Origin of the sequence: Algoriphagus litoralis, from assembly GCF_003259255.1 — a bacterium.
Taxonomy (GTDB): Bacteria; Bacteroidota; Bacteroidia; order Cytophagales; family Cyclobacteriaceae; genus Algoriphagus; species Algoriphagus litoralis.
On record NZ_QGOL01000012.1, the window covers coordinates 114,417 to 172,087 of the forward strand.

General features: G+C 43.3%; 53 protein-coding genes (2 of these 53 cut by a window edge). 35 read left to right on the forward strand and 18 right to left on the reverse strand.

The features are described 5' to 3' along the window. From DK188_RS14945 to DK188_RS14965, 5 genes are all read left to right on the forward strand, one after another. Window positions 1-80 carry the end of an oxidoreductase gene (locus tag DK188_RS14945; RefSeq protein WP_111671640.1) on the forward strand. 1,363 nt of this gene lie to the left of the window's left edge, so only the last 80 of its 1,443 coding nucleotides appear in the window; the start codon falls outside the window, past its left edge; it ends in the stop codon at window positions 78-80. Continuing rightward, entirely contained in the window at window positions 77-847 is a 771-nt protein-coding gene (locus tag DK188_RS14950; RefSeq protein WP_111671641.1) for a 3-ketoacyl-ACP reductase, read from the forward strand. Before DK188_RS14945 ends, DK188_RS14950 begins: the two co-directional genes overlap by 4 nt. A 62-nt stretch (window positions 848-909) precedes the next feature. Beyond that, the gene (locus tag DK188_RS14955) at window positions 910-1,113 is read left to right on the forward strand and encodes a hypothetical protein (protein ID WP_111671642.1); all 204 of its coding nucleotides are present in this window, start codon (window positions 910-912) and stop codon (window positions 1,111-1,113) included. An 88-nt stretch (window positions 1,114-1,201) separates the two neighbouring features. Further along, complete coding sequence (locus DK188_RS14960; RefSeq protein WP_111671643.1) at window positions 1,202-2,503, forward strand: NCS2 family permease; 1,302 nt, start codon at window positions 1,202-1,204, stop codon at window positions 2,501-2,503. Beyond that, the gene (locus tag DK188_RS14965) at window positions 2,500-3,288 is read left to right on the forward strand and encodes a 5'-methylthioadenosine/adenosylhomocysteine nucleosidase (RefSeq protein ID WP_157963248.1); all 789 of its coding nucleotides are present in this window, start codon (window positions 2,500-2,502) and stop codon (window positions 3,286-3,288) included. The genes DK188_RS14960 and DK188_RS14965 overlap by 4 nt, the downstream gene beginning before the upstream one ends. Before the next feature lie 61 nt (window positions 3,289-3,349). On the opposite strand, the gene DK188_RS14970 is transcribed toward DK188_RS14965, so the two are convergent. Then, complete coding sequence (locus DK188_RS14970) at window positions 3,350-4,492, reverse strand: acyl-CoA dehydrogenase family protein (protein ID WP_111671645.1); 1,143 nt, start codon at window positions 4,490-4,492, stop codon at window positions 3,350-3,352. A 239-nt stretch (window positions 4,493-4,731) separates the two neighbouring features. Here DK188_RS14970 and DK188_RS14975 point away from each other — a divergent pair, with 239 nt between their 5' ends. Next, a complete protein-coding gene (locus DK188_RS14975; RefSeq protein ID WP_111671646.1) occupies window positions 4,732-6,672 on the forward strand; it encodes a tetratricopeptide repeat-containing sensor histidine kinase in 1,941 nt (646 codons plus the stop codon). 152 nt (window positions 6,673-6,824) lie between these two features. After that, window positions 6,825-7,124, forward strand: coding sequence for a hypothetical protein (locus tag DK188_RS14980; RefSeq protein ID WP_111671647.1), 300 nt, complete (start codon window positions 6,825-6,827; stop codon window positions 7,122-7,124). A gap of 19 nt (window positions 7,125-7,143) precedes the next feature. Here DK188_RS14980 and DK188_RS14985 read toward each other — a convergent pair whose 3' ends face one another. The 4 genes from DK188_RS14985 to DK188_RS15000 all read right to left on the reverse strand — a co-directional run bounded on the left by DK188_RS14985 (window position 7,144) and on the right by DK188_RS15000 (window position 12,531). After that, on the reverse strand, window positions 7,144-8,454 hold the full coding sequence (locus tag DK188_RS14985) for a DEAD/DEAH box helicase (RefSeq protein ID WP_111671648.1): 1,311 nt from the start codon (window positions 8,452-8,454) through the stop codon (window positions 7,144-7,146). Window positions 8,455-8,630: 176 nt separating this feature from the next. Next, a complete protein-coding gene (locus DK188_RS14990; RefSeq protein WP_111671649.1) occupies window positions 8,631-9,503 on the reverse strand; it encodes a glycoside hydrolase family 16 protein in 873 nt (290 codons plus the stop codon). Window positions 9,504-9,536: 33 nt separating this feature from the next. Then, window positions 9,537-11,654: an outer membrane protein assembly factor BamB family protein gene (locus DK188_RS14995; protein WP_111671650.1), complete on the reverse strand. Its 2,118-nt coding sequence runs from the start codon at window positions 11,652-11,654 to the stop codon at window positions 9,537-9,539. A gap of 115 nt (window positions 11,655-11,769) precedes the next feature. Continuing rightward, a complete protein-coding gene (locus tag DK188_RS15000) occupies window positions 11,770-12,531 on the reverse strand; it encodes a sterol desaturase family protein (protein WP_111671651.1) in 762 nt (253 codons plus the stop codon). 129 nt (window positions 12,532-12,660) lie between these two features. On the opposite strand from DK188_RS15000, the gene DK188_RS15005 reads away from it, so the two are divergent. The 7 genes from DK188_RS15005 (at window position 12,661) to DK188_RS15035 (ending at window position 18,625) form a co-directional block, all read left to right on the forward strand. After that, entirely contained in the window at window positions 12,661-13,326 is a 666-nt protein-coding gene (locus tag DK188_RS15005) for a heme exporter protein CcmB (protein ID WP_111671652.1), read from the forward strand. Window positions 13,327-13,535: 209 nt separating this feature from the next. Then, window positions 13,536-14,297, forward strand: coding sequence for an SDR family NAD(P)-dependent oxidoreductase (locus tag DK188_RS15010; protein WP_111671653.1), 762 nt, complete (start codon window positions 13,536-13,538; stop codon window positions 14,295-14,297). Further along, a complete protein-coding gene (locus DK188_RS15015; protein ID WP_111671654.1) occupies window positions 14,297-15,046 on the forward strand; it encodes a M15 family metallopeptidase in 750 nt (249 codons plus the stop codon). Before DK188_RS15010 ends, DK188_RS15015 begins: the two co-directional genes overlap by 1 nt. Before the next feature lie 137 nt (window positions 15,047-15,183). Beyond that, on the forward strand, window positions 15,184-15,927 hold the full coding sequence (locus DK188_RS15020; RefSeq protein WP_111671655.1) for a ThuA domain-containing protein: 744 nt from the start codon (window positions 15,184-15,186) through the stop codon (window positions 15,925-15,927). A 72-nt stretch (window positions 15,928-15,999) separates the two neighbouring features. Next, the gene (locus DK188_RS15025; RefSeq protein ID WP_111671656.1) at window positions 16,000-16,581 is read left to right on the forward strand and encodes a NifU family protein; all 582 of its coding nucleotides are present in this window, start codon (window positions 16,000-16,002) and stop codon (window positions 16,579-16,581) included. A gap of 10 nt (window positions 16,582-16,591) precedes the next feature. Further along, window positions 16,592-17,668: a DUF3810 domain-containing protein gene (locus DK188_RS15030; protein ID WP_111671657.1), complete on the forward strand. Its 1,077-nt coding sequence runs from the start codon at window positions 16,592-16,594 to the stop codon at window positions 17,666-17,668. Between the two features lie 57 nt (window positions 17,669-17,725). Continuing rightward, window positions 17,726-18,625 (forward strand): M23 family metallopeptidase, encoded by a 900-nt coding sequence (locus tag DK188_RS15035; RefSeq protein ID WP_111671658.1) that lies wholly within the window; start codon window positions 17,726-17,728, stop codon window positions 18,623-18,625. A gap of 42 nt (window positions 18,626-18,667) precedes the next feature. Here the strand turns inward: DK188_RS15035 and DK188_RS15040 are convergent, their stop codons facing one another. Both DK188_RS15040 and dusB read right to left on the reverse strand, forming a co-directional pair. Beyond that, window positions 18,668-19,567, reverse strand: coding sequence for a DMT family transporter (locus tag DK188_RS15040; protein ID WP_111671659.1), 900 nt, complete (start codon window positions 19,565-19,567; stop codon window positions 18,668-18,670). Between the two features lie 101 nt (window positions 19,568-19,668). Further along, complete coding sequence (gene dusB / locus DK188_RS15045; RefSeq protein WP_111671660.1) at window positions 19,669-20,664, reverse strand: tRNA dihydrouridine synthase DusB; 996 nt, start codon at window positions 20,662-20,664, stop codon at window positions 19,669-19,671. A 38-nt stretch (window positions 20,665-20,702) separates the two neighbouring features. On the opposite strand from dusB, the gene DK188_RS15050 reads away from it, so the two are divergent. From DK188_RS15050 to DK188_RS15075, 6 genes are all read left to right on the forward strand, one after another. Beyond that, window positions 20,703-21,647 carry a CPBP family intramembrane glutamic endopeptidase gene (locus DK188_RS15050; RefSeq protein WP_111671661.1) on the forward strand — a complete coding sequence of 315 codons (945 nt, stop codon included), beginning with the start codon at window positions 20,703-20,705 and terminating at the stop codon, window positions 21,645-21,647. Further along, on the forward strand, window positions 21,631-21,843 hold the full coding sequence (locus tag DK188_RS15055) for a putative signal transducing protein (protein WP_111671662.1): 213 nt from the start codon (window positions 21,631-21,633) through the stop codon (window positions 21,841-21,843). Before DK188_RS15050 ends, DK188_RS15055 begins: the two co-directional genes overlap by 17 nt. Further along, window positions 21,821-22,660: a phosphatidate cytidylyltransferase gene (locus DK188_RS15060; RefSeq protein WP_111671663.1), complete on the forward strand. Its 840-nt coding sequence runs from the start codon at window positions 21,821-21,823 to the stop codon at window positions 22,658-22,660. Before DK188_RS15055 ends, DK188_RS15060 begins: the two co-directional genes overlap by 23 nt. A gap of 72 nt (window positions 22,661-22,732) precedes the next feature. Beyond that, window positions 22,733-24,010 carry a Glu/Leu/Phe/Val family dehydrogenase gene (locus DK188_RS15065; protein ID WP_111671664.1) on the forward strand — a complete coding sequence of 426 codons (1,278 nt, stop codon included), beginning with the start codon at window positions 22,733-22,735 and terminating at the stop codon, window positions 24,008-24,010. 74 nt (window positions 24,011-24,084) lie between these two features. Continuing rightward, window positions 24,085-24,744: a phosphatidylserine decarboxylase family protein gene (locus DK188_RS15070; RefSeq protein ID WP_111671665.1), complete on the forward strand. Its 660-nt coding sequence runs from the start codon at window positions 24,085-24,087 to the stop codon at window positions 24,742-24,744. A 71-nt stretch (window positions 24,745-24,815) separates the two neighbouring features. Next, complete coding sequence (locus DK188_RS15075; RefSeq protein WP_111671666.1) at window positions 24,816-25,322, forward strand: hypothetical protein; 507 nt, start codon at window positions 24,816-24,818, stop codon at window positions 25,320-25,322. 17 nt (window positions 25,323-25,339) lie between these two features. On the opposite strand, the gene DK188_RS15080 is transcribed toward DK188_RS15075, so the two are convergent. The 4 genes from DK188_RS15080 to DK188_RS15095 form a co-directional block, all read right to left on the reverse strand. Then, a complete protein-coding gene (locus DK188_RS15080) occupies window positions 25,340-25,813 on the reverse strand; it encodes a Clp protease ClpB (protein WP_111671667.1) in 474 nt (157 codons plus the stop codon). 101 nt (window positions 25,814-25,914) lie between these two features. After that, window positions 25,915-26,604, reverse strand: a complete 690-nt coding sequence (gene mnmD / locus DK188_RS15085) for a tRNA (5-methylaminomethyl-2-thiouridine)(34)-methyltransferase MnmD (protein WP_111671668.1) — start codon at window positions 26,602-26,604, stop codon at window positions 25,915-25,917. Further along, window positions 26,601-27,083, reverse strand: a complete 483-nt coding sequence (gene ispF, locus DK188_RS15090) for a 2-C-methyl-D-erythritol 2,4-cyclodiphosphate synthase (protein WP_111671669.1) — start codon at window positions 27,081-27,083, stop codon at window positions 26,601-26,603. Before ispF ends, mnmD begins: the two co-directional genes overlap by 4 nt. Then, window positions 27,080-28,321, reverse strand: a complete 1,242-nt coding sequence (locus DK188_RS15095; protein ID WP_111671670.1) for a M16 family metallopeptidase — start codon at window positions 28,319-28,321, stop codon at window positions 27,080-27,082. Before DK188_RS15095 ends, ispF begins: the two co-directional genes overlap by 4 nt. 193 nt (window positions 28,322-28,514) lie before the next feature. Here DK188_RS15095 and bshC point away from each other — a divergent pair, with 193 nt between their 5' ends. The 6 genes from bshC to DK188_RS15125 all read left to right on the forward strand — a co-directional run bounded on the left by bshC (window position 28,515) and on the right by DK188_RS15125 (window position 37,553). Beyond that, window positions 28,515-30,077 (forward strand): bacillithiol biosynthesis cysteine-adding enzyme BshC, encoded by a 1,563-nt coding sequence (gene bshC / locus DK188_RS15100; protein WP_111671671.1) that lies wholly within the window; start codon window positions 28,515-28,517, stop codon window positions 30,075-30,077. Between the two features lie 87 nt (window positions 30,078-30,164). Further along, window positions 30,165-30,734, forward strand: a complete 570-nt coding sequence (locus DK188_RS15105; RefSeq protein WP_111671672.1) for a 5-formyltetrahydrofolate cyclo-ligase — start codon at window positions 30,165-30,167, stop codon at window positions 30,732-30,734. Between the two features lie 20 nt (window positions 30,735-30,754). Beyond that, window positions 30,755-31,255, forward strand: coding sequence for a hypothetical protein (locus tag DK188_RS15110; RefSeq protein ID WP_111671673.1), 501 nt, complete (start codon window positions 30,755-30,757; stop codon window positions 31,253-31,255). A 445-nt stretch (window positions 31,256-31,700) separates the two neighbouring features. Beyond that, complete coding sequence (locus DK188_RS15115) at window positions 31,701-34,931, forward strand: SusC/RagA family TonB-linked outer membrane protein (protein ID WP_111671674.1); 3,231 nt, start codon at window positions 31,701-31,703, stop codon at window positions 34,929-34,931. A gap of 18 nt (window positions 34,932-34,949) precedes the next feature. After that, window positions 34,950-36,602: a SusD/RagB family nutrient-binding outer membrane lipoprotein gene (locus DK188_RS15120; RefSeq protein ID WP_111671732.1), complete on the forward strand. Its 1,653-nt coding sequence runs from the start codon at window positions 34,950-34,952 to the stop codon at window positions 36,600-36,602. A gap of 18 nt (window positions 36,603-36,620) precedes the next feature. Next, window positions 36,621-37,553 carry a hypothetical protein gene (locus tag DK188_RS15125; RefSeq protein WP_111671675.1) on the forward strand — a complete coding sequence of 311 codons (933 nt, stop codon included), beginning with the start codon at window positions 36,621-36,623 and terminating at the stop codon, window positions 37,551-37,553. A 91-nt stretch (window positions 37,554-37,644) separates the two neighbouring features. On the opposite strand, the gene ade is transcribed toward DK188_RS15125, so the two are convergent. Next, the gene (ade, locus tag DK188_RS15130; RefSeq protein ID WP_111671676.1) at window positions 37,645-39,267 is read right to left on the reverse strand and encodes an adenine deaminase; all 1,623 of its coding nucleotides are present in this window, start codon (window positions 39,265-39,267) and stop codon (window positions 37,645-37,647) included. Window positions 39,268-39,468: 201 nt separating this feature from the next. On the opposite strand from ade, the gene cmk reads away from it, so the two are divergent. The 9 genes from cmk to DK188_RS15175 all read left to right on the forward strand — a co-directional run bounded on the left by cmk (window position 39,469) and on the right by DK188_RS15175 (window position 47,222). Beyond that, a complete protein-coding gene (cmk, locus tag DK188_RS15135) occupies window positions 39,469-40,176 on the forward strand; it encodes a (d)CMP kinase (protein WP_111671677.1) in 708 nt (235 codons plus the stop codon). Continuing rightward, on the forward strand, window positions 40,157-41,053 hold the full coding sequence (locus DK188_RS15140; RefSeq protein ID WP_111671678.1) for a 4-hydroxy-3-methylbut-2-enyl diphosphate reductase: 897 nt from the start codon (window positions 40,157-40,159) through the stop codon (window positions 41,051-41,053). Before cmk ends, DK188_RS15140 begins: the two co-directional genes overlap by 20 nt. Window positions 41,054-41,173: 120 nt before the next feature. Further along, on the forward strand, window positions 41,174-42,526 hold the full coding sequence (locus DK188_RS15145; protein ID WP_111671679.1) for a Na(+)-translocating NADH-quinone reductase subunit A: 1,353 nt from the start codon (window positions 41,174-41,176) through the stop codon (window positions 42,524-42,526). A gap of 5 nt (window positions 42,527-42,531) precedes the next feature. Then, on the forward strand, window positions 42,532-43,746 hold the full coding sequence (locus DK188_RS15150) for an NADH:ubiquinone reductase (Na(+)-transporting) subunit B (protein ID WP_111671680.1): 1,215 nt from the start codon (window positions 42,532-42,534) through the stop codon (window positions 43,744-43,746). Then, the gene (nqrC, locus tag DK188_RS15155) at window positions 43,733-44,488 is read left to right on the forward strand and encodes an NADH:ubiquinone reductase (Na(+)-transporting) subunit C (RefSeq protein ID WP_111671681.1); all 756 of its coding nucleotides are present in this window, start codon (window positions 43,733-43,735) and stop codon (window positions 44,486-44,488) included. The genes DK188_RS15150 and nqrC overlap by 14 nt, the downstream gene beginning before the upstream one ends. 30 nt (window positions 44,489-44,518) lie before the next feature. Then, window positions 44,519-45,202: an NADH:ubiquinone reductase (Na(+)-transporting) subunit D gene (locus DK188_RS15160; protein ID WP_111671682.1), complete on the forward strand. Its 684-nt coding sequence runs from the start codon at window positions 44,519-44,521 to the stop codon at window positions 45,200-45,202. A gap of 14 nt (window positions 45,203-45,216) precedes the next feature. Continuing rightward, on the forward strand, window positions 45,217-45,828 hold the full coding sequence (gene nqrE / locus DK188_RS15165; RefSeq protein WP_111671683.1) for an NADH:ubiquinone reductase (Na(+)-transporting) subunit E: 612 nt from the start codon (window positions 45,217-45,219) through the stop codon (window positions 45,826-45,828). Window positions 45,829-45,952: 124 nt separating this feature from the next. Continuing rightward, window positions 45,953-46,579 carry a 3-keto-disaccharide hydrolase gene (locus tag DK188_RS15170; RefSeq protein WP_111671684.1) on the forward strand — a complete coding sequence of 209 codons (627 nt, stop codon included), beginning with the start codon at window positions 45,953-45,955 and terminating at the stop codon, window positions 46,577-46,579. Between the two features lie 82 nt (window positions 46,580-46,661). Beyond that, complete coding sequence (locus DK188_RS15175) at window positions 46,662-47,222, forward strand: DUF502 domain-containing protein (RefSeq protein ID WP_111671685.1); 561 nt, start codon at window positions 46,662-46,664, stop codon at window positions 47,220-47,222. Between the two features lie 30 nt (window positions 47,223-47,252). Here DK188_RS15175 and selD read toward each other — a convergent pair whose 3' ends face one another. The 6 genes from selD to DK188_RS15205 form a co-directional block, all read right to left on the reverse strand. After that, a complete protein-coding gene (gene selD, locus DK188_RS15180) occupies window positions 47,253-48,296 on the reverse strand; it encodes a selenide, water dikinase SelD (RefSeq protein WP_111671686.1) in 1,044 nt (347 codons plus the stop codon). Continuing rightward, window positions 48,286-49,323 carry a tRNA 2-selenouridine(34) synthase MnmH gene (gene mnmH / locus DK188_RS15185; protein ID WP_111671687.1) on the reverse strand — a complete coding sequence of 346 codons (1,038 nt, stop codon included), beginning with the start codon at window positions 49,321-49,323 and terminating at the stop codon, window positions 48,286-48,288. Before mnmH ends, selD begins: the two co-directional genes overlap by 11 nt. A gap of 68 nt (window positions 49,324-49,391) precedes the next feature. Beyond that, window positions 49,392-49,712, reverse strand: coding sequence for a thioredoxin (gene trxA, locus DK188_RS15190; RefSeq protein ID WP_103923992.1), 321 nt, complete (start codon window positions 49,710-49,712; stop codon window positions 49,392-49,394). 126 nt (window positions 49,713-49,838) lie between these two features. Beyond that, window positions 49,839-54,131: a DNA polymerase III subunit alpha gene (dnaE, locus tag DK188_RS15195; protein WP_111671688.1), complete on the reverse strand. Its 4,293-nt coding sequence runs from the start codon at window positions 54,129-54,131 to the stop codon at window positions 49,839-49,841. Between the two features lie 433 nt (window positions 54,132-54,564). Beyond that, window positions 54,565-55,308 carry a GLPGLI family protein gene (locus tag DK188_RS15200; protein ID WP_111671689.1) on the reverse strand — a complete coding sequence of 248 codons (744 nt, stop codon included), beginning with the start codon at window positions 55,306-55,308 and terminating at the stop codon, window positions 54,565-54,567. 28 nt (window positions 55,309-55,336) lie between these two features. Continuing rightward, window positions 55,337-57,671 carry the 3' portion of an outer membrane beta-barrel protein gene (locus DK188_RS15205; RefSeq protein WP_232825747.1) on the reverse strand. 566 nt of this gene lie beyond the right edge of the window, so 2,335 of the gene's 2,901 nt are visible here — the last part of the coding sequence; its start codon lies beyond the right edge, outside the window — the gene reads right to left on this strand; its stop codon occupies window positions 55,337-55,339.

The following is a 57,671-nucleotide window of genomic DNA, read 5'->3' on the forward strand; positions in this document are numbered from 1 at the left end:
TTTCAGGTTGCTTTCCTTTGGATCCGCTCTACAAAAAGATGCCGGAATATGATCAACTTAAAGCATTGAAAGGGGAATGAGGAAAGTCGCTTTAATCACGGGTGGAACCCGGGGAATCGGATTGGGAATTGCTAAGAAACTGGCTCAGGAGGGAATTGACTTGGCTTTGAATGGAGTTAGACCAGAATCCGAAGTATTTTCTGTTTTGGAGGAGCTGAGCAAAAGTGGAGTTCGGGTAGAGTATTTTTCAGGAAATATTGCTGAAAAAGCAGACAGAGAAAACGTTGTAAATGGAGTAAAAGAGAAATTTGGAACGATTAATTTTCTTGTCAATAATGCTGGCGTAGCGCCTCGAGTTCGGGCTGATGTGTTGGAAGTAGCTGAGGCCGATTTCGACCATTTGATGGATATCAACCTAAAGGGGACTTTTTTCCTGACTCAAGCTATTGCCAACTGGATGGCTGAAATCCGCAAGACAGATTCGGCAACCCCACTTTCCATCGTGTCCATCACTTCTGTTTCAGCGGTTTTAGCATCGACCAATCGAGCGGCGTATTGCATGGCAAAAGCCGGGCTTTCGATGATGTCTAAAGTTTTGGCCGTTCGATTGGCTGAATTCAACATTCCCGTCTATGAAATCCAGCCGGGAGTGATCGAAACCGACATGACCGAAAAAGTGAAATCAATCTATCAAGATCGAATTGAAGCCGGATTAACACTCGAGCCGAGAATGGGACAGCCTGAAGATATTGGAAAAGTGGTTGCTGCTTTGCTTCGAGGAGATTTACCCTATGCGACGGGACAAATTCTAAGAATTGAGGGAGGAATGATGGTGGGGAGGCTTTGATGAACCAATTTTCATTTTATTCAATTACAGCGTTATTGGAGTGGTTTTTATATATTTAAGATATGCAAGTCGAACGAACAGATAAGGAAATAGTGATTCGAGTTCCTTTGGGAACTGATCTTCAAGGCTTGCAACAAATTTTGGATTATGTCAAATTTCACAATGTAGCATCCAAAAGTAAGGCTACCCAAACTCAGCTTGACGCGTTGTCCAAAGAATCCAAATCTACTTGGTGGGAAGAAAACAAAGCCAAATTTGTGAAGTGAATATCACTTGGGTTGTCGATACAAATCAGCTTTTGGAAATGAAATCCTGAAAAAGTCTTTGGATTTATTGCTTACCTTTTTTGCCTGAATGAAAGCTCAAACCTCCCTCAAAACCGAAATCCTTGCCGGAATTTCCACCTTTCTGGCTTGCTTTTATATCATCATTGTCAATCCGGCTATTCTGGCCGAAGCCGGAATGCCTTTTTCCGCGGTACTGACAGCAACAGTTTTGGTATCTGGATTTGGCAGCTTGATGATGGGGATTTATGCCAAAAATCCCATCGTCGTCGCTCCCGGGATGGGGATAAACGCCTTTTTCACCTATACCGCGGTGATGGGTTTCGGGCTGAGTTTCGAGGAAGCATTGGGTGCGGTATTCTGGTCTGGAGTGATTTTTCTTTTGCTTTCGGTTTTCAAAACCCGAGAGAAAATAATTGCGGCTATTCCTCCAGCACTTCGCCACGCTGTCTCGGCGGGGATCGGCTTATTTATCTGCTTTATCGGCTTTCAAAATGCACATTTCATCGTTGACAATCCTGCAACTTTGGTCGGAATGGCGAAGTTCAAAGATCCGGTGACCTTGACCTTTTTGGCTGGCTTGCTTTTTACTGGAGGTTTATTGATCCGCAAGGTATCCGGTGCGATTATCTACGGAATTCTCTTTACGACAGCTTTGGCCTGGCCGATCGGGCGCTATTGGGGAGATGCTTCAGCCATCAATTTTGGGGTTTCTACCTTGGTCAATTATACCGGACTTTTTGCTTGGCCGGATTTCAGTTTGGTGGGGAAAGCAGACATTTTGGGTTCGCTTCGCTATGCCTACATCCCGGTCATCTTTGTCTTTACGTTCACGATTTTGTTTGACGGGATTTCCACTTTTGTCGGTTTGGCGGAGGCCTCTGGGTTGAAGGATCCCGATGGAAATCCACGAAACATGCGAAAATCTTTGCTGACAGACTCCTTTGCAACCCTTTTTGCCGGCTTGGTCGGTAGCAGTTCAGGAACAGCTTATATCGAATCAGCCGTTGGAATTGAAGAAGGAGGAAGATCTGGAATTACAGCCATTACAGCCGGATTACTATTTTTGCCATTTATGTTTTTCTCGCCCTTGCTTTCCGTGATTCCATCGATAGCCAGTTCGATTGCCTTGGTTTTGGTGGGGGCTTTCATGATGATTCCTCTGATGAAGATCAATTGGACCGATCCTGAGGAATCGATTCCTTCTTTTCTTACGATTGTCTTGATTCCTTTCACTTACAGCTTATCAGTTGGTATTTCGTTCGGGTTTATCAGTTGGACTGTTTTGAAACTGATTACCGGAAAAACTTCTGCCATCAACCCCATTTTAGCCATCATCAGTGTACTTTCGCTTTTCTTTTTATGGTTATGAAAAAATTGGTAATCCTTTCCTTCCTTTTCTTTCTTTCTATTTCCACCCAAGCCCAGCGTATTGCCATCATGGGCGCCTTGGACCAGGAAATTGCCATTTTGCTGGATTCGATGAGTTCTTCCAAAAAGGTAAACAGGGGAGGGATCGACTTTTACACTGGGAAGTTGAAAGGCAAAAAAGTAGTGATCCTGAAAGCCGGAGTGGGTAAAGTCAACGCTTCTTACAGCACTGCGATTTTGACAGAAAACTTCAATCCTTCCATACTGATTTTCACCGGAGTAGCCGGTGGATTGCATCCGGAAGCCATGCCCGGCGACATTGTGATCGGCACCAAACTCGTCCAGTATGACTTTGGGCAGGAGGATTCTACAGGATTCAGCGTGGCACCATTTCGGAAATTAACCGGGGGAAATCACGAAGAATTATATATCGATGCCGACCCAAATCTGGTCACAAAAAGTATCGCAGCAGCGAATCAAATGGAGTTTGTACCTATTTCAGGAAGAAAGCCAAAAGTCTTCTCGGGAGTGATAGCTACCGGTGATGTTTTTGTCAGCAGCAATGAAAAAGCTGCTTGGCTTTTTGGTGAGTTCGATGCCTTGGCAACCGAAATGGAAGGAGCTGCAATAGCTCATATCTGCAGAACGCTGGGAATCCCTTTTGTCATCATCAGAAGTTGCAGCGACAATGCCAACAATCAGGCACGGGTGAATTTCAACCAGTTTGTCGGTCCCGCATCGGTCAATTCCGCCCGGCTGGTACTGGGGATTTTGGAGGAACTGTAGTAATCAGTTTGCAGTCTCAGTAAGCAGTAATATACTGCAGACTGAGACTGCCTACTGCTCACTATTTTAAGATATCTCTAGAAATCACCAGTTTCTGGATTTCGGAAGTGCCTTCGCCGATGGTACAAAGCTTGGAATCGCGGTAGAATTTTTCTACAGGATAATCCTTCGTAAATCCGTATCCACCGAAAATTTGTACGGCCTCGTTTGAGATGGAAACGCAAACCTCAGAGGCAAAATATTTAGCCTGTGCGCCTGCTAATGTGACTTTTTCCCCTCTGTTTTTCAGATCCGCAGCTTTGAAAGTCAGCAATTTTGCAGCTTCCAGCTGGGTTGCCATATCAGCCAGTTTGAAGGAGATTCCCTGAAAACTGGAGATAGGTTTATTAAACTGATGACGCTCTTTCGAATATTGAATTGAAGCTTCCAGCGCTCCTTCCGCAATTCCCAGAGAAAGCGCTGCGATGGAAATTCTGCCACCATCCAAGATTTTCATGGATTGGATAAATCCATCGCCTACTTTTCCCAAGACTTGGCTTTCATGGACCTTGCAGTCTTCAAAGATCATCTCCGCTGTTTCGGAAGCACGCATCCCCAGTTTGTCTTCTTTTCTGCCACCTTTGAATCCAGGAGTGCCTCTTTCGATCACAAATGCAGTCATTCCATGGCTGTCACCTACTTCACCCGTGCGGGCGATGACTACTGCTACATCTCCGGAAATTCCGTGCGTGATGAAGTTTTTTGCTCCATTCAAAATGTAATATTCCCCATCTTTTATAGCCACGGTTCGCATATTTCCGGCATCCGAACCTGTATTCGGTTCGGTCAATCCCCAAGCTCCGAGCCATTCGCAGGTGGCGAGTTTTGGCAAATACTTTCGCTTCTGCTCTTCAGTGCCAAACATCATGATATGACCTGTACAGAGAGAATTATGAGCCGCCATGGAAAGGCCGATCGAAGGATCAATTTTGGATAGCTCCAAGATGGCTGTTACGTACTCCGTGTAACTGAACCCAGAACCACCATATTCTGTCGGGACCAAAACGCCCATTAGGCCTAGTTCGCCAAGTTTTTTGAATATCTCGATGGGGAAAAATGAAGTATCATCCCACTCCTTGCGAAAGGGTGTAATCTCTTTGACTCCAAAACTCCGAACCATCTCAGCTATCAGCTGCTGGTTTTCATTTAGGTTAAAATCAAGCATAGGTAATCTTTGGGTTTAGATTCTGTATTATTAACTCTAAGGTTTATAATAAGTTCTACATCACCAAATTCCTTGAAACAGACTTATATTCTGATTTTTCGCCAAAAAAAGAGATGAAATTTGGATTTTTGAAAAAGTCAAATAGATCAAAAACCTATAAAATCATTTGACCAATTATTCATAAATTTCTTGCCAAGGGACTGATTATTAACTTATTTCCAGAGTATCACCCCAATCCTATGAAAACACGCCTATTCGCGATTCTTATTATTCTTTTTTTCTCCAAGATTTCGGAAGGATTTGCTCAAAGTCCGCGATACATTATTGATAGCCTAAAGGTCCAGCTAAAAAACGCAAAGACTCAGGAAGATCAAGTAGCCTATTATTCAGAACTTACTTGGTATTGGGCAATGGTCAATTTAGATTCTGCCGTGGAATATGGTCAAAGGTCCCTTGCTTTGGCACAAAAAGTAAATGACAAAAAAGCAATAGGTCAGGCTCATAGTGACTTGGGAAATGCGCTGATGCAAAAAGGGAACTTTGCTGAGTCAAAAGATCAATATTTGCAGGCCATTTCTATAAGGAATAGTATTGGGGATTCTGCTGGAATTGCAGGAGCTAAATCCAACTTGGGATCAGTTTACCAAAGACTTTTTCAGCTTGATTCTGCAATGTCAAACTACCTCTATGCATTGGAATATTTTGAAAAATCGGGAAATGACCGATATACCAATTTCGTGAAAAACAATCTTGCGGTACTACATGAGGACATGCGCAACTATCCAAAAGCATTGGAAATCTATTCAGAAGTAGCCGCCTATCGTGAGCAAAATCAGATGATTCCTGAACTGGCTATGGTGTACAACAACATGGGCAACATTCACAAAAACACTAAAGAATATCAGAAATCGGAGGATTTTTTTAAAAAGGCACTTGAAAATGGACAAAAAGCTGGTGATTCATTAGTGCTTTCAGTCACTTATAATAATCTGGCGACACTTTACAATGCGATGAATCGTCCTGATGAAGCAATTGCCACAGCGACCATAGGAATTAGGATAGCTGAAAAAGTAAATTCCATCTTTGATCAAGCCACGATGGAATATTGCCTAGCAAATGCCTATTCTAAGAAAAAGGAATATCCCAGATCTAAAGAATTGTATCTGAAATCAATAGCAACAATGAAGCAGCTGGAAGCTAAGGAAGAAGTTGCCTCTATGTATTTGAGAATAATCCCTGTCTATGCTGCACTCAATTTACCTGACAGTGCTCAATATTACACAGATTTGTATGTGGAGTATCGAAATTCCCTTACTGAAGATCAAATTGAGGAATTGACAGCTGAACTTCAAACCAAATACGAGACAGAGAAAAAAGACCGGGAAATAGCACAACAACAACTGACACTGCGAAGCAAAAATATCCAACTGTACGGGTCTCTGATTTTGGCAATTGCACTTGGAATCGTAGGCTATTTGCTCTATAGCCAACAGAAACTGAAAAATCGACAACTCCAGCAAGAAAATGATTTGAAATCTGCTTTGGCACAAATCGAGACGCAAAACAAGCTTCAGGAACAGCGTATGCTAATCTCGAGGGATTTGCACGATAATATCGGTGCGCAATTGACTTTCATCATCTCGGCCATTGAAAATCTGAAATACTTTGAACCCATCAAGGAGCAATTGACCCAGCGATACGACACGATCGCCAACTTTACCAAACAGACCATTACGGAACTTCGGGATACAATCTGGGCTATGAACAGCGGTGAAGTGACGTGGGAAGACTTATCAGGCAGAATCCGGGATTATATTCAAAAGGCAGGGGCATCGGCTTCTCAAATCAGTTTTGATTTTGAAATCAATGATCGGATAGATCAGAAAGCAACATTAGCTTCTTCATCGAGTATTCAGATTTTGCGTGTAGTACAGGAAGCAGTTCAAAATGCTATAAAGTACTCCGGAGCTGATCGATTGGAAATCAAGATTGACTCCACAGGAAAGGAAATTTTGGTCAATATCCAAGACAATGGAAAAGGATTTGTAGAATCTGAAATCAAGCCTGGCAATGGGCTATACAATATGCGTAAGCGGGCAGAAGAGCTTGGAGGAAGCCTTGAAATTCAATCTGTGGAAGGTTCGGGGACTTCAATTCTGCTGATTTGGCCCGTTGGATAGCATGAATTTTTGGAGAATCAAGAGGATTGGGTTTTAGGTTTTTCCCTAGAAAAAACCCTTCTCAATTGGGCTTTTGCCAAAAAAAGTAGGCCGTTTGTCGTATGTTTTTTAAGAATTGTTCGCGCTAGTTTTGAGCTATTCAGAGGCGAACTATGCTGGCAATAAGTTTTGAAAATGGGGTATTAGGAATATTAGCCATCTTGGTGATCGGTAGCCTTGTTTTGATGCATTATTTGCTTTTTAGAGACTACTCCCGACAGGAAAAACTTCATATGCAGCGACTCAAAAACTTTGAAAATCTGGTCAAGCAAGAAATCCTCCGGTCGCAATCGCTTGCTAAGTCTGTTGATTCACTGCAGGAAATCAAGAGCACTACAGACGAGAAGCTGGAAGTGATCAAGCTTCAGGTGGAGGGCTTGGATTCCCAGCAGAAACAAGATATTGCCAAATAGTTATGTTTTTTAGATCTGCTTAGATCACAGTCACGCGCACCTTCTTCTCCTTCAATTTCATATTATTGACTTTGGGGAGAAGCTTTTCCAAAGTCGCCGTTTTCACCCCCACAAATGCGCAATCTGTCTTCAGTTCGATCACACCAAGCTCATCTTTTGTCAAACCTCCCTGTTTGAAAAATAGGCCAGCGACATCCCCTTTGGAGATTTTGTCTTTTCGTCCACCGGACACAAACAAGGTACTCCATTCGGAAGGTGCCGGCAGAGTTGATTTGCTCAGTTTTTCTATAGGGAAATTCCCGATAAAATCAGGTAAGGAATCCCGCTCAAAATGCAGGACGTAAGCCGTTCCGTCGCTATTCATCCGGGCAGTTCGACCATTTCGATGGATGAATTCTTCGCTACGCAATGGAAGGTGGTAATGGATGATAAACTTGATCTCTGGCACGTCGATTCCTCTCGCTGCTAGATCGGTGGCCAAAAGAATTTGGTGGGTTCCGTTTCGGAATTTGATCAGGGATCTTTCACGATCGGTTTGCTCCATTCCTCCTGAAAAAACCCCGTGCGAGATTCCATGGTCTTCCAGGCATTCGCTTACCCGCTGGATCGAGTCTTTAAAATTGCAGAAAATGATGCCGTTTTGATTTCCTAAATGACTGATCAGTTCGACGAGGGTTTCCAGTTTGTCTTTGGTAGGAGAAAGTACCTTTTTGATCTGAAGTTGGGAGATTTTTTCTTCCAAAAAGTCAACGGTAACCGGCGATTTCAATCCGACAAACCTTGGGATTTCCACTCCCTGAGTAGCCGAAGTCAGGATCATTTTCTTCACTTGAGGAAGCAAATAAAGAATGTCCTTCATTTCACTTTCGAAGCCGATTTCCAGTGATTTGTCAAATTCATCGAGGACAAGAGTTTTGATAAATGCGGTTTCAAAGGCCTCCCTTCTCAGGTGATCAGAAACTCTTCCAGGCGTTCCTATGAGCACTGCTGGACGGTGTTTGATCTCGATTCTGTCCTTTGATCCAGCTCGTCCACCGTAGACCGCATTGACCTTGTAGCCTGTGCCCATTTCCCGCATGACTTGCTCGATCTGGATTGCCAATTCCCGAGATGGAACAATGATTACCAGCTGAATTTCTTCACAGGTCACATCAAGTTGCTGAATCAGCGGAAGCAAAAAAGCCAATGTTTTTCCTGTGCCAGTCGGAGAGAGCAAGATGATCTCATTCGAAGACTCAATGGCTTTTTGCGCAGTGAGCTGCATTGGATTCAATTGCGTAATTCCAAGTTTGGAAAGGATTTCAGCTTGGCTTTTTTGAGGGGTAGACATGGGGCAAAGGTAGGTTTTTGGAATTTCAGAACGTGATTTAACATCAAGACATTCTCTGATTCCTTCGATGTTCGATATTTATTATTCGATATTCGAAATTTTGACAAAGCGGTAGATCAAGATTTCAAAAAGAGGAATACTGAATATCTAACGGTGAATCTCGAATAATGAAGATCTCAAAACGGCCTATACCCCATCCAATCTACCTCCAGTTCAAATCGCTCGGTTGGCTTTTCAAGAGACTTTGGATTGGTCTCCACAGACCAATTGTCTGTATGCCAAAAGTTCATGCGGTATTTTGAGGGATGTTGCGGGATTCCTCGTTCGCCTGTATAATCCCACAGGACCACTGTGTCTGCGGTCGTAGGATGGAGCATCCACCATCGGATCCGGTCGGGATGCCAATCAAATCCATAGGTGTGAAACTGCGCCGAAGCGTCGAAGCCTTCGATCGCTTCCAGTTTTTCAGGTAGATTTTCGGCTCCGGAAAGTTGCATTCTTTCCTTCAAGTGATCTTCCCGTTCTTCTGTCGTGTAGATGATGCCTTTGGCCAAATTTATCGTTCGGCCGACCCTTCGCAGTTTTCCGGATTCTCCTGTCCAAGTGCCCATGTAAATTACTTCTGGATCGGCTGGAAGCCACTCGAAGTCAATTTCGCTCAGTCCCAATGCTGCATCATTGTGATAGGTGAAGTAGCCAACTACTGCGCCAAGATTGGGCTGTGTTATCCTCGGGTCTGGCACTTTCAGCCGAGCGGAATAGGTGCCAAAATGTGTGAATTTTCTGGAAATAATCTCCGGACCTTTGCCCGGACCAGCAGCATCTTTGGGATTGAGTTTGAAGGAGAGAATTCTGGAATCTTCGCCTTCTGAGGATTTTTTTCCTGATTTCCATTTAAATCTGGCGCTTTTTCCGGTAGAGCCATAGCGGAAAAATTCAGTTTTTCGCTGTGAAAAATTTTCCTTAAATGCCTCGTGAAATTCAACCGGATCGGAGTCGGATTGAAGCATAGTAATAGTAGATAACAGCAAAATAAGTAATGTTCTCATGAGGCTAAAGCTAATGAAAACCTGATTTGAAACTCAATCTGGCAAAGCAAAAGCAACATAGGCATCTCCACTTTTTGTGCCTTTGCCACCGCCGCATGCAATTACCAAGTATTGCTTTCCATTTTTCTCATAAACTGCAGGAGTACCATGACCAGCAGCTGGGAGTTTCGCTTCCCAGAGAATTTTTCCCGTTTCCTGATCAAAAGCACGGATTTTTTCATCCTTCGTCGCAGCGATAAAGACCAATCCTCCGGCTGTAGCCACTGGTCCTCCGTAGTTTTCGGTCCCTGTTGGAGCAAAACCCTGCGCACTCAGGGAGTCGATTTCACCCAAAGTCACCTGCCACTTTTTCTTTCCGGTATTCATGTCAATGGCGGTGAGTAGGCCCCAAGGTGGATTGGAGCCATAGAGTCCTTCATTTGTGACCAGCCGTTTATACCCATTCATGTAGTATTGTGGGTTGAGTTTGGAGCTTTCTGATTCCAATTCTTGTTTATCTCCTGCATCGGATTTACCCAAAAGAAAATCCAAAAGTATGAGCCGCTCCTCTCGGGAGATATGGGCAAAAGCAGGCATAGCTCCCCTTCCTTTTTGCAACAGCAAATCCAGAGAATCCGGTGTGTATTTTTCCTTCAAACCAACCAAGCTTGGAATAGCGGGAGCATTTCCTTTTCGCTCCAGGCCATGACAATTGCCGCAATAATTGGTATAAATCGATTGGCCTACATTTCCAAAACTTGCATTTGGAGTCATTTCAATCATCCAGGGGATCTGATTGGCATTGATGTACATGGTTTGATTGGTGGGATCAAAAGCTGCTCCTCCCCATTCGCCACCCCCATCCATTCCCGGAAAAAGCACCACCGGATTTTCAGCACTAGGAGGAAGCCATGTGTCTCCCATTTTTGCATTTCCAAGTTGCTGACGAATGTCTGAATGCCACTCTGGTTTGAGGTTTAAAATGTCTTTTTCCTCAAATACCAAATTCATAAAAGGCTCAGGTAAGGTTGGGATTGGCTGAGTTGGAGAAGTCTTTTCACCGCCCAAAGTCGATTGAGGGACTGGAGTCTCCACTATTGGCCAAATGGGTTCGCCTGTCTCCCGATCAAACACATAAGTCATGCCTTGCTTCGATATCTGTGCTACCGCATCAAACCATTTGCCGTCTTTTTGGATTCGTATGAGATTGGGAGGTGCGGGGAAATCCCTGTCCCAAACATCGTGATGAACCGCCTGAAAATGCCAGATTCGTTCACCCGTCTTAGCATCCAGAGCCAAAAGAGAATTGGCGTACAGGTTATCTCCATGCCGATATCCCCCCCAGAAATCATAAGTCGCTGAGCCAGTCGGCACAAATACAATTCCCCGATCTTGGTCGACGACCATTCCCGCCCAGTTATTCGCAGCTCCGATTTGCTTGATGTATTTTGGATCCCAGGTTTCATATCCGGGTTCTCCTTCATGCGGAATGGTATGAAAGATCCATTCCCGCTTGCCGGTTTTGATATTGTATGCACGGACATGTCCCGGCGCCGCATCCAAACCTTCGGAAAGCCTCATTCCCATGATCAACAAGTCTTGATAAACTACTCCGGGTGTATTGCTCACGATCAGAAAATCCTCTAGATCCGTGTCCAAGTCCTTTCGTAGATCTACTTTGCCCTGATCCCCAAAGTCCATAACCGGTTCGCCAGTCATCGCATGCAATGCAAGCAGCCAATTACCCGCAGTGAACAGGATTCGCTGATCCTCTCCTGATTCCCAATACGTCACACCTCGATTGGTGCCTGCCCAGGAATTTTCACCTCCCAAAACCTGAAATGGATCGAATCTCCACATTTCCTCTCCAGAAGCTGCATCCAGTGCGAAAACATGAAGCTTTGGTGTGGAGCCGTAGAGTATCCCATTGACTACAATCGGCTGGCATTGAATCTGACTACGCTCGGTGGCGTCGCCAGTGTGGTAAGTCCAAGCGACATCGAGTTGGGCGACGTTATCTTTAGTGATCTGTGCCAACGAAGAATAGCGTGCCCCGTCTTCTGATCCGCCGTAGTGTCCCCAGCCCGAATAGTCAATGGTATCATTATTTTTTTCGCAGGAGAAAAAAAGGATACTGGAGAATAAAAGTCCAATGGAGGATCTGAGGTTCATTTGGGTTTGGTTTTGGTCTCAGAATATCGGGGATTTTTCAGGACAGAACAAGGCCTAGGAGTTTCGCTACCCTTGCCATAGTGTTTTTTTGGAATGGACAGGAAAGATTAATGCCTTATTTTGATCCGGTTACCCGTTCGTATTTTGCATCATAGTCTTTGCGAAGCGTGCCAAATAAGCGATCCCAGATTAAGGTGTAAAGACCATAATTTCCATGGAAATGTTCGTGGTGCTGATTGTGGGCGGTGCCTGTGCTGACCCAGCGCCCAAACCAATGCCGCTGGAAGTTTTTGGGGAAAAGCTCCACTCCCAGATGGCCGTAGACATTGTAGAAAAACTGAAAAAGCAGAAACAGTCCCAAAGAGGATTGCTGTACGGGTAGTGTGAATGCAATCACGGGTATGATGCCCGCCTCAATTACTGCTTCCAAGGGATGAAATGCATAAGCTGTCCACGGAGAGGGATTCGTGGACTTATGATGAACCTTGTGCACCAAACGAAATAATTTTGGGTGATGCATCAGTCGGTGCATTCCATAAAAATAAGCATCGTGGATCAGCAGCATCAGCGGGAAGCAGAGGTAATAATAGATCATACCGTACTTGTCTTTTTCCCAATAGAGGTTGGTAAAGGGCTGGAATACGATAAAAACCAGCGTTGCAATGGTAGCAAAAATTAGGATCGTTAAAAGAGAATAGCTGATGTCTCTGGAGTAATCCCTGAATTTTGGGAATTTGGCCTGCATCCTTCGTTTGGCCATGCTTTTTTTCAACAGGAAGTAAAAAACAAAGAATGCCAATCCAGCTATTACAAAATATCTGGTAGTCGTCAGCTCCGTGATCCTAAACCATCTGTAGGAAAATTCTCCCCATTGCATATCCTCGAATTTTTCCCAAAAGATAGGGGTAAAGAGACATCAATACATAGGAAAAAGGTGTTGAAAAATCATTAATTTCTTTAGTAGCCGGTGGCCGTTCACAAGCCCTTCTTTTCTTACCTTTGGCACATGTGGAAAGAAATCTCCGTCCTCATCCAAAAGGAAGTCAAGCTCGAATGGCGCCAAAAATATGCGCTTAATGGAATCTTGCTCTATGTGGTCTCGGCTGTTTTTATCACCTATCTCAGTGTTGGTGCCAAGATGGGCAATCTGTCTGTCCCTACTTGGAATGCGCTGTACTGGATCATCATTCTCTTTTCGGCGGTGAATGCCGTTGCAAAAAGTTTTGTCCAAGAGCATCAGGGAAGGCAATTATATTACTACATGATCGCCTCACCTGAGTCAATTATTCTTTCCAAGATTTTTTACAATACCGGATTGACTTTGATTTTGGCCTTGTTGGGCTATGGGGTTTTTTCCGTGATTTTGGGTAATCCTGTTCAGGATCAGGGGCTATTTCTGTTGAATTTGGTTTTGGGTTCGGTGGGTTTTTCTGCCAGTCTGACGATGGTCAGCGGGATTGCTTCCAAAGCCGGAAACAATGCCACGCTGATGGCAATTTTAAGTTTCCCTGTAATAATTCCGATTCTCCTGATGGCGATCCGTATTTCAAAAAATGCCCTGGATGGCTTAGATTGGAGCGTCAGTGCAGATAAGCTGCTCAGCTTACTGGCGATCAATGCGATCGTAGGCGTGACTGGATATATTTTATTTCCCTATTTGTGGAGGAGCTGAGGGGATTTACGATTTTAGAATTACGAATCACGATGGATAAAGCTCTTCTATCGTCCATCTAGCACATCTCGCCTCTTTCTAGTTTTTTCACTTTTCATTTGCTAGCTCTTCAACTCCAATTGCTCAGAGCTAGAGTAATTTTCCAGTTTTTCAACTCTTCGACTTCGCTCAGAGTGACAGTTTTCCAACGATCCTTATAACTTTAAACCATGAATACTAAAATTGCACTGATCACCGGAGCCACTTCCGGGATAGGAAAAGCTTGTGCGTTGACCCTTGCCAACATGGGTTTCGACATCATCGCAACCGGTCGCAGAGCAGAAAGATTGGACGCGTTACAAAGGGAATTAGCTTCCGATGTCCGTTTTTTGCCATTGGTTTTTGATGTGCGCGACCGCGAAAAAGTCGGCGAAATTCTTGGGAATCTTCCAACGGACTGGTCAGCCATCGATGTTTTGATCAACAATGCCGGAAATGCGCACGGCATGGACCCGATCCAGACTGGAAGTCTAGACGATTGGGATGCGATGATGGACATCAATGTCAAAGGGCTACTTTACGTCTCCAAAGCTATAATTCCCGGCATGACCGAGCGAAACTCGGGTATGATTATCAATATCGGGTCGATAGCAGGTAAGGAAGTCTATCCCAATGGCAATGTCTATTGCGGATCTAAGTTTGCCGTGGATGCGATCACCAAAGGTATGCGAATCGACTTGAATCCTTTTGGGATCAAAGTGATCGGAATCCATCCCGGACTGGTGGAGACGGAATTTTCCCTCGTTCGCTTCAAAGGAGATGAAGGCCGTGCCGAGTCTGTCTACAAAGGCTTTGAGCCGCTCTATGCGCAGGATATCGCTGATATTGTCGAGTTTGTGGTGAATCGTCCTGCGCATGTGGTGTTAGCTGACATTGTCGTGCTGCCTACTGCTCAGGCTTCGGCTACCGTTGTCAAGAAAAACGTGTCCTAATGCGAAAAATTAGATTAGCCCTATTGGGCTTTGCCCTAGCATGTACTTCGGCGCAAAAAAGTGAACAGGAGGTATTTTCTGCACAGCAGCGGGAAATAGTAGCTCAAGTCGAATCCCTAGTTTCAAGAGATTCTATTTCGGAGTTGGAAAAATTGCTTTTCGCTCAGGGTTTGCTTGATGTGCAGGTCTCAATTCCTGACATCAAAATTGAGCTGAAATATTCTACGACTGACAACTTTTTTGGCAAAGATGTTTATGGAGATTTAGATCGATGCTATCTCCAGCCTGAAGCTATCGAAATGCTTAAAAAAGCTCAGGAAAGCCTGAAAAAGGAATATCCCAACTTGACACTCTTGGTTTATGATGGAGTGCGGCCGCTAAGTGTGCAGCAGATTCTTTGGGATAGTCTGGATAAGCCGGATAGCATCAAGCCGCTTTATGTTTCTGATCCCAAAATTGGTGGTCTGCATAATTATGGTGTGGCGGTGGATTTGACGATTTTCGATTTGGAAACAGGTGCTCCCTTGGATATGGGTACGACTTACGATTATTTTGGCTATCCTGCCTATCCTGATCGGGAAAAACAGATGATTGCCGAGGGAAAAATCACTCAGTTACATGTTTCTAACCGTGAAATCCTCAGAAAAGTGATGGTCGGAGCAGGTTTTACAGGAATCGGTAGCGAATGGTGGCATTTCAATGCATTTTCACGCAAAGAAGCTGGCGAGAAATTCGAGCTGATTAAGTAGTATCTGGATTTAAGTATCAAGATTTTAGTATTTAGTATCAAGACACAAGTATCAAGATCGAAACCATGGTCAATGATCAAACTCAATGACCAAAAACTTTGTAACCAATAACTCAATAACCCATAACCCCCTAACCTATGAATCTCAAACCCACAATTCTTGCTTTTGCGCTGATATTCACTTTTGCGCTAGCATCATTTGCACAGCAAAAGCCACCCATCCGAGCACTTGTATTTTCCAAAACAGCAGGTTTTCGTCACCAGTCTATTCCCGAAGGAGTGGCGGCATTGAAAAAATTGGGTCAGACTCATGTTTTCAATGTCTATACTACTGAAGATGCCAATCATTTCACAGATGAAAATCTAGCCAAATATGATGTCATTATATTAATGAGTACTACCGGTACGATTTTCAATGATGCGCAGAAAGCTGCTTTTCAGAAATTTGTACAAAGTGGAAAAGGTGTGGTAGGAATCCACTCCGCAACGGATACTGAATACGAATGGCCTTGGTATAACAAACTGATCGGAGCCTATTTCCTTGCACATCCACGGCAGCAGACTTTGAGGCTGGAGGTAGTAGATCAAAATCATCCCGCTACTTGGCATCTACCCAAAAACTGGCTATGGACCGACGAACTTTATGAGTTTAGAGAAATCAATCCTGCCATCAAAGTCTTGATCAATGCTGATGAGACTACCTATGAGCCTGCCAAAGCAATGGGCGCAAGCCACCCGATGGCTTGGTATCATGAGTATGACGGAGGGAGAGTGTTCTATACTGCACTTGGTCACGTGGAGTCCGCATTTCAGGATCCGGACTTTTTGAAGCATTTGTACGGAGGAATCTGGTACGCAGCCAAAGGACATTTGCCAAAGTAATCCACCAAAAAGTCAAGGCTTCGGAACTTCCGGAGCCTTTTTTGGTTTAGACCTTAGTATAACTTAATTCCCATGCTAAAAGCTCAAGCCAGACCCGTTCACCTCTACATGGAGGCCAATCCCAATCCTAATTCGCTCAAGTTTGTCGCCAATTTCATGTTGGTAGAGGAGGGAGTGAGTTTTGATTATCCGGATGCAGCAAGTGCTGAGAATAGTCAACTTGCCAAAGAACTCTTCAATTTTGCCGCGGTACAGCGGGTATTTATAGCGTCCAATTTTGTAACAGTCACCAAATCAGATGAGGTGGAATGGGCGGAAATTCAAACCATCATTCGGGATCATATCAAGCAATACCTGGAGTCGGGACAAAAGGTAGTGATAGCCAGTTTTGAGAAAGATCCGCTTTTTGATGAAAACGACACCGAGGTGGTCAAAAAAATCAAGGGAATCCTTGACGAATACATTCGTCCCGCGGTCGAGCAGGATGGTGGCGCAATTGTTTTTCATTCATTTCACGACGGTATCGTCAAAGTACAGCTGCAAGGTTCCTGCTCTGGTTGCCCAAGCAGCACCGTGACTTTGAAAGCTGGTATCCAAAACCTTTTGACTCGTATGCTTCCTGAGGTGAAGGAAGTAGTGGCAGAGGGAGTATAATTAGTAATTTATGGCGAAAAAGGACTGGTCGTGGGCGATACTCGGTATTTTGGCGCTGATCATCCGCTATTTTGCAGTTCAAAACCCAGAAGCGACCGACGAGATCTACTCCAGGAAGTTCTTTCCCGGGATTAGAAATGTGATTGATATGACACTGGGAAATCTTCCGTTTCCCAGTGTTTACCTTTTCGTTGCCACGGTTTTATTTGTTTTGGGGCTTTTTGCCTACCGATTTTATCTCCGCCAAGGATGGAAATCCAAAGTGGTCTATTTCTTTCAGGCTTTGGCCAATGGGCTCGGAGCGCTGATTTTTTTCTTTTTAGTCCTTTGGGGATTCAACTACCAGCGGACGCCCATCTTCCAGCAGCTTTCGCTTAATCCTAAATCGCTCAACTTGGAGCAGCTGAAGTCTGAGATTGAAATCACCAAGCGGCTCGTCAACCAGTACCGTGGGCGAGTATCAACCGATAGCTTGGCCATCAATTCCATCATGGAGTATCCCGAGTTGGAAAAACTCGTACGGGCAAACATGAACGAGAATCTAGAAATTTTGGGATTGAATTTCACCGGAAAACCCAGAACTAAGCAATTCCCGCCGCCGGGATTTATGCGGAAAATGGGCATTTTGGGTATCTACTTTCCGTTCACAGGTGAAAGCTACATTGACCCTTCTCTGCACCCGCTCGAGCAGCCGTTTACGGTAGCCCATGAAATGGCGCACAGCTACGGAGTCACCGACGAAGGTGAGGCCAATTTCATCGCTTGGGTGATTTGCACCAATTCGGATGATCCTCTGCTTCGTTATTCCGGTCACTTGAGATTATTTCAGTATCAATTGCGGGATTTCTATCGAATAGCTCCTGATGAGTACAAAGAATGGGTAAAAAATCTGTCAGTCGGAATCAGGAACGATCTGAACGCTATCCGTGAAGCAAGTGAACGGGTCAAGCCGCTTTCCTTGGAGCTGAGCAGAAGATCAAATGATATTTTTCTAAAAAGTCAGGGCGTCAAAGCCGGGGTTAACTCCTATCAGCAGCTTCCGATGTTGGCTTTTTCTTGGAGAAAAAGGATGAATTTGCAAGATTGATTTTTTTGAATTTAAAAGAATAAACCTAGTTTTAGGACGAATAATGTAATTTTCAAAATGCAAAAAATCGTCATTACAGCTATTTTCTTTTTTTCGCTGAGTATAAGTCTTCAGGCACAAATCACGATTGAAACAGAGCAGGATTCGGAGCGAAACGTTGTTTTTTATGCGGTTAACCCGACCAAGGTGCCTTATTCAGTGATTTTGAATTTTTCCCAACTACAAAATATGACCACTCCTGGTGGAGGTAATGTGACTGCTATTGCATCACCCGGCAGGTCAAAAGTGGCTACGCTGAAGCCGACTTTATCCGGGCAGGGAACCAATTATCGCTATGCTTATAGTTTTGCTAAAGGGAATGTATACGGCAAAACGAAAATTGATCCGGTTTATCTGATGCCTGTACCGGAGGGAACCCAGGTTAAAGCTATTTTGAACAATAATATTTCCAATACCCTCAAAAAAGAAAAGTCGGACAATTCTTACGTGGGTATTTCTTTCATTTTTGAAAAGCCCACAGAGATTGTTGCACCTCGGAAAGGCGTGATCGCTGAGATGAAAATGGACTATGCGACGGATAAGGAAAGCCTGAGTTTTTCCGCCGAAGAGAACTACATCGAAATCTATCATGAGGACGGGACAATCACCAGATTGATGGTTTTGAAGCCAGGATCAGCCAAGGTTGAGGTTGGAGATCTGGTGCTTCCGGGCCAAGTTTTGGCAGAATCTGCCGGAGAAAATTATGAGCAAGGACCACATGTCCGAATGGTCAATCAGCGGACAGAAAAGGAAGGGGCGGATAAATTAAAATACAGCTATTTCCCGGTAGTCTTTGCGACTGAAGCAGGGAATACCGAGATCAAAGAATTAAGTGATTTCACCGTGGTCCATCCTCAGGAAATCATCACCCGAGAGTTGAATAAGAAGGAGTTGAAAAACTACACCTCAGAAAATTAGTCGGTAACTCAAGACTTAATTTAGAGGGATTTCTTTCTTGTATTACTTCCGATTGCCGATCCAAACCCCCAAAATCACCCCAGCTATCCCGATGTAGTGTCCGATGAGGAGTACTTCACCATCCAAAACTCCCCACATGATGGCCACGATCGGAATGGTGTAGGTCACCAAGCTGGCAAAAAAGGGACTGGCGCTTTTTACCATGATATTAAATAGCACAAGTGCTGTAGCGGTGCCAACCATTCCCAGAATAGTAACATAGCCCAAAGCCTCCCAAGCCTGGGGGTGAGTCACTAGTTTGTAGGAGAAATTTGTACCCGCAAAGAGATAGATTAGCGCCATAGGCAGAATCATCAACAAGGAAATCGACGAGATTTCTATGGATTTCAGCTGGGTAAATCGAGTCTTGATCACGTGGAGGTTGAAACTGTAGCAAATACAGGCTGCGATCACAAAGAGCGCATAGGCATTGATTCCAGCAAGTGATTCACCCCAATTCCCTCCCTCTTTGTACGCAATCAGAATAATCACACCGATAAATGCGATCACGAGCCCCAGCCCGTTTCTCCGGGTAATCCGTGTATTGAAAAAGATCGCACCGACCAAAACCACGAATAGTGGTGTCAGGGCATTCAATACCCCCGTCAGGGAACTGCTCAACTGGGTCTGAGCCATGGGGAAGAGAAATGCAGGAATGAAGCTTCCCAATAGCCCGGCAATCAAAAGGTTCTTTACCTGGGTTTTGCTGAGGTTTTTAATTCTGGGAAGCGATAGCGGAAGCAGAAGTGTCGCTGCTGCGACCATGCGGTATGCGCCCACTTCTCCCGGGCTGAACACCTCAAGTCCCCGCTTGATCAAGATGAATGAACTTCCCCAAATTAAGGTAAGAATGGTTAGCAAAGCCCAGTTTTTCAGGCTGTTTTCCGAATGAGAAGTACTCATCAATTTATCAGGGAAAAATTCGTCTGCAAAGGAAACAAATCCATGAGATTAAAAATCAAAAAAAAGACCTCAGCGATTAAAATTCTGAGGTCTGGTGATTTTTAGGGTTGAAATTCGTAATCGGCATAATGTTCAGCGACTTGCTCCAAGATCTCTGCTACTTGAGCATAGGTATCTGCTGTCACCATTTCAGTCCGGAAGGTTTTGAAATTCGGCATTCCCCGGAAATAGTTTGTGTAGTGGCGTCGCATTTCCAGAATTCCCTGCTTTTCCCCTTTCCATTCCACTGAAAAATCGAGGTGTTTTTTTGCGACAGCGATCCGCTCGTCCAGATTTGGCGCTAGAAGCTTTTCTCCCGTGGCGAAGTAATGCTTTATTTCATTGAAAATCCAAGGATAGCCGATCGAAGCTCGTCCGATCATCATCCCATCGACATTGTACTTGGCTCGGTATTCCGCTGCTTTCTCAGGTGAATCGATGTCTCCGTTTCCGAATACAGGAATGTGAAGTCGTGGGTTTTCTTTTACCAAATTCAAGTAGCTCCAGTCTGCCTCGCCCTTGTACATCTGCTGACGGGTACGGGCATGGATCGAAATTGCCTGAATACCGATGTCCTGAAGACGTTCGGCCACTTCCACGATCCGGATGGTGTCGTGACTCCAGCCAAGTCTTGTCTTCACAGTCACGGGTATATTCACTCGCTTGACAATCTCTGCTGTCATAGCCACCATCTTATCTATATCCAATAGGATTCCCGCACCGGCACCTTTGCAGGCGACTTTGTGAACCGGGCATCCATAGTTGATGTCCAAAATATCCGGACCGGCAGCTTCTGCGATTGCGGCAGCCTCCCGCATGGATTCGATTTCGTTGCCGAAAATCTGAATCCCGATAGGGCGCTCATAATCATAGACATCCAGCTTTTGGATGCTTTTGGCCGCATCCCGGATCAACCCTTCCGAGCTGATAAATTCCGTATACATAAGGTCTGCCCCGTTTTGCTTGCACACTGCCCGAAAGGGCGGATCACTCACATCTTCCATGGGGGCGAGCAATAGTGGGAATTCCCCTAGCTCCAACTTTCCAATCTTAACCACTTCTCTATTCTAAATTTGGCGTAAATTTACCCCAAATTATGGAGATATACGAAACCCAATCCGAAATAGCCAAACGAAAGAATTGGCTATTGTCCCTGATAGTCATTGTTTTAGTCACTTTTGGTACACTTATTTTACTTCAGGGTATCGCCTTGGCCATGATGCCGACGCTATTTAATATCACCTTGGAAGAAATCATGAGCCTCATGACCGGCAACTATGATGTGCCAAATGGGCGGATGGCGATGCTATTTGTGCAGGGAATCGGATCCGGTTTGGGGTTTTGGGTTGCAGCTTGGATCATCACCCGATTCATAGAAAAAGCTGACTTGCACTGGGAGATTCAGCGGACCAGATTCAATGTCCAAAACTTCATCTTAGCCTTGGGGATCACCTTTGGCGCGATGCTGTTCAATGGGCTTTTGGTGTATTGGAATGCCCAGCTCACTCTGCCTGAATCGATGTCTGGGATTGAGAATTGGATGAAAGAAATGGAAACCCAATTGATGGACTTGACCAAGTTTCTCACAGATTTCCAGAGTATTCCTGAATTATTGACCGGCATATTGGTGATTGGGGTGTTTGCTGGAGTTGGCGAAGAAATGTTTTTCAGAGGAATGCTTCAACCCAAGATGAAGCAATACACTAATTCCGCACATTGGGGGATTTGGTTGACGGCGATTATCTTTTCTGCAATTCATGTCCAGTTCTATGGATTTCTTCCAAGGGTTTTTCTGGGAGCCTTGTTTGGATACCTGTACTTGTATTCTGGAAGTTTGCTCTATCCTATTTTGGCACATATTTTCAATAATGCCCTCACGGTAATTGTAATCTATATGTCAAATCAGGGTATGATTGACTTTGATATTGAGTCCTCTGATTCGGTATCTTATCCTGCTGCGATGCTTGGACTTTTGGTTCTTATGGTTGGATTCTTTTACTTTAAAAAAATCAATCAACCAAAAGATGGAGAGTTGGACTAGGGTATTTGAAGATCAAAATCAAATCCGGGCTGAAATTGTCAAGGGAGTTTTGGAGGAAAACGGTATTTCAGCAATAGTAATGAACAAGAAAGAGACGGTATACAAGCTATACGGCACCTATGAGGTGATGGTGCCCCACGATCAAACCTTGACAGCCCTGCAATTGATTCAAAATGAGATCTCGTTTCAACATTAATAATTACAGCAATCTAGGACAGCGGGCTATCACAGCTACAGTGGGGGCCTTGGTGGTTGTATCTGCTTCGATCTATTCTGATTGGACTTACTTTATTGTTTTCGCCACTATTTTGGGTTTTGCCCAGATGGAATTCTACAAGCTCACAGGGTTGGACGGGATGCTTCCACTCAGAAGTTTTGGGACTTTTCTCGGCGTGATGATTTTCACATTGACTTTTATGATCGAGAAAGAGCAACTGCCACATGAGTACCTTTATTTGATTTTTCCCATTGTATCCTTGACGTTTTTCATCAAGCTGTATAAGAAAACCGATAAAAAACCTTTCACAGGCGTTGCTTTTACGTATTTGGGGATTTTTTATGTGGCGGTACCTTTTTCACTGCTGAATTTGGCTGTCTTTTCTGTGGATGCAGTGTATCATTTTGAGATTTTGATCGGGAGCTTATTGATTTTATGGGCAAGTGATACAGGAGCATATTTCGCAGGGACCAAGTTTGGGAAAACGAAGCTTTTTGAACGGGTTTCTCCAAAAAAATCCTGGGAGGGTTTTCTGGGCGGAGCTTTTTCTGCGATCGCAGTCGCATTTGTCCTTTCTCAATACTTTCAAGTGATTGCTGATTGGAAATGGCTAGTAATAGCAGGTATTATTATTATAGCAGGGACGTATGGAGATCTGATTGAGTCTCTTTTCAAGCGTTCGATAGAGATCAAAGATTCCGGTAACGGATTGCCGGGACACGGTGGATTTATGGATCGTTTTGACGGATTGTTACTTTCAGCCCCATTTATAACCGCTTTTTTGAAAATCTTTTAATACTTCGGCGGGCTGTCTGAAAAACTACTTAAGTTTGTGCAGCATTTCACTAATTTATTTTAAGAACCCAATATGGCTTACATTGAACCGGCCCCAATTAAGGATAGAGAAAATCCTTTGGAGTCAATGATGGAAAGATTCAACATTGCTGCCGAGAAACTCGGGCTTTCCGATGAAGTTTACAACGTGTTGAAGAATCCTGCCAAGCAGGTAATAGTTTCACTACCGATTACCATGGACAGTGGTAAAATTCAAGTATTTGAAGGGATTCGTGTGATTCACTCCAATATTCTTGGTCCGGCCAAAGGCGGAATCCGCTTCGCACCGGATGTTCATCTGGATGAAGTTCGAGCGCTTGCAGCTTGGATGACCTGGAAATGTGCTGTGGTAGACATACCTTATGGTGGAGGTAAAGGTGGAGTAAGATGCAATCCACGGGAAATGTCCAAAGGAGAAATCGAGCGATTGGTAAGAGCCTACACTATGGCAATGATCGATGTATTCGGTCCAGACAAAGACATTCCTGCACCGGATATGGGGACAGGGCCAAGAGAAATGGCATGGCTTATGGATGAATATTCTAAAGCCCATGGGATGACCATACCTGCGGTGGTTACCGGTAAGCCTTTGGTTCTCGGTGGTTCTCTGGGTAGAACTGAAGCCACTGGACGAGGAGTGATGGTGACTGCTCTTGCTGCTATGCAAAAGCTTAAAATCAATCCGTTCTCGGCAACATGTGCGGTACAGGGATTTGGTAACGTAGGAAGTTGGGCAGCGCAGCTTTTGGAAGAAAGAGGATTGAAAATTGTGGCAATTTCTGACCATACTGGCGCGTTTTATAACGACAAGGGGATCAATATCCAAGAAGCAATCAAGCATAAAGATGCTCATATGGGCACACTTGAGGGATTCACCGGCGGTGACCGAATGGAGGACCCGGGAGATTTGTTGACGCTGGAGGTGGATGTCTTAGTTCCTGCTGCAATGGAAGATGTGATCACTGCAAAAAATGCCGAAAAAATCCGTGCAAAACTTATTGTAGAAGGTGCAAATGGACCAACTTCTGCCAAAGCAGATGCGATCCTCAACGAGAAAGGAATCATGGCTGTCCCGGATATCTTGGCAAATGCGGGTGGGGTGACAGTTTCCTATTTCGAATGGGTACAAAACCGCTTAGGATACAAGTGGACTGCCGACCGTGTCAATCGCCGGTCAGACCGAATCATGAAGGATGCCTTTGAGCATGTTTACGAGGCTTCTGTTAAGTACAGCGTCCCTATGCGAATCGCCGCCTATATCGTAGCCATCGACAAAGTGGCTAAGACCTATACCTTCCGAGGTGGATTCTAAGCCGCGTTTTAGTTAAAAGTTTTACCTTTGGGGCGTGGGGAATTTGTTTTCCACGCCTTTTTAATTCAATCACTATGACTATACATCGAGAAGGAAGAGTTTTGCTGTTTTGGATGATGATCATCCTGGTAGCACTCAATTACTTGCTATACTATTATCTGCCTGAGGAGCGTCTGCTTATCAATCTGTCTATTTTGGTCAGTGTCGTTTTATACCTGATCATCTTGCAGTTTTTCAGAAACCCTATTTTCCCTTTACCTAATGAAGAAGGGCTTGTTTTTGCTCCTGCGGATGGAAAAGTAGTCGTGATCGAAGAGGCATTTGAAGAGGAATATTTAAAAGAAAAGCGAAAGCAAATTTCCATATTCATGTCTCCGGTCAATGTCCACGTCAATCGTTCTCCTGTAAAAGGGGAAGTGGAGTATTTTCAATACCATCCAGGGAAGTATTTGGTCGCTTGGCATCCCAAGTCGAGTACAGAAAATGAGCGAACTTCCATGGTGATCAAAGACCAAAGCGGGGTGAAAATTATGGTGAGGCAAATAGCTGGTGCTTTGGCCAGAAGGATCAAGTGGTATGTAAAGCCAGGCTCTCAACTGGAGCAGGGTGGAGAATTTGGCTTTATTAAGTTTGGATCCAGAGTGGATGTCTATTTGCCTTTGGATGCAGAGATTCTCTGTACTATAGATCAAGTGACCAAATCAGCAAGGACACCTATTGCTAGGTTAAAATAAATTTAGGCGATTGTATCGTTTTGACTAGCAGATTCGTTCTAGGAGTAGTGTTCAACCAAAATTTTTCGCTCATGAAAAAGGTCTATCCATTTGCCCTTGTAGTTGTTTTTGCAACCTTGATTTCCTGTACTGAAAATGATGAACCCCTCAGTCCATTAATTGGGACTTGGGAAAAAAGGGAGTTTGTAGATTCTTTAGATCTCTGGTTTGTGGATGTACTGGAATTTAAAAACGACAGTATTTTTGATCTTACCACTGTCGTTCGAGATATGGAAACTGGCCCAACTTTAGGCTATCGTATGATTACTACGGCTTGGTATAGGTTAGAGGGGGCTAACTTTACCTATTACTATTCTGATGGGTTATTTCATTCTGCTCCGTTAGATGGAGAATTTCCATTCTATGTTCCTCAGTCTGAATTACGGCCAGGGGTGATCGATTTTTTTATCAAGCCCGAGGGAGTCTTGACCTTTTCTTCTGATCGAAGGATGTTTCAATTCCAACCAAACTGCTTTGCATTTAAGGAGGGACAAGATTGCTTTCAATTTCCGCTGGAAGAATATGTTCGAGTAAATTAATTTATGAAAGCCTCTGTTTACCCGACAGAGGCTTTTTTTGATCTATAAACCCACCAACCCAAAAAGGCTGTACTCAAGAAGAAAATCAAGGTAGTCCATTCGAAGATTCTTCTTTCGCCTAGTTTCTCTTCTATCTGCTTATCTCTTTCAGCCACAGCTCGTTTTAGTGCTTGCACATCCTGCTCAAGTTTCAGGGTTATGGATTTGTAATCATCTTTTTCCTGAGAAATAACCGTAGTCTCTATCGACCCGATCATTCGTAGCTCATCCATGATCTGATTGTCCTTGGAGACAATTCGCTCAAGCCATTCATTGGTCTCGATCATGTCTTTTTTGGTCCGATTCCCAAAAATCCCTGACTTTTTACTTTCTGACGATCGCCATTGTGCGTGAAGTTGGTCGCGCTCCTGTACCATTCGTTCCAGCTTGGCACCGTCAAATTGGGGGCTTTGAAACAGCGAAAAAAGGAGAGCAGCTATGAAATTGAGCATGGTTTTTTAGTTGGTTAAATTAAAAAGTGCAAAACCTATTCCGTTTTTAGATTCTGTTTCGTTAATAATTGGTTCCTGTACCTAGTGAAGCACTGTTTTTATTAGATACTTTTTTTCCATCCACGGGTCATTTCTTTCTTTCCCGGAGGTCCAGGAAGAATCTCTACTTCCAGTCCAAGTTCCTTTAAATCCCTTCGCAATTGACCTTTGGCCGAATAGGTAGTAAATAAACCACCTGGCCGCATGGCAGAAGTTACTTTTTCCAAGGATTGCTTGGTCCAAAGTTCAGGTTGCTTACTAGGCGCAAAAGCATCAAAAAAGACTACATCCGATGGATAAAGCTGGGCTTCTTCGAGCGTGGTGAGGTCTTTTTTAAAATTGAAGTACTCAGAAACTGGGCCCCCTTCATTCCAGGGGGCTTCGTGCAATGCTTCGAAATATTTATGAAAATGCCAGATGCCATGGTCATGCTCAATGTAGTTGAGCTGGGAGTAGACTTCTTTTTCGATAGGAAAGGGCTCAATACTGTGGTAAAGAACAGGCACTTGATTTTGCTCCGCCCATACCAAAGTGAGCCAGGCATTCAGCCCTGTACCAAATCCTACTTCGAATATCCTAATAGGAAATTTTCGTGGATTTTTCGCCAGCCAGGAGTCTAGCCCATAGATCATGAACACATGTATGGACTCCCGGTAGGCGCCATGAAAACTGTGGTAAGTCTCCTGCAGTCCCTCGTGGTAAAGGGAGTGGGAGCCGTCTTCGGTTGTGATGATTTTCACCTTTTCACTCATAGTTTATAAATCAATGCGGTGCAGTAGGCAGAAACACCCTCCTGACGACCTACGAATCCAAGAAATTCCGATGTGGTTGCTTTGATGGAAATGGCCTCTTCAGCTACATTCATCACCTCTGCCAGGCAAGTCTTCATCGCGGGAATGTGAGGGTTTAACTTAGGGAGCTGGAGACAGACCGTAGAATCCAGATTTCCGATTTCATAGCCGGCTTCCCGGATCATTTTCAGGACCTCTTTGAGCAAGATTTTGCTATCGATTCCTTTGAATTTGGGGTCTTTGTCGGAGAAATGGTATCCGATGTTTCGCATGTTGGCAGCTCCGAGTAAGGCATCACAGATCACATGGATCAGCACATCGGCGTCGGAGTGTCCCACTGCTCCTTTATCATGTTCTACTTTGATGCCGCCTAGCCAAAAATCATAACCAGGCTGGAGCTGATGTACATCGTACCCAAATCCTATTCTAAATGGTGTCATGAATTGATCGATTGGTAATGGAGGACAGATGCCTGATCTTCTTGAAGAATCCGATTTGCCCAAGTTTTGATTTGTGCTGCTTCTATTTTGGACTTTTGCTCAAATTCCTCCCAATATAATTCAGGATTACCAAGATGGGCAAAATAAGCCAAGTTCATCGCCCGGTTGAGTAACTGGATTGACTCATACGTTTTCATGGCTTCTCCCTGATTCTTGATTTTCTGAAGTTCCATGTCAGATATTTCTTTTTGTAAGAATTCAGCCAATATTTCATCCAGAGCCTCTTCCGCGATTTTCGAGGATACTCCTTTTTCCATTTTTCCGGAGAATACCAGAAGTCCAGGGTCAACCGATCCGGTGATATATCCTCCCACAGAGGCAAAGATTTTTCCGTTTTTCACCAATCGCTGTTCCAATAGAGAGGATTTTCCAGCTCCCAAGATATCACTGATCAAATCGGCTTCCAGGTAGCCAGGTTGGTCCTTAGCAGGCATTTTATATACCTTATAAAGTGCATCTGTCGGGACTTTGGCATGGATTTTCTTTATTTTTTTTGCGGATTGTGGAGGTTCGGGCTGCGGTTTTTGTGCCTGATTTGACAGACTAGGAATCGGTCCAAACCATTTTTCAGCAAGTTTTTCAATTTGAGAGAGCGTCACATCACCAGCCACTACCAAGATGGCATTGCCGGGATGATAGTGAGTTTGATAAAAATTCCAAACATCATCTTTGGTATATCCGATGATGTCTTCTATGGTCTGTCCGATGGTAGGCCATCTGTAGGCATGCCGCTCATAAGCCAAGTCTCGGAGGTGATGCCAAACATCACCATAGGGCTGATTGAGGTAGCGTTGCTTGTATTCTTCCATGACCACTTTGCGTTGGGTTTCAATGGTCTTTTCATTCAGACTCAATTGAAGCATCCGGTCAGATTCCAACCAGAAGGCAGTTTCAATATTTGCCGCAGGCAAAGTCATGTAATAATTGGTAATATCCGGACTGGTAAAGGCATTGCATGATCCTCCGACCCGCTCCAATTCCCGGTCAAAAACCGGAACATTTGCAGAACTGCCAAACATCAAATGCTCAAAAAAGTGAGCCAGCCCAGTTTTGCCAGCTTGCTCAAATCTCGACCCCACCTTATAAAGGAGATTGAAAACGGCTATTTTACTGCTATGATCTTCATGGACGATCACTTCTAGGCCGTTGGTAAGGAATATTCGTTGGTAGGAAAACATGCTGTTTGAGTTGGCTTACTTTAGAAATCAGAATTAAGGGAATTGTTTTGGGCTGAGATCAAAATTGCTTCATTCCCTATTTTTTACCTTTTATACCTGCCATTGATGTAAGATGTCCTTTTTTTTACAAAAAAAGCTGAACTTTGGTTCGAAGCGCTAAGTTAGACTTCCCAAACATACTTCACCCATTCCGATGAAAAAACACTGCGTAGATCTAGATCAGACGGGACAGTTTTCAAGATTTTTTTTAGACTACATCAACGGCAATGAGGCACTTAAGCCATTTTATACCCACCTACCCCGGCTAGAAAGTTTTAAAGATGCTTTAGCCTCAAAAAATTTCCCTTCGGAAAACCGGACGATTTTGAATCAAGTTTTGCATCGGCACTATAGTGGAATTGAGCTCGATGAACCAGTGGTGACGAACATTCAATCGGTACTTAGCGAGAAGACTTTTACGGTCACTACTGGGCATCAGTTGAATCTCTTTACTGGCCCACTTTATTTTATCTATAAAATCGTCTCAACGATCAACCTTGCCAAGAAGCTAAAAGCGGCGTATCCGGAATTTCATTTTGTGCCGGTTTATTGGATGGCAACTGAAGATCATGATTTTGATGAAATCAACTATTTCAAGTTGGATGGCAAAAAATACCAGTGGAACTCAAATCAAACTGGTGCGGTAGGAGATTTCATTTTGGATGAATCATTCAAAGCCTTTCTAAAGGAGGTTCATTTTGCACCTGAAGTATTCCAATCGGCCTATCAAAATAGTAAAACGCTTGGAGAAGCTGTCCGAAGATATGTGAATGAACTATTTGGAGCCGAGGGTTTACTAGTGGTAGATGGTCATGATGCGTCATTAAAGTCACTGTTTACTCCTGTGATTCAGGCAGATCTTTTTGACCATTCGCCTTTCAGCCAGGCGCAGCGAGTGACCAGAGAATTGGAAGAAAAGGGCTACAAAAGCCAGATTTTCCCTCGAGAAATTAACTTTTTCTATCTGGACAAAGGGCTCCGTGAGCGTATTGAAAGAGTTGGGGAAGAGTTTCAGGTTGTCAATACTTCGATCAGATTTTCTTCAGAAGAGCTTGAAGCCCTAGTAAATTCTAACCCGGAAAGATTCAGTCCAAATGTTGTCCTCAGACCCTTGTATCAGGAAATGATTCTACCCAATCTGGCATATTTGGGAGGCCCTGCAGAAGTCGTCTATTGGTTGCAACTGAAGGGAGTTTTCGATCAGTTTAAGGTTCCATTTCCTGTTTTACTTCCAAGAAATTTTGCTTTGATTCTAAATGGACCAGTCTTGAAGAAGATGGGGCAGTTGGGTTGGGGGGCTACTGATGTGTTTGTAGAATTTGAAAATTGGAAAAAGGCTTTTGTTTCAGACCATGCAAAAGTGGATTTTGGCATGCAAAAGCAAAAAGAAATACTTTCTCAACTTTTTGATGCCAAAGGCAAAGAAGCTTCGAGTCTTGAGAAAAGTCTTGAGGCAGCATTTGAGGCGGGGAAAGTCCGCAGCCTCAAAATTCTTGATCAGATGAGTGCCAAATTGAGAAAAGCGGAAGAACGAAGGATGGCAGTGGACTTGAATCGGGCCAGGGCTGTATTAGAATTCACCGCTCCTAATGGCAGCCCCCAGGAGCGTGTGGTGAACATGATGCAGTTTTATCTGGGGAATGCGGGATTAATAGATGAGTTATTGGATTGCTTTGATCCTTTGGATTTCAAGATGATGGTGCTGGAAACCACATGATCCGATGATTTGCCAAATAGAGTAGACTGAAGAAATCTCCTCATCCAGCGGATCGCTTTTGCCTTTTAGACAATGCCATAGAAATATATGAAAACCAAACAGGAACTAAGATCAGCTTACAGGCAGCTGCGAAAAAACCTGAAACAGGAAGAAGTACATGCCAATTCAAAGGCAATCAACGAGCAGTTTTTAAAATGGCTAGGTGAAAGGGGACCACTTCAACACTTTCATCTTTTTTTTCCGATCGACCGATTCAATGAAGTCAATACATTTTACATCAAAGATTCATTAGATAAGGAAGGAAAAACCCTGTACACCTCTCAGGTGAATAAAGCCAATACCGAATTGGAAACGCTAAAATTACCATCAGAAGCTGAATTTTTCCTCGATGAGTGGGGCATTCCCGTTCCTCAGGAATCAATTCAAGTTTCTCCCAATAAAATTGAGGTTGTTTTTGTTCCGCTATTGGCCTACGACAAATCGGGTCATCGCGTAGGATTTGGCAAAGGATTCTATGATTCTTTTTTGGGCAAATTAAAACCAGAAGTTGTCAAAATCGGGCTGAGTTTTTACGAACCAGAGGAATCCATCACTCCAGAAGCACACGATATCCCGCTGAATTATTGTATTACTCCCAAAAAAGTTTTTACTTTTTAATCGATTAAAACCATCACCCCTTGAAAAAATCATTTTTACTCCCGGTTTGCTTAATTTTAGCGGGCCTATTTTCAATAAATTCTGCAAGTCAAGCCCAACAGGGATATTATAATACACTGGTCGGAGTAAGGGCTGGTACTTCCTTAGGCGGTTCGGTGAAACGATTTGTGACGGACCATTCTGCAGTCGAGTTAATGGTATTCAACCGATGGAAGGGCTGGAACGCTGCCCTCCTTTATGAGCGACACATGGATATCAGGGAATTCCGAGGAATGGAATGGTATCTGGGTGGTGGAGCTCACTATGGGGTTTGGAAAGAACCCAAAGCTGAGCCACCGTGGGTGTACAAAGGGACAGAGGATTATACGGCTTATGGAATTGATTTTATCGCTGGCTTAGAGTATAATTTTTATAATACGAATATCTATTTAAGTCTAGATTGGAAGCCCGCGTACAACTTTGTTGATTTTACAAAATTATGGTGGGATGAAGCGTCCTTCACATTGAGATATTCCTTTTAAAATTGAAAAACCGGTTAAAAAATGAACCGGTTTTTTTGTTTTTGGTAAAAAAATCCGAAAAACGTTAAGAAAAATGAACACAAAATTTCGATTTATTGAAAATTTCAATTTTTGAATTCGGGAAATTGTTTTGTTTTAAAATATTATTAGAAAAAATAGAAAAAAGGATACTTTTTATTCTTAAAAAGGACAAAAAAACAGTTTTTCAACCCTATTTAATTTTTTTTTGCAGTTGAAAATAATTTTTGATTTTCATCTTTTTGGCACTTTCTCAAAATATTGTTTTGCCAATGTTAAAAAATCCCTTCAAATCCGTTAATAAATGTTAACATATTCGGTCGCTGCCAAATTATGTGCTTTTCTCTCCATTCAAATGAATTTTTAACCGCTTTTGAAATTACGGGATAATAAATTTTATTTACGGATCAACTAAACTAAACACCTTATGAGAAAAGCTTTACTCTATGTTGTTGCGCTTTTCACCATGACCCTCAGCTTTGAGGTGTCGGCGCAGCAACGGGTAATTACCGGTACGGTAATTTCCGAGGAAGACGGATTAGGGTTGCCAGGGGCAACAGTTCTCGTCAAGGGTACAACAGTAGGTACGACCACCGATTTGGATGGTAATTACTCTATTAATGTGCCGGCGGGATCTGATGTTTTGATTTTCTCTTTTGTGGGTCTCAAGACCGCAGAGGAGACTATTGGCAATCGTTCCGTAGTCAACATCACTCTGACGACTGACGCGTCGCAACTATCCGAAGTGGTAGTCACGGCGATCGGTATCGAAAGAGAAAAGAAGGCACTGGGTTACGCTGTAACTTCAGTGGACAATGCCCAACTGGAAAACCGTCCAGAGGCTGACGTAGCCCGAGTCCTTCAGGGCAAGGTACCAGGGGTAAACATTACCTCTACCAATGGTATGTCTGGTTCAGGAACTAACATGGTTATCCGTGGATATTCCTCGGCTACTGGTTCAAACCAGCCGTTGTTCGTAGTAGATGGTGTGCCATTTAACACTTCTACCAACGCACAGAATGGGTTCACTACTGGTGGTACAGCTACTTCTTCCCGATTCTTGGACATTGATCCAAACAACATCGAGAGCATGTCTGTATTGAAGGGCCTTTCTGCGACTGTTCTTTATGGTGACCAAGGTAGAAACGGGGTAATCCTTATTACTACTAAATCTGGCGCGACCAAGAGAAAGGCTGCTGAAGTAACGATCAACCAATCTGTATTTACCAACGAAGCGGCATCTTTGCCAACTTATGGTCAGATTTACGGTAATGGTTTTCAGCAAGATAACGGGTTCTTCTTCTCCAACTTTGGTGGTAGAATGGACCTTGGTACAACAGTAGCTCACCCTTATGCCACATCTTCCGTTGCGGCAATTAGAAATGCATTCCCAGAATTTTGGGTAGATGGTATTGTAGGTGGTACACCGGTACGTTATGAGTATAAAGCCTATGCTGATCCATCTGAAATTTTCTTCCGTCAGGGATTAATTTCCAACACTTCGGTTCAAATCGCGGGTGGTTCTGACAGAACTGGTTTTAACGCTAGCTTTGGTTACACAGATGAAGAAGGTTATTTGCCAGGTAATGAGTTGGAGAAGTTTAACTTTGGATTGGGTATCAATTCAGCTATTTCAGATAAACTCTCTGTAAACTCTGCATTTACTTTCGCGATCACTGATCTCCTTACTCCTCCGGTTAACGGCTCCTTTGGATCAGGTAGTGCTATTCCTTCTGTTTTCGGACACGTTTTATTTACCCCACGTTCTGTGGATTTGGCTGGCCTTCCATGGGAAAATCCAGTAGATAAAAGTTCTGTATACTATCGAGGTGGAAATGACATTGTGAATCCAAACTGGTTGGTTAGAAACTATGTGAATACATCAGATGTACAGCGTTTCTTCAATTCAACTTCTTTGAATTACGACATCAACGATGATTTCTCAGTAACGTATAGACTAGGTCTTGATACCTATACTGAACTTCAGGAATTGAGATATAACAAAGGGGGACCATCTGGAAACTTGGCAACTCAATCTGGATATTACAGAACGATCAATATTACCAATACCATTTGGAATCAGGATTTGATCTTGAATTGGAAGAAAGAGTTCTCTGAAAAATTCAGCATGAGTGCTCTTTTGGGTGGAAACTCACGATATGACAATTATTCTCAGAATGGTCTAGCCTCTCAAGGTCAGTTGGCATTTGGTCTTTTCCGTCACTCTAATTTCCAGACTTCTTCAAGTAACGATGCGTATTCTGGTGGTACAATGACTTACACGCAGGAAGAAAGAAGATATGGTGTTTATGCCAACATTACACTCGATTATTCTGACTATTTGTTCTTGAACTTGTCTGCTAGAAATGACTGGACTTCAACTGTAGAAAAGGAGAATAGAAGCATCCTTTATCCAGGAGCATCAGTTTCTTTCATTCCAACTACAGCATTTGATTGGAGCTCATCCACTTTAAATGATTTGAAGTTGAGATTGGGTTATGGTACGTCTGCTGGATATCCTAGCCCATACAGCACAAGAAACGTACTTGCACAGTCTGCGAGAGCATTTGACCGTGGAGGAACTACTCAAACTCACTCCGTTTCCAATACCTTGGGTAATCCTAACTTGAGACCCGAGTTACATGGTGAACTAGAATTCGGTGTTGAAGCTGTCATGTTCAACAACAAATTGAGATTTGATCTCTCTTTATATGAGAAAAACACAAAGGATTTGATCACTCAATCGCCGATCGATCCATCTACAGGTTTTACAACTACCGCAATCAACATCGGTAAAATCAGAACTCGTGGTGCTGAATTCCAAGCTACAGTTACTCCTATCTCTACTCCTTCTGGATTTGAGTGGACTTCTACTGTAAACTGGTCAACCTATGAAACTGAAGTTCTTGAACTTGGTGGTGGATTGGAAGAAGTAGTTGTCGCAGGTTTCACAGACCTAGGTAACTTCGCTATTCCTGGTCAACCATTCAACGTAATCAAAGGTGTAGGTTTTGATAGAGCTCCTGATGGACAACCAATCATCCTTTCCAACGGTGTTCATAAGCCTTCAAATGAATTGGTTATTCTTGGTGATCCGAACCCAGATTGGACAGGATCATGGATCAACGGATTTAGCTACAAAGGCTTTAACCTAAATGTAATGCTTGAGTACAGACACAGAGGAGCGATTTATTCCAGTACTGTGACTGCTACCCTAGCTCGTGGTGTGACCAAAGATCCAGTGGCTGATAGAGAATTAACCTTCATCATGCCAGGGGTAAGACAGGATGGTACAAATGCGGACGGTACTCCAAAGTACATTCCAAATGATTACCAGATCTCTGCATCTGACTATTTCTTCTCCGGTTATCAGGGAGCTACAGATGAGCCAAACGTATTCGATGGAACAATGATCCGATTGAGAGAGGTTTCTTTGTCTTATCAGCTTCCAAACTCATTGATGGCTAAGACTCCATTTAAGAGAGCTTCTTTTGCACTTAGTGGCACTAACCTTTGGTTCCAAGCACTTAATTTCCCTCCAAACATGAACTATGACGTGGATGTGTTGGGTACTGGTGTTGGAAATGGTCTCGGATTTGACTTTGTAACAGGTCCAAGCTCAAGAAGAATGGGTGGAACGTTAACGCTTACCTTCTAACCCTAAACAGACATGAAAATGAAAAGATTTATATATGGATTGACGGTAGCTACCTCTTTGGTATTTGCCACTTCCTGTGATGAAAAATTGGATGAACTGCTGGAAAACCCAAATGCAGTTAACGCACAAACTGCGTCTCCGGATTTTCTATTGAACAGAATCCAATTGGACTACCAGTCACTATGGTATGGAATTTCCGACCGTGGCGCCAGATTGACTCGTCAGATTAACCAAGGAGCTGCATTGTATGAGTCTGCTTACACCACAGTTTCTACTAACGGAACTTGGTCCAACGCATACGCGAACCTTCTAGCTGATATCCAATTCTTAGAGCCTTTGGCAGAAGAAGCAAATTTGCAGCGTCATTTGGGTATTGCTAAGACAATCAAAGCGATGGTTCTTTTTGATTTGGTTGACACCTATAATGATGTCCCTTATTCAGAAGCACTAGATCCTTCTAACTTCAATCCTAAGACTGATTCCGGAGCAACAATTTATGCTGAGGGTCTCTCTCTTTTGAATGAAGCTGCTGGACATTTTGCAGCAAATCCTTCTACAGGAACTCCAAATGACTATTTCTACAATAGAAATTATACCAAGTGGGTTCGATTAGTGAACACGTTGAAATTGAGATATTTTCTCAATACTAGACTAGTAAGTACTTCTGAATCTACTGCAGGTATTAATGCGTTGATTGCTGAAGATAATATGCTGAAAGTAGGAGATGACTTTGTATTCCAATTTGGAACTACAGCTGCTGATCCAGATTCAAGACATCCTAAATTCGGAGGTCAATATACTTCTGGTGGTGGTGACTATCAGTCTACTTACTACATGTGGCATATGACTGAAGAGAAAGGTTTCGATGATCCTAGAGCTAGATATTATTTCTATCGTCAGACACTGACTAATACTACTAATCCTGCTGAGCAAGAATGTATTACTCAGTTACCTCCTTCTCAATACTTAATTGGTGGATTTGTTTACTGTAATCCAGGTACTAGAGGTTATTGGGGTCGTGATCACTTGGATCCAGATGGTATTCCACCAGATGGTTTGAGAAGAACTGCCTATGGTGTTTATCCAGCAGCTGGTAGATTTGATAACAATTCTGCCACTCCGGTAAACAACCCTGCGTTGGGAGGTAGAGGTGCAGGTATTCACCCAATCATGTTAGCTGCTTATGTAGACTTTATGCTTGCTGAAGCCGCATTGACACTTGGAACAACTGGAACACCTAAAGCATACTTGACTTCAGGTATTCAGAAGCACATGAACTATGTTCGTTCTTGGTCCTTGACTACTACTGAAGCTTCTGTTATCAATGGTTTTAACCCTACAGAAGAATTTACTAGATCAGTGGAAAATTACATTTCCTATGTAGGTGCTGAGTATGATGCTGCTGCCTCAAACGATGCTAGAATGGACTTGATCGGTAGAGAATACTGGTTGTCATTGTTCGGTAACGGTATGGAATCGTACAACCTGTACAGAAGAACTGGTAAGCCTGGTAATATGCAGCCTGCTTTGGAAACAGATCCAGGGCCATTCATTCGGTCATTCTTGTATCCAAACAACTACATGGTAACCAATACCAATGCAGTTCAGAAGCCGGATCTTACACAACAAGTGTTTTGGGATACAAATCCTGCATCACCTTGGATTTATTAACCTAAAAATTAGAAAAACATGAAAATGCTAAAATATAGTTTCGGCTTATTGGCAACTGTGCTGGTCTTTCTAAGCTCTTGTAGAGATTCTGTGGAACCAAATATTCCATATTCTAGCTTCGACAACGGTGCTTACCTAAGAACAATTGCAAGAACAAGCACGACGTTCAACTTCTTTGAACTTGGAGCATCAAATTTTGCTCTGACTTTAGAAGCGGTTGATAAGGAAGATGGTGCTACAGTAGATAACGTTGAAATCAGAGTTCGTCATAGAAGATTGATTCCTGGCGTAGGCCTTGAATTTACTCCAGCTAACGATGTTCTGGTGAAAACTCTTCAGTCTACTGACTTCCAACCAAATGATCAATCAAGATTTCTTAGAACCTCTTTTGTGGTGACAGCTGCTGAAGCAATTGCTGCAGTAGGCTTGACCGCAGCTGATATCGAAGGTGGGGATGTGTTTGAATTTCGATTAGTATTGAATGACAAATTAGGTCGTTCATTCTCGACAAACAACGTGACTACCAACGTAGCAGGTGCTCCTTTCTATGCATCTCCTTTCCAGTATAATGTCAGTGTAATCTGTCCATCAGATTTGGCTGGTACGTATGCTTTCGATGCATTGGAGACTTTCTGCGGTGATACGTTCTCTGGTTCTACGACTTGGACTGCTGTAGCTTCTACGGCTGGATCATATACAGTATCTGATGGTACTTTTGGTGCTTGGCAGTCTTGCTATCCTGATACATGGGGAAGTGGCAACGTTAGAATTTCTGATGCCTGCGGTAACTTGACTATGTCAGGAACTGATAAATATGGCGACAGCTATTCAATGACCGTTATTAGTTCAACTCCGGAAGTTCTTACTTTCGAGTGGGTGAATACATTCGGTGAATTTGGTACTGTGGCTGTAAAATCAAATGCCGGCAAACCATGGCCTGCATTGAAATAATGAATTTGAATTAACTTATTAAAAGCAGCGCTCGAAAGGCGCTGCTTTTTTTTTGGATTATGTTTTTCTGATAAGGTATAGGTTCAGTGATTTAGATAAAAACCTCACTAAACTCGAATTTTTGCCCGTTAAAAAGTCCCTTATCGCTCAACTTCAAGTCAGGAATAACCAGCAAGGCCATGAAACTTAATGTCATAAAGGGAGAATTAAGCTTTGAACCCATTCCTTTGGCAATCCGATCGATCCTAGTGTAAGCTTCAGCAACGAGATATCCGTCTTCATTGGACATGATTCCGCCTACGGGTAATGCCAGTACTTCCCCAATCTCATCTATAACTGCTGAAATTCCTCCTTTGGCTTCAATAATTAAATTCACTGCTTTGCAAATAGAATTATCATCTACTCCTACAGCGATAATATTGTGGGAATCATGGCCTACTGAGGAGGCTATGGCACCCGATTTCAAGCCGAAATTTTTGATAAATGCTACTGCTGGCAAAGCATCTTGATAACGATTTACCACAGCTATTTTAAGTATATCCTGCTCTAAATTTGACTCTGCCTGACCGTTAATTAGTTTAATTTCACCTTCAATTTCAGGGGTTATCAACTGACCGTCCTGTGCCTCGATAATCCTGACTTTTTTATTATGGGATTGGATCTGAAAATCTTTCGGCTGCTTTAGCGAAGTGTTAAAATTGTTGATGATCTTGTTTTCGGTTCTAGGAATTAGCGTTTTGCCATTATCAGCTACTTTCATTCCATTGATATAGGTGGAGTCAACTACAAATTTTTCCAAGTCTTTTACTAGGATGAAATCTGCTGGGTCTCCTACCTGAAGCTGTCCAACATTAAGTGAATAATGAATGATGGGGGTAAGGCAGGCGGCGTGTAAAACATCAAACAGATTCTTTCCTTTCGCTATGGCTCTGGCAGCTAATTCATTGATGTGCCCCACTGCGAGATTATCCGGATGCTTGTCATCCGAGCAAAACATGATTTGGTTTGGATATTCATCAATCAAATCTATCAATGCTTCGAAATTTTTAGCTGCGGAACCTTCCCGAATTGCAATTTTCATCCCAAGCGCTAGTTTTCCCCTTGCTTCTTCTGCTGTAAAACATTCGTGATCTGTGCTTGGTCCAGCACTGATGTATCTTTCGGCTAATTCTCCTTTTAGTCCCGGAGCATGTCCGTCGATTGGCTTTCCATATTTTTGGGATATCCTGATTTTTTCCATCACAATAGTATCCCGATTGACAGTGCCAGGCCAATTCATCATCTCGGCCAAATAATTTATTTCTGGCCTTTTCATTAGATTTTCGATATCCGCTACATTAATTTCTCCCCCAGCTGTTTCAAAAGGGGTGGCAGGGACACAAGATGGGGCCCCGAAGAAGAATTTGAACGGTACTTGTTTCCCGTTTTCGATCATATATTCCACTCCTGATAAACCGCAGACATTGGCGATTTCATGGGGATCGGATACTGTGGCTACGGTACCATGAACCACCGAAAGTCTGGCAAATTCAGAGGGTACAAGCATCGAAGATTCCACATGGACGTGAGAATCGATAAATCCTGGCATAAGGAACAGCAGGCCTTCTTCCTCTGGTATTTCTACTATCTTTATTATTTGGCCATCAGCTACTGTAATTTCTGCAGCATAAGTTCTCCTGGAGGGAATATCAACTAGGTTGCCTTTTATTTTCATTGCGTTTTTATTTATACTTCTGCGATTGTAGCCCCGGATTGTCTCCTACTTTGATTCAATTGATACTATGAAATCGTGAAAAAAATGATAAAGGTTCAATCCCCACTGAGCAGTTGTCCTGCATAGATTGAATCACGGATAAGATTAAAACCACTATATTTGCCCAAAATTAATCAGCAAACCAAGATAGGTTTATTTTTAATGGGTAAAATCGTCATAGCTATAGATGGGTATTCCGGCTGCGGGAAGAGTTCAACTGCCAAAGCCGTAGCTAAGGATTTAGGATTTACCTACATTGATTCAGGTGCCATGTACCGTGCAGCAACCCTTCACTTTTTAAACAGTTACCTCTCACCTTCCAATCCTCAAGACGTAAAAAAAGGACTGGAATCAATGAAGATAACTTTTCTAATCAACCCTGAAACAGGAAGACAAGAAACCTATCTCAATGGACTAAATGTCGAGGATGAAATACGGACCATGGCCGTATCTGAGAAAGTAAGTGAAATAGCCACTGTGAAAGAAATCCGAAAGGAACTGGTTGCTCAGCAACAGCGTTTGGGAAGGTCCAAAGGGGTGGTGATGGATGGAAGAGATATCGGCTCAGTGGTTTTTCCAGATGCGGAATTGAAGATATTCATGACGGCCAACCTAGATACCCGCTCATTTCGTAGACAACAGGAGCTCTTGGAAAAAGGGGAGTTAGTGGATTTGGAAATGATCAAGAGAAACTTAGCAGAGCGGGATCGGATTGATTCTTCAAGAGCAGAGAGCCCGCTGGTCAAAGTAGCTGACGCAGTTGAAATTGACACAAGCAATCTGACTTTTGAAGAGCAAGTGGCACAAATCGTGCACATGGCAAAAGAGGTAATTGATAACGCAAAAGATCATGCTAGTAACCATAGATAAGAATTCAGGCTATTGTTTCGGAGTTGAATTTGCCATCAAAATGGCAGAAGATGAAATGGAAAACAGTGACCAACTGTATTGTCTAGGAGATATCGTACACAATGACATGGAGGTAAAGCGCCTCCGTGAGAAAGGGCTGGTCGTAATCGACCGTGATCAGCTGCGCGAATTAACCAATTGCAAAGTCTTGATCCGAGCTCATGGTGAGCCACCGGAAACGTACAAGACTGCTATCGAGAATAATATTGAACTCATCGACGCCTCCTGTCCAGTGGTGCTCAAACTGCAGCATCGTGTGAAAAATGCATTCGACAAAATGGAGCGTGAAAATGGGCAGATTGTAATCTATGGAAAAAAAGGGCACGCTGAGGTGATCGGTCTCACCGGTCAGACTTTAGAGAAAGCGGTCGTTGTCATGGAAGATGCAGATTTGGAAAAGATTGATTTCAATCGTCCGGTTACCTTATTCAGTCAGACTACAAAAAGCACCAAGGGCTTTTACGAATTGTCCAATAAGATCGAAGAACGAATCAAAGCAGCAAAAGGCACATTAAATGAATTGGATTTCAATGCCAACGATTCCATTTGCAGGCAAGTATCAAATAGGGAACCACAGCTCAAAAAGTTCGCGCAGGACAACGATGTTATTCTGTTTGTATCAGGAAAGAAAAGTTCAAATGGAAAGGCGCTCTATCAGATTTGTCTGAGTGAAAATCCTAGAAGTTATTTTATCGAAAGCGAAACAGAATTGAACTTGGAGTGGTTTCATGCTGAGGATCGGATCGGCATCTGCGGAGCTACATCTACCCCCATGTGGCTCATGGAGCAGGTTAAATCTTATGTAGAGTCAATGGAAGAAAATATGCTTCCTGCCTGATTTTCATAGAAAATCCCATCTATCAAAAGTTCGAACATTTAATGTGATATAAGCTCCAATTCAAATGGTTTTTCTTTAGATTTGGGGCGTTTTTCAATAGCTCATAGTTCAAAAACACATATGTCTAAAATAGTGAAGCTTAAGAAAGGTTTTGACATCAGACTGGCTGGAAAGGCCTCGCAAGAGATCGCCAATTTTGCCAATGCTCAAACTTTCGCAATTAAGCCGACAGACTTCATAGGACTTCAGCGTCCCAAAGTCCTTGTCAATGAAGGAGATACAGTAAAGGCGGGTACTCCAATTCTGATCGACAAAGCCCTAGATCAAGTTATCTATGCCTCACCGGTTTCGGGAGAAGTGGTAGAGATCAAGAGAGGCGATCGTAGGAAACTTCTTGAAATCAAGATACTTGCAGATAGTTCTATCGCATTTGAGAGCTTTGGGAAAATCGACCTGAATCAAGATCGGGATGGACTCGCAACCAAACTTGCCTCTACCGGAGTATGGCCAAACATCATACAGCGTCCCTTTGGGATCGTGGCCAACCCTACAGATACCCCAAAAGGCATATTTGTTTCAGCATTCGATACGCATCCTTTGGCCCCTGATTATGGATTTACCCTTCAGGGAGAGGAGAAATATTTTCAGGCTGGAATTGATGCTTTGGCCAAATTAACCTCAGGAAAAGTACACCTGAATGTGGATGGCTCAAAGCCTGTTCCGGGTGTTTTCTCAGGTATCAAAAATGCCCAGATTAACCAGTTTTCAGGTCCTCACCCTGCTGGCAACGTAGGCGTTCAGATCCATCACCTCGATCCAATTAATAAAGGTGACCTAGTTTGGACGGTAAATCCTACCGGAGTAGTCCAAATCGGAAAAGCCGTACTTGAAGGCGTCTATGATGCCTCAAAAGTAATTGCGCTCACTGGTTCTGAGTTGACCAAAGCAGCTTACGTCAAAACCTTTTCGGGAGCAAATGTTTCCACCTTTGTGAAGGGAAATCTAAACTCAGGTCATGTAAGGGTAATCTCCGGAAATGTTCTTACCGGAGAAAAGATCAATTTGGAAGGTTTCATAGGTTTTTATCACAATCAAATCACGGTAATCCCAGAAGGTGATTATTATGAGTTTTTGGGTTGGGCAAAGCCTACGACATCCAAACTCAGCTACCACAGAGCTTTGGGGCTTTTGTCCTTCCTCACTCCTAAGAAAGAATTCGTACTGGATTCCAATGCCAGAGGTGAAGAGCGGGCATTCGTGCAGACAGGTGTATTTGAATCTGTGACCCCGATGGATATTCTACCGGTCTATCTCCTAAAGGCTATCATGGCTGAGGATTTTGATGAAATGGAAGAATTGGGAATCTATGAAATTGTAGAGGAGGATTTGGCACTTTGTGAATTTGTAGACGTGTCCAAGCATCCGGTGCAGGAGTTGGTAAGAAAAGGTATAGAATTAATCCAATACAGTTAATCCATATGAAGTTTCTAAGAGATTTGATGGACAAGCAGCGACCCCTTTTTGAAAAAGGAGGTAAGCTTGAAAGTTTATATTACGCATTCGAGGCGGGAGAAACCTTTCTCTTTTCCCCTAATCACACCACTGGAATTAAAGGTGCACAAGTAAAAGATGCGATTGATCTGAAGCGTATGATGATCACAGTCGTGATTGCCATGATCCCATGTTTGCTATTCGGTATCTACAACACCGGACATCAAAGCTTGTTAGCTACTGGTCAGACAGCCGGTTTGTGGGAGAATTTCGGAGATAAAGCATTGATTGGTCTTCAATTAGTCCTTCCGATCGTAATCGTTGCCTATGCCGCTGGTGGATTGGTAGAAGCTACTTTCGCAGTTATCAGAAAACACCCGATCAATGAAGGCTTTTTGGTAACTGGGATGCTTATTCCTTTGGTAGTACCTGCTACAACACCGCTTTGGCAAGTTGCCTTAGCAACAGTATTTGCAGTCGTAATTGCAAAGGAAGTATTTGGTGGTACAGGGATGAATATCTTAAATGTGGCTATGACGGCTAGAGCATTCTTGTATTTTGCTTACCCTGCCCAGATTTCCGGTGATCAGGTATGGACATATTTGGGAGAAAAAGCAGCAGTAGACGGCTTCTCGGGAGCCACAGCCTTAGCAGTAGCATACAATGCTGGTGTTGACGGTGTTCCGGTTGTGGATGCATTAGCCACTCACAACACTGCGCTTGGTGCAGATTTATTCAGTTTCTCTAATTTATTTATGGGATGGATTCCAGGATCAATCGGAGAGACTTCTACTTTAATGGCGCTCATTGGTGCCGCAATTTTGATTGGTACAGGAGTAGCTAGCTGGAAAATTATAGTTTCAGGGTTTGGAGGAGCTTATTTGATGGGTCTTCTTTTGAATGTCCTAGCAGTAAATGAATACATGGCAATGCCGCCTCAGTATCATTGGGTCATGGGAGGCTTGGCCTTTGGGATTGTTTTTATGGCTACTGATCCAGTATCTGCAGCACAGACAGAGACAGGTAAATGGATTTATGGGCTCTTGATCGGTATGTTCACTGTGATCATTCGGGTGACTAATCCTGCTTATCCTGAAGGAATCATGCTTGCCGTTCTATTTATGAACGTCTTTGCTCCGCTGATCGATTATTATGTAGTTAAAGCTAATAAAACAAGGAGGTTACAACGTGCAACAGTCTAATACTTACGTTATCGTATTTTCAGCAGTCCTGACTATTATACTTGGATTGTTATTGTCAGGTACTTCTCAAGTACTTGGCCCGATGCAGCAAGAGGCAATTGCCTTGGATAAGAAAAAGCAGATTTTGGGTGCTGTGATCAGCTCAGCTGAAATCGATGCCATGACTCCTGAGCAGGTTAATGAATTCTATGCAAACCGGATCTCTTCTACTGTGGTAGATATCAATGGGAAAGAAATCGCCTCTGCTGAAATCACTGCTGAAAAGGTAGATATAGCTAAGCTTTATAAAAAGCCTGCTGAAGAAAGACAATATCCTGTTTTCATTTTCCATGCAGAAGGCAATTTGGATGAAGTGGAATCGTATATCTTCCCCCTCTATGGAGCAGGTCTTTGGGATGCTATCTGGGGGTATTTGGCTCTGGAAACAGATATGAATACCGTGGGTGGTATCACTCTCGCTCACGCAGGTGAGACTCCAGGTTTGGGAGCAAGGATTACTGAAACTGGAGTACAGCAGCGCTATGTTGGCAAAAAGGTATTTGATGATTCAGGTGATCTGGTTGCGGTACAAATGATGAAGGGTGAAGGCAAAGATTACACCGGAGAAGAGCATAAGGTTGATGGCATGTCTGGTGCGACAATCACTGCCAACGGTGTGAATAACATGCTGAAATCATATTTGAGCCACTACGAAGCCTTTATTAGGTCAAAATCATCCTCTCAGGCCGTTGCAGGTCTTTAATTTAATTTCAACTCACCTAATTACTAAATAATGAGTGCTGAAACTTTAGAAAAAGCAATTGCGAAAAAACCGGCTGAGGCTCTTTTTTCCAAGCGCAGAAGAAAACTTGTAACAGACCCCTTGATCGATGACAACCCGATCACCATTCAGGTATTGGGTATCTGTTCTGCTTTGGCTGTTACTACGCAGATGAAGCCTACTTTGGTAATGGCGATTTCTGTAATATTCGTTGTTGCGATGTCAAATTTTGTGATCTCGGTGATGCGGAATACTATTCCATCACGAGTGAGAATTATCGTGCAGCTCGCTGTAGTAGCTACTTTGGTAACCTTGGTAAGTGAAGTATTGAAAGCATTTGCTTACGATATGTACAAGGAGCTTTCAGTATTCATTGGTCTTATTATCACCAACTGCATCGTTATGGGTCGTCTTGAGGCATTCGCTTTGGGCAATAAGCCTTACGATTCAGTTCTTGATGGTTTGGGTTCCGCGCTTGGGTATTCTTGGATTATCCTTACTGTTGCCTTCTTTAGAGAGCTATGGGGATCTGGGTCTGTCTTTGGATTGCCAATCTTTGAATATGTCTCCAGTCTTTTCGGTCCGGACTTCAAGCTAGCTACAAATGGATTGATGGTATCTCCAGTAGGTGCTTTTATCATTCTTGGATTAATCATCTGGGTACAGCGTACCAAGACAGGTTACGTTGAACACTAAAATTCTCTAGAAAAATGGAATTATTCAGTTTAGGTATTCGGTCGATTTTTATCGACAATATGATTTTCGCATACTTCTTGGGAATGTGTTCGTTCCTGGCGGTATCAAAGAAGGTTAGCACAGCGTTGGGATTAGGAGCGGCAGTAATATTTGTTCTTTCAGTCACCACTCCTGTGAATTGGCTTCTAAATGAGTTTGTACTTAAAGAAGGCGCTTTGACTTGGGCTAGTGCAGATCTTGCCACCATCGATTTGACTTTCCTTAGATTCATCATGTTTATCGCTATTATTGCTGCCATGGTACAATTGGTAGAAATGGTCGTTGAAAAGTTTGCTCCGGCATTGTATGGTCAGCTTGGAATTTTCCTTCCTTTGATTGCGGTGAACTGTGCGATCTTGGGAGGATCCCTATTTATGGCTCAGCGTGATTATACATTTGCCGAATCAGCAGTGTATGGTTTTGGCTCAGGTACTGGTTTCTTCCTTGCGATTGTGGCTTTGGCAGCGATTCGTGAAAAACTGAAATATTCGCATGTTCCAAACGGACTAAAAGGATTGGGCATTACGATGCTATTGACTGGATTGATGGGATTAGCGTTCATGTCTTTCATGGGTATTGACTTGTAATTCCCTCTAGAATGGATCTTAAAAGGCTCTGAAATTTTTTTTCAGAGCCTTTTCTTTTTAGCGGTGATGTGCATTCATCGGAGAGTATTTATCTTGGAATACTGAAACCTACAACCCAAAACTCATGAAAAAACTATCTTGTGTCCTAGTCTTACTTTTCTTTTCACTTGCTGCATTTGCTCAGTCAGGTGAATGGGTAGAATTGTTTAATGGTAAAAATATGGACGGTTGGAAAATCTCCGAAAACCCTTCCTCCTTTTCTATAGAGGACAATACCTTAAAAATCGCTGGCCCAAGAGGCCATGCTTTTTATGACGGGCCTGTTGGAAACAATGATTTCGAAAACTTTGAGCTAATGGTAGAAGTCAAGACAATGCCTAAGGCTAACTCCGGGATATTCATCCACACGGCGTATCAGGAGACAGGATGGCCAAATAAAGGCTACGAAATACAGGTAAATCAATCGCATAGCGACTGGAGGAAATCTGGCAGTCTTTATTCGTTTAATGACGTGAGGGAAGTCTATGTATCCGATGGCGAATGGTACACCTACCATATTATAGTAAAAGATGGTCAGGCCACTGTCAAAATCAATGATAAAGTAGTGATGGAGTATGATGAATCTGAAGATAAGAATCGACCAGCAAATGCCGGAGAAAAGAAATTCGATCGTGGGACCATTGCATTACAGGCACACGATCCAGAAAGTGTGATTTATTACAGAAGCGTTAAAATCAAACTATTGGACTAATCCATTTGCTATATTTGAGAATGAAATGCTTAATCCAAGGGTTAGGCATTTTTTTTGAACTTACTTCAAGAAATTATCCGCTATGGCTTTTACATACAGAAGATTGATCTCCTATTTTTTCAGAGGATTGCTTTTTCTTACTCCGCTTGCCGTGACGATTTATGTCATTTATGCGATTTTTATTTTTTTGGATAACCTTATTCCAGTTCCAATTCCAGGAATTGGGATCTTGATGGTTTTAGCATTGATCACCTTTGTTGGTTATTTAGCTAGTTTGTTTTTTGCAAAGCCCTTTTTTGAGTGGTTTGAGCGTGGTTTGTTCAAAATCCCTTTGGTCAATTTGCTTTACACGAGCATCAAAGACCTCATGGGAGCGTTTGTGGGCGAAAAGAAAAAATTCAGCGCGCCAGTCATCGTGGAGGTCAGTGATTCCTTGTCTAGACTAGGATTTATTACCCAAGAGGACCTTTCGGGAATCAATCTTCCGGATCTAGTTGCGGTATATTTTCCCCATAGTTATAATGTTTCGGGAAATGTGTTTCTAGCCAAGCGAGAAAAAGTAAAGCCACTCACAGGAGTAAAAAGCTCGAATGTGATGAAATTCATGGTCTCCGGTGGTGTTTCTCCCTTACTTGATAATTGACATAGAATAAAGAATTGATCCAAGCTAGGATTAAGAAATCACCTCCACTACGAAGTCACCTTTTTTAACAAACCTGCCAATTTCCCAAATGGGTTGATTTGCCAATACCATAGTCTCTTCAAACCACGCTTTGTTTTCTGGGGCGACCGATATCAAAAGACCTCCGCTGGTTTGTGGATCACAGAGTTTGACCAAGTCCATCCCCACTACACCTTTTGTCTTGGTGTTGAATGCATTCCAGTTTCGGTAGGTGTTGTCCGGGAAGATGAATTGATTGACGTACTCTTGGATTCCTTCGATTAAAGGGAGCTTTCCAATTTCGATTTCTGCAGATAGTCCAGCTCCCTCAGCCATTTCAATCAAGTGCCCCAAAAGCCCAAATCCCGTCACATCAGTCATCGAATGTACTTCTTCATGATTCCCAAGTATGGCACCTACAGAATTTAACCTGCAGGCCGTATCAATTAGGTTCAGGTAATCCTTTTCCTGAATTTTTTGTCTTTTCAATGCTGTCGCTAAGACTCCAATCCCGAGTGGCTTGGTCAGGAAAAGCAGGTCTCCTTCTTTAGACCCTTGATTGGTTTTGATTTTCCTAGGGTGAATGATTCCATTAACTGAAAGGCCAAAAATCGGATCTTTCGCTGCAATTGAATGGCCTCCCGCCAATTCTATTCCGGCTTGTTTGCAGATCGTTTTAGCTCCCTCCAATACTTTCGCTGCCAATTCTGGAGCGATCTTTTCCACAGGCCAACTCAGAATTGCATTTGCAAATATTGGTTTGCCACCCATGGCGTAGATATCTGAAATGGCATTTGCCGCGGCAATTCTTCCGAAATCAAAGGGGTCATCCACTATAGGAGTAAAAAAATCCACGGTATTGATCATAGCCAAATCGTCCGAAACCTGATAGACTGCAGCATCGTCTTTGTGTGAATTTCCTACAAGAAGATTTGGGTCGGTTTGGGTAAATGAACCGCTTGCGCTTAGGATTTGATCAAGAATTGCAGGAGCGATTTTACAGCCGCAACCGGATCCTTCACTCCATTCAGTCAATCTTGTTGGTTTATTTTCCATGGTATTGTTTTTTAATTTTCAGTAAAAGTTCGACTTGTTCATCCAGAGATTTTTCTGTGAGATCAAGTTTTTGGATTTTTTCGTCGACACGTCGGGTCAAGTCAAACTCGTAAGTTTTATCATAATAAATCAGCAGGTTGGAAATCCACGAGGACAGCTCGTTTGCTTGGATCGCCTCAATCGCCTGCTGCGTTCGCAATCCTCCCAAGCGTTTCTGGAGGCGCTTCACGGCAGCTATCAGTGACTCTTTTGGTAAGTTTCCATACTCGGTGGAGATGTGTGCTATTCGTTCCTCCGGAGTTTTTTGAATATCAACCATCATCGCTTCGCTCATTTGAGTATAAAGCTCATTGGGGAGAATCAAGCGACCAATTTTGCGGCTTTCATTTTCGATCCAAGTAGGGATACTCGGATCAAGTTTATAGAGGTTTTCTGCGAGAAGATTTTCAAATTGTTCGACCGAGGGCTGGGTTGGAAGCCCAATGCCCCCAAAAGAAGATCCCTTATGATTTGCAATTCCCTCCAAGTCTAGGATTTGTTCTCCTTGTTCATTCAATTTTTGAAGTAAAACAGTTTTTCCAGTGCCAGTTTTACCGCCTAATATGATCAGTTTTCGTTCTTTTCTGACTTCTTCAAAAGTAAAAGTCCGATAGGTTTTATAGCCTCCATTTAGTCGATAAACTTCAAAACCCACCATTCCAAGAAGCCAGGCCAGTATCTGACTGCGCATTCCCCCCCGCCAGCAGTAGACGATGATCTTCCGCTCGGGAAAAAGGCGCAGCGCTTCTTTTTGGATTTGGAAGAATCTAGGCCCAACCAACTCAAAGCCTTTCAGTGTAGCGGCTTCAGCTCCTTCACTTTTGTACAATGTCCCGACGACGACACGCTCGGAATCCGCCAAGATGGGTAAATTGAACGCCCCTGGGATATTACTTTGGAGAAATTCACTTTCGCTTCTTGCATCCACGAGGGGGAGGGCTTCGCGAAGTTTAAAGAATTCAGCTAATGTGATGCGGGTTTCAGCCATTTGGCTTTGAATATAAAAAAAGCCGCAAAGAGTTCTTTACGGCTTTCGGATCTAAGTGTAATTAAGAATTAAAGTTGTGCGTCGAGTTTTTGAGCAAGTACGGCCTTGGGCACAGCACCTACTTGTTTGTCGACGATTTGTCCTCCTTTGAAGAAAAGAAGGGTAGGAATAGAGCGAATCCCGAAGGCTTGCGCCACTGAAGGATTGGAGTCTACGTCTACTTTGCCAATGACAGCTTTCCCATCATATTCTGCGGCTAGTTGTTCTACGACTGGACCGATCATTTTACAAGGTCCGCACCATTCTGCCCAGAAGTCAACCAAAATAGGCTGATCACCTGCGATGATTTCTTCAAAGTTGGCATCGGTGATTTCGATTGCTTTTCCCATTTTATTCTTGGATTAATTAATTTCTAATTTTCAAATATATCAGCAAAAGCGGATTCAAGTTTATTAAGTTCCGACAAGCTTAGAAATATTGTCTATCTGTCATAGAGTTAGTCAATTTGAGCTTTATCAAACTACCTTATAAACTACCTCTGGAATGGATTTAAGTTCTTGGATCATTTCTGAACTCGGATCGATAGTGAATTTTTTGGAGAAAAGCTCCAATGCGATGTTTTCCTTTCGGTCAATGACATCAATGTAAAGCTTTGCATCCCCTTTGTATTTGGTGGTGATCGCTTCCAGTTTCTCCATCAAATCCAGAGTCAGCTCATCCAGATCGATATTGATCCGAATTCCTTTGACCATTTTTCCCCGTACCTCACTCAACAGCATCATGCTGGTGATTTTGAATTCTACTTCGTTTTCATTCCCCCATTTTCGTTGTTCCACCTTTCCGGTGAGAAAAAGAAACCAACCCGTCATAAAGTACTCTTTGAATTTGACGTAGTCATCTCCGAATAGAAAGAATGTAAACGATCCGTGGTAGTCTTCCAAGGTCAAGGTGCCAAAAGGCTTCCCTGTTTTGGTAGTCCGATGGGCAAAACTGCTGACCGAACCTGCCAGTTTAAGCTCATTTTTCCCCCGCAAACTCTCCAAATCAGCCAATGCTGTCAGCGGGGTATTGGTAAAGGATTCGATCTCCAGCCGGTACTGATCCAGAGGATGCCCGGAAATGAAGAGCCCAACTACTTCCTTTTCGATGTTGAGTTGTTGGATCTGAGAAAACGGCTCCATGGGAGCAATAGATGGCACGGGAACAGCCATAGTACCACCTCCCCCTCCGAAGAGACTGACCTGCGCACTGTCTTCTTCCTGCTGGATTTTTTGAGCGTATTTGGTGGCTTTTTCGATCAGGGTAATGTCTCCAGAAGGCGCTTCCAAATATTGCCTTCGGTGGTGCTCTTTGAAGCAATCAAAAGCTCCTGCCATAGCGAGGGCTTCCATAGTTTTCTTGTTCAAAGCACGGGAATTGACCCGCTTCGCAAAGTCGAAAATATTTTTATATGGTCCATTTTTCTCCCGCTCAATGATAATCTCATCTACTGCAGCAGATCCTGCACCCTTGATTGCAGCCATTCCAAAACGAATTTCTCCCGCTTTGTTTACCGTAAATCCCCCTTTGGATTCATTGACATCGGGCCCGGCGACTTTGATACCCATTCGCTTACATTCTTCCATGAAAAAGGTCACCTGCGTGATGTCATTCATGTTGTTGCTTAGTACTGATGCCATGTATTCGGCAGGGTAGTGGGCCTTCAGGTAAGCGGTTTGGTAGGCGATCCAGGCGTAACAGGTGGAGTGGGATTTGTTAAAGGCATATGATGCAAATGCTTCCCAGTCAGTCCAGATTTTTTCCAGCTTCTTGGCATCATGTCCCTTAGCCGAGGCTTGCTCGACGAATTTTGGCTTCATTTTATCGAGGACATCTTTTTGCTTTTTACCCATGGCCTTTCGCAGCACATCTGCCTCACCTTTCGTGAATCCCGCTAGTTTTTGGGATAAAAGCATCACCTGTTCCTGATAGACCGTGATTCCGTAGGTCTCTTCCAGGTACTCCTTCATGTCGTCCAGATCATATGTGATCGGCTCTGTGCCATGCTTTCTTCGGATGAAAGAAGGAATATAGGCTAGAGGTCCTGGCCGATAGAGAGCGTTCATGGCGATCAAATCCGCGAAGACCGTTGGCTTGAGTTCGCGCATGTACTTTTGCATGCCGGCAGATTCATATTGGAAGATTCCGACAGTTTCTCCCCGCTGAAAAAGCTCGTAAGTCTTGACATCGTTAATGTCAAATTCATCGGCATCAAGCTGAATGCCGTGGCGTTCTTTGACGATCTTGATTGCATCCTTGATCAGCGTCAGTGTTTTAAGACCCAAAAAGTCCATTTTCAACAGACCTGCTGACTCTACCACTGAGTTGTCAAATTGGGTGCAAACCATATCTGAATCCTTTGCCAATGCAACTGGGACAAAGTTGGTGATGTCAGAGGGGGTGATAATCACCCCACAGGCATGAATTCCCGTATTTCTAACTGAACCCTCCAAAATGGACGCCTGATTGATCGTCCGAGCCATTTCATCACTTCCCGCAGCGATTCGAATCAGCTCTTCGGCCTTGGCAAGTAGTTCTCCTTGCCCTTTCAACTTCTCCAGCAGAGCGGGTCTGTTTTTCGCTAGCGCAAAAAGTGCCTTGAGCTTGATGTCAGGAACAAGATTTGCCAGTCTACCCGCATCTGCCAAAGGCAAATTAAGCACCCGGGCAGTGTCTCTGATGGCAGACTTTGCTGCCATCGTACCATACGTGATGATCTGTGCGACTTGATTTGAACCGTACTTCTTGATGACATAGTCGATGACACTTTGACGCCCCTCATCGTCAAAGTCGATATCAATATCTGGTAGAGACACCCGGTCTGGATTGAGGAATCTCTCGAAGAGTAGATCGTAAGCTATCGGATCGACGTTAGTGATCCCCGTACAATATGCAACTGCTGAACCTGCTGCCGAACCACGACCTGGACCAACTGAAACGCCCATCTCCCGAGCTGCTCTGGTGAAATCCTGCACGATGAGAAAGTAGCCCGGATAGCCGGTTTTTTCAATAGTTGCCAGCTCAAAATCCAGTCGCTCCTGGATTTCTGGAGTGATCTCAGGATACCGTTTTCTGGCTCCCTCATAAGTCAAATGCTTTAAATATGCATTTTCTCCGCGTTTTCCTCCGTCTTCCTCATCTTCAGGATGCTTGAATTCTTCCGGGATGTCAAACTTTGGAAGCAATACTTCTCGGGCAAGTTTGTACCCTTCGATTTTGTCCACAATTTCCTGCGTACAAAGGATGGCTTCAGGCAAATCTGAAAAGAGCTTTTTCATCTCCTCAGGACTCTTGATGTAAAATTCGTCATTGGGAAATCCATATCGAAATTCCCGACCCCGCTTGCCGATGTACTTTTTAGGTTTTTCTACTAATTCGCCGTCTTTTACGCAGAGTAAAATATCATGCGCTTTGGCATCTGGCTTATCGTTATAGTATGTGTTGTTGGCTGCGAAATACTTTACATCATATTTTCTGGCAAATTCAAGCAACACTTCATTGACTTTTTCCTCCTCGGGGATCCCGTGCCGATTTAGCTCGATATAAAAATCCTCTCCAAACTGTTCTTTCCACCAGACAAATGCTTCTTCGGCCTGCGTCTCACCCACATTCAGAATCAGGTAAGGGATCTCTCCCCAAAGACCGCCTGTTGTTGCAATGAGGTCACTTTTGTATTGAACCAAAAGCTCTCTGTCTATTCGTGGCACATAGTAAAAGCCTTCGATATTGGCGTAGGAAGCAAGTTTTGCCAGATTGTGGTAACCTGCTTTATTTTTAGCAATGAGTACTGTCTGGTAGCCATCGTCTTTATTGGATTTGTTTTTTCGGTCCCGATTTAGATTAAACTCGCAACCCAAAATCGGCTTCAACTCTTTGGCCATGGCTTCCTTTACGAAGTGAAATGCCCCCATCATATTCCCATGATCGGTCATGGCAATGGCCTTCATGCCAAATTCTTTGGCTCGAGCTACCAAAGAAGGTATTTCAGACGTAGCCTGAAGAACCGAATACTGGCTATGGACGTGCAAATGTGTAAAAGGAACATCTGCCAAATCGGAGATATCCGCTTTCCCTGCTTGTTTCAGAACGTCTTTTGCACTGGCTTTTTGCTCATCTTTTGCTTGGACAAAATTTGCTTCAGCGAGCCTTGGCGCTTCGTAACTTACTTCAGTTAGGGCAATCCCGGCTTCCGGTTGTTGGACTCCTTGCGTAATCAGGCCAAAGAAACAGCGGGCCGTAGCGTCCACATCGTATGCGGCGTCGTGGGCATCCCCAAATCCCTTTCCGAATAGTTTTTGATGGAGCTCTGTGAGTGTAGGCCACTTGAATTTCCCTCCCTTTCCTCCTGGGAGCGCACAGAATTCGGTTGAAATGTCCTTCGTGTCCAGCTCTTTTTTATCGGCCAGCGGCATGACCAGTTCCGATCTCAAGTACTCTGAACCGACAACATTAATGTCAAAGCCGATATTATGTCCGACCAAATAGTTGGCTTGGACTACATCTTCTCGGAAGACCTGAAGGATTTCTTTCAGGTCATGTCCTTCAGCCAAGGCGCGCTTGGTGGAGATTCCATGGACTTTTTCCGCATTGTAAGGGATGGTAAAGCCTTCGGGCCGAATAATGTAATTGTGATTGGAAATCAGCTTGCCCTTGGCGTCATGGAGTTGCCATGCGATCTGAACTAGCCGGGGCCAATTGTCCACATCGGACATGGGGGCATTGTAATCGCGGGGTAAACCGGTGGTTTCTGTATCGAATATTATGTACATGCTTCCTCAGGAAATGAAGGTTTAAATTAGGGCTAATCCTTCAAAGAAGATGGCTCAGCGAAGGTAATTGTCAAAGAAAAAGAGAAACAACTGGCGCTGAGTTGGTACCATGGTGAAGGGGTGATTTTTTACCCCACCAAGGCTTTTCTTTTTCCCGGTGTGGAAGGGTTAGCCATTCCAAAATTACAACTTAAGGGGCTTTTGGCTGTATTTGATTCTGCCTAAAAATGGAAAATCATCTGAATAGGCCAGATGATTTTCTTTAATCTAATAGGATGTTGATTTTTACTAATGGACTTATTTCTAGGCGGAAATTCTTGTGGATGGCTGATAGTCAATGCAAACTATCAAAGCATAAATGGTCATTTGAATGATAGCTTTGCCTATAATTATAAACTTACATCTACTCGGGATCCTGGGAATTATTATGTTCTCAATATCTGATTTCCCACATCCAAGCTTGCTTTCTTTCCGTGGAAGTCTTGATAAACTCACTGACCAAGTCCAGATATTCGCTGCCAGTTACCTCTCTTCCTTTCATTTTTTTGGGAAGGGTGATGATCTCCGCAGGTTCTCCAAACGTAATTTTCTCTGCTTCCACGATCAGCATGCCGTCGTTGATATCATAGGCTAATATTAATCCGGGAAGGCCGAATTGTTCCTCGGGACCGATGGGGACCGGGATGTCTGATGCAAACCACGCCGTGATCTTTTGGCCTTTGATGGGGTCCTCACTGACAGCTTTCATGCACATATGTCCGAGAATATCGCGTATCTCATTCATCACTCTCCATTTTGGTGCATTCAGGCTGCCACGGACAATATAGGTTTTTCCCATTTGATCCATGTATTTCAGATAGGTTTGATCTTCGAGATTGTTTGCGATGAAGTAGTCCTCTACTTGCCAAGAGTAGCTGCGCACTTCATAAGGTTCACCGTAGGTATACAGACTTTTATCTGGCCAAAACTGGAGCTTCATTCGAGTGCTGTACCCATCAGGACTTCCCCATGAAAGGAGAATTCTGTCCCGTTCCTGCTCAGTAAGATAAGGTAAGCTTGAGTAGATTTTGTCGTAAAAGATTTTGTATCGGTATTCTACCTCACCCACTATGTTTTGGGCTCTAAGTCCTGTGCTAAGAAGGATCAGCACGATGGTTATTAGAATTTTTGATTTCATTGGTATTTAGGTCAGCTGCTTGTTTAAATTATCTGTTTCTTTTCACCTCGACTCCCCGCATATTGTATGTCACGCCAAGTAAGAAATATCGGGACAGGGTTTCAATCCGACCAGTGGAAACAAAGTTTTGGCCGGCAAACTGGCTGATAGTTTCATTTTGTTTGAATATATCATAAGCGGAGAGCCTGATTTCCCATTTTTTTGCCTCCCCGAGAAGTTTATAGATAAAGGCATTGAGTATGGGGACTTCCTGATTAAATCCAAAACTTTCGTTTTCAAATCGGCTATAGTTGAATTTCATGTCAATGTAGAAATCCTTGGGAAGCTTGATGTTCATATTCGTATAGGCACTCAAATTAAGGATGTCTTGGTTCTGAGCGGGATTCTGTTCGTATTTGGTTTTGCTCAGACGGAAGGATGTTCCTGCATATAGGCTCAGCCATTCTTTTGGGGTTAAGTCTAAATTGAGTCCAAAAGAATGGCTAAAAGTATTGGTCTCTGTTTCAAGGGAGTTGATCAAGGCTAGGCTTCTGGTGTAAGAAGGATTGGCGTTGATGTTTGCGTTGATCTTAGTTTTGATGATGGGAAATCCAAAACCTAGGTAGGAATTATAGCGCTGTCCTCCCGAAACATTTCCTGACTTAAATGTGGTGACAAAATTTTCAGGGTCTATCGTTTGATTTTGAACCACTTGGCTCTGGTAGAAGGTTGAATTCAATGAAATATATAGATTGATGAATGTGGCAGGATCATACATGTTGTATCCGGCATTTAGCGAATGGGTTACTTCAGGTTGTAGATCGGGATTTCCTTCTCGGACATACAAGGGGTTGGAGATGTCCTTGTAAGGCTGTAAATCGTTGATGTTTGGGGGTGCGACGCCCATGACATAGCCAGCGTTGATCCGTTTATTGCCCTTCATGGTTTTATAGAAAGATACGTTGGGGGTGAAATTGAGGTAGCTTTTGTCCACTGTCCCTAGTATTTCACTCCCTTCTACTACCGAATACAGACCGTTCAGTTTGTAGTTGGAGGCGGCAAATCCCATACTTAGGTTAGAGCCTTTGTTGGCGTATCGGATACTTGAGCCTACCCTATTGTAGGTAATTATATTGTCAAAAAACCGGCTTAGATCTGGATTTAGCTCTTGAACGTCACTTGACTCTACATCGAAAACTTTACGGTCTGTTTCGCTCCTCGATTGGCTGAAATTATAGAACGTTTCCCAGAAGAAGGTTTTGTTGATTGGTTCGACAAAAAGTAAGCTTGACTTGATCAGGTTGGAAGTATTCAATGCCTGATTCATTTGGTCCAAGCTTTGGAAATAGGTATTCGGATCTGATGCATCCATCATGTCGGCTACGGCTTTTTGAATTCCATCTTGGTCTGCATTGGTGTAGGTATTACTTAGGCTTGCCGCAAAGTTTCTACCGTTTTTTTTGAATTTATGCCTAAAGATTGCAGTACCTTGGAACGCTCCAGACCATTTATTCGATTGGTTGTCACGTGCCAGTCGGCCTTGTTCCGTATCACTTGCGATTAACTCTTGAAAACTTGCTAACGAAGTAGTAAGAGTGCTAAATCTACCCTTTGCATTTATGGTTAACGTATTGGCACTGTCAAGTTCATTTTGAAATCGAATATTTGCCCGATGGTGCCCTGCCACGTTATTTTGAATACTTTGGTCGGTGGAGGTGAAGGATGAATTGTCCTCAAGAAAGGTGGTTCTACTATTGAAACTCTCTACAATTTGGTCGCTTCGGCTGTAGAAGTAATTGCCGCTGAAATCCTTTTTGTCCTTCAGGCGATTAAAATTGACCCCGAAAGCTTGATTATTTGAAAAACCAGAGCTCAGATTGTTGAAGGGGATTTCGAAGGATTGTTCACTGTCTCCTCCTGAAAAAAATATTACATTCCCGCCATTGCTGTTAAACCCAAAATCTCCCGTGTCTCCAAATTGAAATGCACCACTGCCTCTAAACTCCTGTAGGTCATCCCAGCTCAAGCCGGTTTGATTGACATTATTGCCATAGCCAATGATTGAAAATTGATTCACTTTGTCAAACTTATTGTAAGAGGCATTGGAAGACCATCTTTCGTCTGTCCCTCCAGCTGCGGAAATTTTTCCGAATCCACCTTTTTTAGCTTCTTCCTTGAGTTCAACGTTCAAGGTCTTTTCATTTACCCCATCATCGACTCCTGTGAGTTTGGCTTGTTCTGACTTGTCGTCATATAGTTGGAGTTTACTTATAGATTCTGCATTCAAGTTTTGGGTTGCCATTTTGGTGTTGCCACCAAAAAATCGTCGACCATCGACTGTTACTTTCTGGACTCGTTGTCCTTGAGCCACTATATTTCCCTCA

Excerpts from the sequence above, each read along its gene's own strand:
- DK188_RS14950 (WP_111671641.1), top strand. The coding sequence starts at position 77 with ATGAGGAAAGTCGCTTTAATCACGGGTGGAACCCGGGGAATCGGATTG.
- DK188_RS14955 (WP_111671642.1), top strand. The coding sequence starts at position 910 with ATGCAAGTCGAACGAACAGATAAGGAAATAGTGATTCGAGTTCCTTTG.
- DK188_RS14960 (WP_111671643.1), top strand. The coding sequence starts at position 1,202 with ATGAAAGCTCAAACCTCCCTCAAAACCGAAATCCTTGCCGGAATTTCC.
- DK188_RS14965 (WP_157963248.1), top strand. The coding sequence starts at position 2,500 with ATGAAAAAATTGGTAATCCTTTCCTTCCTTTTCTTTCTTTCTATTTCC.
- DK188_RS14970 (WP_111671645.1), bottom strand. The coding sequence starts at position 4,492 with ATGCTTGATTTTAACCTAAATGAAAACCAGCAGCTGATAGCTGAGATG.
- DK188_RS14975 (WP_111671646.1), top strand. The coding sequence starts at position 4,732 with ATGAAAACACGCCTATTCGCGATTCTTATTATTCTTTTTTTCTCCAAG.
- DK188_RS14980 (WP_111671647.1), top strand. The coding sequence starts at position 6,825 with ATGCTGGCAATAAGTTTTGAAAATGGGGTATTAGGAATATTAGCCATC.
- DK188_RS14985 (WP_111671648.1), bottom strand. The coding sequence starts at position 8,454 with ATGTCTACCCCTCAAAAAAGCCAAGCTGAAATCCTTTCCAAACTTGGA.
- DK188_RS14990 (WP_111671649.1), bottom strand. The coding sequence starts at position 9,503 with ATGAGAACATTACTTATTTTGCTGTTATCTACTATTACTATGCTTCAA.
- DK188_RS14995 (WP_111671650.1), bottom strand. The coding sequence starts at position 11,654 with ATGAACCTCAGATCCTCCATTGGACTTTTATTCTCCAGTATCCTTTTT.
- DK188_RS15000 (WP_111671651.1), bottom strand. The coding sequence starts at position 12,531 with ATGCAATGGGGAGAATTTTCCTACAGATGGTTTAGGATCACGGAGCTG.
- DK188_RS15005 (WP_111671652.1), top strand. The coding sequence starts at position 12,661 with ATGTGGAAAGAAATCTCCGTCCTCATCCAAAAGGAAGTCAAGCTCGAA.
- DK188_RS15010 (WP_111671653.1), top strand. The coding sequence starts at position 13,536 with ATGAATACTAAAATTGCACTGATCACCGGAGCCACTTCCGGGATAGGA.
- DK188_RS15015 (WP_111671654.1), top strand. The coding sequence starts at position 14,297 with ATGCGAAAAATTAGATTAGCCCTATTGGGCTTTGCCCTAGCATGTACT.
- DK188_RS15020 (WP_111671655.1), top strand. The coding sequence starts at position 15,184 with ATGAATCTCAAACCCACAATTCTTGCTTTTGCGCTGATATTCACTTTT.
- DK188_RS15025 (WP_111671656.1), top strand. The coding sequence starts at position 16,000 with ATGCTAAAAGCTCAAGCCAGACCCGTTCACCTCTACATGGAGGCCAAT.
- DK188_RS15030 (WP_111671657.1), top strand. The coding sequence starts at position 16,592 with ATGGCGAAAAAGGACTGGTCGTGGGCGATACTCGGTATTTTGGCGCTG.
- DK188_RS15035 (WP_111671658.1), top strand. The coding sequence starts at position 17,726 with ATGCAAAAAATCGTCATTACAGCTATTTTCTTTTTTTCGCTGAGTATA.
- DK188_RS15040 (WP_111671659.1), bottom strand. The coding sequence starts at position 19,567 with ATGAGTACTTCTCATTCGGAAAACAGCCTGAAAAACTGGGCTTTGCTA.
- DK188_RS15050 (WP_111671661.1), top strand. The coding sequence starts at position 20,703 with ATGGAGATATACGAAACCCAATCCGAAATAGCCAAACGAAAGAATTGG.
- DK188_RS15055 (WP_111671662.1), top strand. The coding sequence starts at position 21,631 with ATGGAGAGTTGGACTAGGGTATTTGAAGATCAAAATCAAATCCGGGCT.
- DK188_RS15060 (WP_111671663.1), top strand. The coding sequence starts at position 21,821 with ATGAGATCTCGTTTCAACATTAATAATTACAGCAATCTAGGACAGCGG.
- DK188_RS15065 (WP_111671664.1), top strand. The coding sequence starts at position 22,733 with ATGGCTTACATTGAACCGGCCCCAATTAAGGATAGAGAAAATCCTTTG.
- DK188_RS15070 (WP_111671665.1), top strand. The coding sequence starts at position 24,085 with ATGACTATACATCGAGAAGGAAGAGTTTTGCTGTTTTGGATGATGATC.
- DK188_RS15075 (WP_111671666.1), top strand. The coding sequence starts at position 24,816 with ATGAAAAAGGTCTATCCATTTGCCCTTGTAGTTGTTTTTGCAACCTTG.
- DK188_RS15080 (WP_111671667.1), bottom strand. The coding sequence starts at position 25,813 with ATGCTCAATTTCATAGCTGCTCTCCTTTTTTCGCTGTTTCAAAGCCCC.
- mnmD (WP_111671668.1), bottom strand. The coding sequence starts at position 26,604 with ATGAGTGAAAAGGTGAAAATCATCACAACCGAAGACGGCTCCCACTCC.
- ispF (WP_111671669.1), bottom strand. The coding sequence starts at position 27,083 with ATGACACCATTTAGAATAGGATTTGGGTACGATGTACATCAGCTCCAG.
- DK188_RS15095 (WP_111671670.1), bottom strand. The coding sequence starts at position 28,321 with ATGTTTTCCTACCAACGAATATTCCTTACCAACGGCCTAGAAGTGATC.
- bshC (WP_111671671.1), top strand. The coding sequence starts at position 28,515 with ATGAAAAAACACTGCGTAGATCTAGATCAGACGGGACAGTTTTCAAGA.
- DK188_RS15105 (WP_111671672.1), top strand. The coding sequence starts at position 30,165 with ATGAAAACCAAACAGGAACTAAGATCAGCTTACAGGCAGCTGCGAAAA.
- DK188_RS15115 (WP_111671674.1), top strand. The coding sequence starts at position 31,701 with ATGAGAAAAGCTTTACTCTATGTTGTTGCGCTTTTCACCATGACCCTC.
- DK188_RS15120 (WP_111671732.1), top strand. The coding sequence starts at position 34,950 with ATGAAAAGATTTATATATGGATTGACGGTAGCTACCTCTTTGGTATTT.
- DK188_RS15125 (WP_111671675.1), top strand. The coding sequence starts at position 36,621 with ATGAAAATGCTAAAATATAGTTTCGGCTTATTGGCAACTGTGCTGGTC.
- ade (WP_111671676.1), bottom strand. The coding sequence starts at position 39,267 with ATGAAAATAAAAGGCAACCTAGTTGATATTCCCTCCAGGAGAACTTAT.
- cmk (WP_111671677.1), top strand. The coding sequence starts at position 39,469 with ATGGGTAAAATCGTCATAGCTATAGATGGGTATTCCGGCTGCGGGAAG.
- DK188_RS15140 (WP_111671678.1), top strand. The coding sequence starts at position 40,157 with ATGCTAGTAACCATAGATAAGAATTCAGGCTATTGTTTCGGAGTTGAA.
- DK188_RS15145 (WP_111671679.1), top strand. The coding sequence starts at position 41,174 with ATGTCTAAAATAGTGAAGCTTAAGAAAGGTTTTGACATCAGACTGGCT.
- DK188_RS15150 (WP_111671680.1), top strand. The coding sequence starts at position 42,532 with ATGAAGTTTCTAAGAGATTTGATGGACAAGCAGCGACCCCTTTTTGAA.
- DK188_RS15160 (WP_111671682.1), top strand. The coding sequence starts at position 44,519 with ATGAGTGCTGAAACTTTAGAAAAAGCAATTGCGAAAAAACCGGCTGAG.
- nqrE (WP_111671683.1), top strand. The coding sequence starts at position 45,217 with ATGGAATTATTCAGTTTAGGTATTCGGTCGATTTTTATCGACAATATG.
- DK188_RS15170 (WP_111671684.1), top strand. The coding sequence starts at position 45,953 with ATGAAAAAACTATCTTGTGTCCTAGTCTTACTTTTCTTTTCACTTGCT.
- DK188_RS15175 (WP_111671685.1), top strand. The coding sequence starts at position 46,662 with ATGGCTTTTACATACAGAAGATTGATCTCCTATTTTTTCAGAGGATTG.
- selD (WP_111671686.1), bottom strand. The coding sequence starts at position 48,296 with ATGGAAAATAAACCAACAAGATTGACTGAATGGAGTGAAGGATCCGGT.
- mnmH (WP_111671687.1), bottom strand. The coding sequence starts at position 49,323 with ATGGCTGAAACCCGCATCACATTAGCTGAATTCTTTAAACTTCGCGAA.
- trxA (WP_103923992.1), bottom strand. The coding sequence starts at position 49,712 with ATGGGAAAAGCAATCGAAATCACCGATGCCAACTTTGAAGAAATCATC.
- dnaE (WP_111671688.1), bottom strand. The coding sequence starts at position 54,131 with ATGTACATAATATTCGATACAGAAACCACCGGTTTACCCCGCGATTAC.
- DK188_RS15200 (WP_111671689.1), bottom strand. The coding sequence starts at position 55,308 with ATGAAATCAAAAATTCTAATAACCATCGTGCTGATCCTTCTTAGCACA.